Here is a 57,206-nt window from a genome sequence, read left to right on the forward strand (position 1 = left end):
AATTCATACATAGCAAGCTTTTTGTGCTTTCCTATCCGTCGAACTCACGTTAATTCAAGGCTACCAAGTTCGGCTAATTGTTTTTGACCCAGAAGAGGAAGCGATCGTCAAATGGCAAAAGTAGATTAATTAAAGTAATTTTAATTGCTAAATTTTTCGTGATTTAGGATATAGCCAAAAGCTAAACAAACGGCTAACTCTAGGCATGACAATATATGTTAACAGCAAAACCATAGTAATTGTTATAATCAATGAAATAATCAAGGGTGGTAAACCACGAATTAGGGGTAATAAGAACGTATTCAACAAATTAATCAACACATATACAGCTCCCCAAGTTAGCAAGGCTGTTTTATAGCGCGGTGGAGTTTTTAATGGTTGACCGGGAAGAGAAAACCAAGCTTCTAATCCACTAATTTGTTGAACATAAGGATCGGATTCCACCAAATGTTTACCTTGATTCAGACAATATTCGCGATCGCGCGATGTCATCCACACCTTTAAATTTTCATAACCATCAAATCGGAAGATAATCACATATTCATTTCGCACCCCAAGTTGGGGACGAATTACATTTGTTCCCAGATGACCTGTATAGGTTCTGGAAACCCTGGTAATTTCTTTCAACCAAGCTTCATAAGCAGTTTCACATCCTGGTTGGACAACTTGTGTAATGACCACAGTTACAAATTGATCGTCCTGTTCCATCTCCATTAGTTATGCCAATCAATTTTGGATTTTAGATTTTTTCACGTATAGCAAAAGCCTTAGTGGTTAGGACATCAAGAGATGATAAAACTTAGACACCAAAAGACTTTTCACCCAGTCCGCATTACCCCTTATCTCCAGAGGGGGCCCCACCTTCCCCAGTCCCCAGTCCCCAGTCCCTTGCTATAGCTTGATTTTCGCAGAGCGAGTAGCAATTTGAGATTTTCAATTGAAAATCCCAAATTTCAAATATAAAATTCGATGACGCTCAAGCCAAGGGATACCCAGTTTTTCCAACTTCAAGCCGAACAACATTAGCAGGAACGACACCAGTGGGTGGAGGTAAAAACATTCCACCATTAGTCACAACATAAATTGCGGTGCGATCGCTCTGGGTTTGACCAAAAGCCACGGCTGTGCTACCAATTACCCCTGCCTCAGCTTGAGCAATAATAGTACTACTGCGATCGCTTGCAATTCGCACCACACTGTTGTATATGTGCGTTGCTCCATAAAGATTGCCTTCCACGTCAAAGGCAAAGTCATCAATATTAGTTTGCTCTACAAAAATTTCCGGCTCACCTGGTCGAGCTGCGGTATCAACGGGAATCCGTAACAGCAACATTTTTTCCGTATTTGAAACGTAGAGGAAATCACCAAAACGCTTCAAACCATTTGCAGCCGGAATGATATTTTCCGAATTGCTACGAGCAAGCATTGGATGTTCTAGCCAAATTGAAGCACGAGGTTGAGCGATATCAATCAGCCAAATTGCACCCCGATAAGAATCTGCTGTTAAATACTGAGTGCCAGAAAGGGGAGTGATGCCATTGAGAAATATTGCATCTGGCAGTTTCAGCAAGGTTTCCACTGTCCCATCATTGGCAACTAAAGAAATCACTGGTATGGAATCAGCATTCCAGCCTGTTGCCACTAAACCCCCGTTGGCAGCGAAAGCAAGACCACTCACTTTACCCTCAACAGTCGCATGAATTTGCTGATTGCCATCTGGACTAATGCGAACAATCTTGCCAACTTCGTGATTAGTTACAAATATTGTGCCATCTGGTGCAATCGCTAGATTTTCCAAAAAAGTATTGACGGGGAAAGAGGCAATCACTTTAGCAGGTGCTAATTCAATGGTCGTATCTAAATAAATAGGCGGTAAACCTGCGGAATTTCCCATCTTAACCTACCACTGTAATTGAATGGGGCCACCAAACTTTCGCATCTCTGCAAAAAATAGTCCTTGCGCTCCTCCATCGGGAAGTGTTGCTAAATAAACAGCTGTTTGCGCTCCCTCTTCTGCCGTGAACGGAGCATCATCTCCTCCCATATCGGTCTTCATCCAACCTGGAGAATAGGCATTTACCAGAATATTAGTACCTTGAAGTTCTTTCCCCAGAATCGCTGTTAGTCCATTCACTCCCACCTTTGAGAGTCGGTAGGAAGGTGCTAAAGGGTAGTAGTCACCTGAAACTGACGCTAGAGACGCCATTTCCGTTGAGATATTGACAATGCGACCGTAGTTTTGCACCTTCATTAAGGGAATTAATGCTTGAGAAATTCTGAGTACCGCTAAAACATTAGTTTCAAAGGTCGATCGCATCGTTTCCAGTTGGACAGTCAGTAAGCTGGACTCTTCAGGCTTTGTTGTGGGATTTACACCTGCATTATTGACCAGAATATCTACTTTGCCGTAAGTTTCACGCAACCACTCGGTAAACTGCTGCACGCTTCCATCATTGGTAACATCCAACTTGTGATAGTCAACATCAAGTCCTTCACTAGACAACTGCTGCTTGGCAGCAAGACCATCTGTTTCATTACGACTCGTCAGAATTGCGCGGTTGCCAATTTGGGATAATTGACGGGAAATTGCATATCCTAGCCCTCGGTTACTTCCTGTAACTACAGCAATCCTTTTTTGAGTCGTCATTTTTATGACCTTCAAACTGCTTTTAAGTTTACTGTACTGAGATGTTGTAAATTAAGCAAATTGATTTTAGGAATATATTTTAGGTTTTATCTATTGACAATAAATACCAAATATGGATAAGTTTAAAAACTACATATTTCATAGGGGCACACTAATGCTGATGGGTGTCAACATCAAGCCCAAACTCTTTTAAAATCATTCCTTTGGTATCAGGAACAATCGCCTATACCACCGTTTCAATCCCTAATAGGGATTTTGATGAATTGGAATCAAATCGTTGATATCTTTTTTGGGGCTGTGGAATTTGTACACCTACCCATTCGCGCATTTGACATAGAGGAACTCTGTCAGATATGCGATCGCTAAAAATAACCTAATGGTGATGGGGGGCGCGATCGCTGCCTTCAAAGCCAGAAATCCAGTCTTTACTATGCTTATAGCCTCCCGCATCACACACAACAACAGTTGTAATGTTACTCTTGAGACTCCTCAGAGATAGATTCTGATTCTGTTTCAAGTTCTTCTGTTTTAACTTTGGGGGTTGGAGGTTTAACGGGTTTTGGGCCACGCGCTAGTGCCGGATTCACCGGGGGCCTGCTTTCATCTTTATATGATGATGCTTTTTTCCCTTTGTCAGACGAGCGTAGGCGCAGCCCGCCTTCGGCATCGCGGGTCGGTTTTGAGCTTTTGGGGTTGGATTCAATCGGGGTTACAGAATCCGAATTTTCGGAATTGCTGTCAGTGCTTTCTTGAGACTGACGTTCCGATTTCTTAATTGGACGTTCTACCATTGTTGATTTTTGTAAATTTATCTGTATGGTACATCGGTTTGGTGACTATCAGACTGTTGAGTAGCATTTTTAAAGATTTTATCAAACAGAATAGAGGCGTCACACCAATTCGCAATTTTCAATTCGCAATTCGCAATTATTACCCCACGCCTGAAGGCGTTCCGTTGAATATTGATACTACGTATTTCTATTTTTTCTTCATCAATGAAGAGGCTTGTATCCCAGAATGAACCAGTTATTCAATTGCGCGTTCGCAATGGGCGAAAAAGCGAACTGCGAATTGCGAATTGTTCGGTCAGTCGCCAGAAAAAGAAATTGAATTCTGTGTGACTGGCGGATGAATAAGTGGGTTTAAGAAAAGAGCTAAATCTTCTCTTTCAGAGACGCTCTTGCTAGCTTGCTTCCCCGCAGGGGTACGATTTAGCGGTCTACAATGAGTGGCGGGTCTCAATTCCCCACGAGAGTGATTCTGACTCCTGAATTCTGACTTCTGAATTCTTCTTCAATGTTGTAATTTCTGAGTAGCTGTGAAGAGTTGTTTTGACAAAAAAGCAGCCAACAAACTTTATTAATTAACTTACTAAATTAAAAAATGGGTGCGTTATCTATAGCTAAACGCACCCGACAACTATTCAACAAAATTAGGTCGTGCCTGTTGCCTTGATTTGAACTTTTCCTCTAAAACTGGCCAATTTTCTTGCTCAATTAAGTTAGTCAACTCATCGAGGTTTTGACGATATTGTTGTAGAGATCGCAGCAATGCATGACGATTATACCGCGCCATCATTACGCCCAACTCTGGATTCCCACCACCGACACGACTGGTATCTCGAAAACCCGAACTAGCTAACTTTTGGGCTAATTGCAAAACATCGGGGTCAGTTTCGCTCAAACAAGCAGCAATCAACGAGGAACTAACCATTACAGGTAAATGAGAAATCCAACTCACAGCACGGTCGTGTTGCTCTGGTTGACAAAAATAGATATTAGCTCCTAGCGATCGCACAATTTCTTCTACAACTGTAATTGCACTAGTTAAGGTTGTCGTTATCGGTGTTAATACATAAGGTTTATCAACAAATAAATTGCGCTGTGCAGCTTCTATCCCACTGTCTGTTCTGCCCGCCATTGGATGACCGCCGATAAAATTATCCCACAGGGGAGTAATATCCTTGACTATCTGTGCTTTCGCCGAACCTACATCAGTCACGACTGTAGCGGTAGGCAAATGAGCGACTAACTGTTCAAATTGGGGCACAATAAGGGCTAGAGGTGTACAAATAAATACAACTTCTGCGGCTGCTAACAGGCTCAGATCGACTGATGCTTCATCAACACTGCCGAGGGTAACTGCCTTTTGACAGGTAGCTTCACGGCGACTAACTCCTAAGATATGATGTCCTTGCGATCGCAAATCAAAACCCAAAGATCCGCCTATCAGTCCCAATCCTAAAATTCCAATATTCATTTTTGATTTTGACATTCCGTTTTTTATGACTTTACCAACTATTAAAGTTGGCATCCAAGGGGTAGCATCAATGACTGTAGAGGAATTACTGGAACAATACGCAGCAGGAGTCTTAAACTTTAGTGGTGTTGACCTCCCAGAAGCCAACCTGAGTGGGGTAAAACTCAGTGGCGTAAATCTGAGTGATGCTAATTTGAGTATAGTCAATCTGAGTGGCGCGAATCTGAGTGAAGCTAACTTGAGCAATGCCAAGCTGAATGTAGCTAGACTCAGTGGCGCGAATCTATGCAGCGCCATCCTCAACAACGCCAGTCTCAACGTTGCTAATTTGATTCGAGCGGATCTGAGCCGCGCTCAACTCACAGGAGCTTCATTAATCCGCGCCGAGTTAGTTCGCGCTGACCTCAGTCGCGCTGATTTGTTGGAGGCTGACCTCACCAGTGCTGATTTGCGAGAGGCGACACTCCGCCAAGCGAATCTCCGTCACGCTAACTTGAGTGAGACTATCTTGAGAGGTGCTTCCTTAACTGGAGCCAACTTGGAGATGGCTAACTTAAACGCCAGTAACCTCAGTCGTTCTGACTTGAGTGGTGCAAATTTGCGAGATGCCGAACTCAGACAAGCCAATCTCAGGCATACTAATTTGAGCGGAGCTGATTTGAGTGGTGCAAATCTCCGGTGGGCTGATTTGAGCGGTGCAAATCTCCAATGGGCTGATTTGAGCGGTGCAAAATTGAGCGGGGCTGATTTAGTTAGCGCAGATTTAAGCAATGCCAATTTAACAAATACAAGTTTAGTCCACGCCAATTTAACTCAGGCAAAACTAATTAGAGCAGAATGGATCGGTGCTGACTTAACAGGAGCAACTTTAACTGGAGCCAAGCTTTATGCCACCTCCAGATTTGGTTTAAAAACCGAAGGCATGGTTTGTGAATGGGTCGATCTTAGCCCAGCTGGCGATCGCTCCATTGTCCAAAACTTCCATTCTGAAGAGTCACGAGATTTTTTTAACGAAACACCGCCAACAATTCGGATTATTGTTGATGCAGCTCTAGAACACGAAGCTAATTTTGCGATCGCTGGCGCTTACTATCAAATCGCTCAAGAATATCGAGGGCTGAAACAACCTCCAAGTATCGAAAGTGGCCGTCGTCGAACTATTTTCACCTTTCATGTAGATAGCGATGAAGCATTATTTCCCACTGCTTACATTGTCATTCTTCCCTTTCTAGATGCGGCATCTACTCAAAAGAATATTTACAGTATAGTAGAAATGATTAACAGTGAACTTGTCGTAAACCAAAACTTAAAATCGCCTCAGATAGTGAAACAATTAAATACTCTTTTAGAACAAGCTATAAATCAGGCTACAACAATTAAAAAGATGAAAAAAAATATCGAAGTAGCCGCAAAGTTAAATTTTTGTAAAGCCCCAATCCAAATAGTTTTAACGAATTCCAGCGCCCACACTTTGATTGTTTATGACCATCCCAACTTTGGGAAAAGATTTATTAATCGCTCTGCTCTCAATATTTCAGATTATGATATATCCACTGATTCAACAAAAAATATATTACCTTCATTAGATATCATTATAGATTTTGTCAAAGGATTTCATTATATTAGTCATTAGTTATGGGGCATTGGGCATTGGGTATTGAACTAATGACAAATGACAAATGACAAAGGACAAAGAACAAAGGACAAATGACAAATAACAAAAATTTTGGAGGAAAAAATGAGCAATATCTTTAATAAAATGATCGGTCGAACTCGCTATGTAGTGTTTCGCCTATTTCTGCACTTAGGGGGAGGTGAAGTAGCGCCAATTTTGGGAGTATTAAATAGTGCTGGACGGGATGCGATCGATGCCGATGGCGATTTAGAAGTTTTAGGAGAAGAATTGGTAGAAATTAGCCAAACCCTGCTGCAATATGATGAATATTGGCTTTCTGCCGCCAACGAAGGTGACGTATTTTGGAATGAAGGCGAAGCAGGAGATTACGTGAATGAATTATTTACTGACTCTGCCGAAAGATATCTCAGCGAACCAGATTATGCTGACAACTCTGGATTGAATGAACCTTTATCCATACCTGTAACTCGTAACGTCATTGTGATGATTACAGTAGCTTATGAAGGAGAAGTACCAGATTTAGAAACTGACCTTTCTAACGTTCAGGCGCTCAAGGAAGGATTGAAAGCATTGATAAATTTGCATTATAAACATAGATTAAAGGCAATCCAAGTACATTTCTCGCCGGCACAGTTAGGCGATGAACTTACTAGTGATCAACTGTTGCAATATTACCCAGAATTGATTCCTTTGTAATCTGTTGGGTAGTCCGTACTTACTACTCACATCAAGAAATTGTTAAGCTCAGAGATAGGACAATAATCCAATGATCATGACCATAGTACGTAAATTTACAGCCGTTTTTTTAGCTCTGAGTTTGTGTATCACAACTGTCGCTTGTGGTGGCGGAAACGAAACTACTCCTCCGGCTAAGAACGTTAGCCAAACCTCCAATACCACCAAGCTGAGTGACGGAGAGTATCAAATACAACAAGCTACTTATGACGATGCAACTGGTGAATACAGCTTGTTTTTACTTAACAATAATCCCCCAACCTTTGCAACCGAAAATTTGCAAATGGCACGGTTAACTGATGATGAAATCAAGCAGGGTAAAAAAACCTATCTAAAGGTAGATAAAGGACAACCGATTTTATATCTGACGGAAGACTTTAAAATTGAGTACGTCCACAATGTTACCGAGAATAAAACCAATCCCCAAACAGGACAACAAGAGACGGTTGTAGTCCGTCAAGAAAATAGCTTCTGGGCACCCTTTGCTGGGTCTGTGGCTGGTGCTGTGGCCGGTCAGGCAATTGGTAGTCTATTGTTTAGACCCCAGTATTATGTACCCCCTGCCTATTACCCAGGACAAGGATTAAGTGGCTTCGGTGGATATGGCGGAAGCTATGGCCAAGCAGTTCAAAGTTACCAAACTCGCTATAATACGCAACCCGCAGCCGTGAGAAATCGCACTGCCTTCCGCAATACAGGGACAATTAGAAGGTCATATCCTGGAAATTCAAATATACGCAATACACCGCGTAGCACTACAGGTAATAACCGTCCTTCTGGTTCTGGTTTTGGTGGTAGCACCTTGCAACCCTCTGGTAGAGCCACCTCACCCAAACGCAATTCTGGGAGTGGTTTTGGTAGTGGGCGTAGTTCAGCACCCCGCCGTTCAACTGGTTTTGGCAGCAGACGCCGTTAAGAAATTTCAAGTTTAATAAAAGACTGCCTAACAGGTAAAGGTAGTTGTACGCAAAGAAGCCGGAGAGTAATAAGTCAAACCTCCGGCTTCTCTTTTTCTAAACAAGACATCGGAATCATCACAGGCCAGAAGATAGTTGTCACCACAAACATCATATACGATAAAAATTTATACCAATTTGAAAAAAGAATGCGACAGATACATACGGACATACCTTTGTTCTGTCTGGCTTTGTTAATGCGTGAATTTTGAATTTTGAATTGGTATTATATCTTCTGGATTGGAAGCAGGATGATATAGGGAAAATATTAACCAAGGGACTTCCAAGGAATAAAATCATCAAATAAAAGAATGATGCTCCCTTCAAAACTGAAATTACTGAAAAAATCGATTGAGGTAGGTAAGTAGGTCGGCAGAATAAAACCAAACTATATTAACGAAAATGAACAAGGCTAAAACCCTCTTCCCTCCTGCCTCCTGCCTTATCCCAACGACAAATATTTACGCCCACTTACTTAAAAGTTATGGAAAATATCATTGGAACGAAGGGTAACGATAGCCTATACACCTATGGCTACGACGGGCAGCTACATTACCAGATCTAGCTACTCCTCCGACTCTCGCAGCACAGGTAATAACAGCCTACAAGGAGGTGCAGGTAACGATACCTTGTCTGGTAGCGGTTCAACAGGCGATAATCTGCTCTCTGGGGGCGATGGCAATGATTATCTTAAAATCTCTGGCTACTACAACTACTCTTCCTCTTTTGACTACTCCGAAGATTCTCGCTGCACAGGTAATAACACTCTACAAGGAGGTGCAGGTAACGATACCTTGTCTGGTAGCGGTTCAACAGGCAATAATCTGCTCTCTGGGGGCGATGGCAATGATTATCTTGACATCTCTGGCAGCGACCCTACTGTTTCCATAGTTAATAATACCCTCAACGGTGGCGCTGGTGACGATACCTTGGATGCTACCGATACAAAAGGTAATAACCTCCTTTCTGGGGGTGATGGCAATGATTCCTTCAATTTAGGCATCACATACTCAGGTGGTGTTTCCTCTGATTTAGCGACTCAAACGGTAAATGGGGGTAATGGTAACGATTTGTTGTCCATGTATTGCTATTATGCTACAAAAGGGATCGCTTCGACTTTTAATGCTACTACTAACACTGGATCAGTTACCGCAGATACGTATCTGGTTAATTACAACAATATCGAAAGATTAAATATCTCAGGTACAGACTACAATGACTTGATTGTGGGCAGCAACGGCAATGATACCCTGAGAGGTGGAAAGGGTAATGACAGCCTAATTGGAGGAAATGGGACTGATACCTTTGTTTTCTATGATTACAATGAAGGTGTTGACGATCTTTATGATTTCAACGCCACTAATGACTTGATTCAGATATTAGCTTTTTCTTTTGCTGGCGGGTTATCAAAAGGTTCACTTTCAGCTAATCAGTTTACCGTGGGAACATCTGCAACGACAAGTAATCAACGATTTATCTATGACTTTACTACAGGTGGACTGTACTTTGACCAAGATGGTAGTGCGGCTGGGTTTAGTCAGGTAAAATTTGCCCAACTTTTGAGTGGATTGTCATTAACCAACAACAATTTTGTTATTGGTTAATCGAAATTTCACACAGACCTACTTAATAGCTATTAAAGCAATAATTAAGCGGTCTTAAAAAATCGAATAATTTCGCGGACATGATCGAGAAATTGCCCGTCAGTGGAAAGTTGTGCGATCGCATTTCTGGCTTCTCTCCCCAAACGCTCATGTTCCGTTTGATTTATCGCCCGTAATTCTTCTAAATTAGCGGCAATTCGAGCTAAATCTCTACGAGTTTCTTCGGCAAAACGTTGTTGGGTTGCAGATAAAGAATAAGGTTGTTCAGGATTAAGCTGATCTTCCAATGACTGGATTTTTTGTTCCAATATAGAGAAGCGATCGCGCAGTTCAAAAATATCTTCGCGTGGATACTTCCATTCTTGGCGAATCATCGCTAACCGCGCATATAAATACTCATAAGCGCGAATCGCTGGACGCAGAATTGTTAATAATAAAGCTGCACCAGAACTTATATATCCCACTGTACTAATACCAGTGGCAGCAAGAGTATAAAGACCAACGGCTGAGAATAAGTGTAAAGCAATGGCAACCCAGAGCGATCGCTTTGCCAACACTGTGACATACTTCACTTGTTTCTCATCAACTGGAATTCCTTTCTCAGTTGATTGTGCTGCTTCTGCTAAAACTTCTTTGGCTTGAAAATGCACATTCCACGGTACGGTAACAATTACCAACAGCCACCAAAAACTAGCACCACCAATCACCCAATCAAGAAAGTTACCTGTAGGTATGTGCAACCATTGCAGTAAGCCAAAAGCCACCAGCACCGGAACCACAATTCCAATAATAGAACTGATAAAAAAGTTAATATACATCTTACCCTGTCTCCGATGAAACTATCACCTCGATCGTGACTGTACCTAGCAGTTATACGGAAATACTTGTGATAGTTTTTCTAGTAGCACATATCCCACTGAGCAGAATTCCAACTTCAAAAATTTTTGTGTTCAGAATGCTTGTGATAGTTTTTCTAGTAGCACATATCTTATTGTACGTAATTCACAATTCAAAAATTCTGGTGTTCAATAGGTCAACCATAAATCAATTCTGAGGAACAATTTCTCTAATGACCTCAATAAATGTTTGCAAGATAGGTGATGACTCATCTTGTCGCCAGACGGCTGCAAGCTCCACCTTTGCTATTGACGTGTTGAGATTAGTATAAACAACCCCTGTCCTGTGGATATTACGAATTGATGCAGGAGCAAGGGAAACACCCATACCAGCAGAGACAAGACCAAGTATTGTTTGCTTATGGCTTGCTTTTTGGACAACTTTAGGACTGAAACCAGCTTGTTGGAATAAACTGATACATAAATCATAGTAGCCAGGTTCTAAATGACGCGACACCAAAATGAAAGATTCATTGCCTAAGGCGGACAAAGTTAATTCCGGCTTTTTAGCTAGAGGATGAGACTCTGGCAAAACGACCACGAATGGTTCTTGCAGAATCATAGACAAGCTTAGAGATGCATCATTTACAGGGGGAATCATCAGCCCAAGATGAATTTGACGGTTTTGTAAAGCCTGTACTTGGGCGCTGGTTGTCATTTCTTCTAAATCCAATTCTACGCCAGGGAAACGCTCTCGAAATACCCGAAGAACTTTCGGCAAAATGCTATAAGTTGCAAAACCAGAAAAACCCACAGCAAGTCGCCCAATTTCTCCCTGTGCAACAAGTCTTGCCACTTTTATTGCGTGAGATGCTTTATCCAAAACTTGACGCGCCTCCTGCAAAAAAGCTTTTCCTGCTTCCGTAAGCTGAACCTGACGCTTGGTGCGGTGGAATAGAGAAACACCCAATTCTGCCTCTAATTGGCGTATTTGTTGACTTAGAGGTTGCTGCGCCATGTGGAGTCTTTGGGCTGCTCGACCAAAATGTAATTCTTCTGCAACTGCGACAAAGTAGCGTAAATGCCTTAGCTCCATTGTTTGAACTTTTTAAGTGTTAATTACCTATAAAAAATGTGTTGGACAGAGTGACAGCTAGCACCTAATGTAATAGCTAGTTGATGCGAAATATAGCACTGTAGTAATAAGTCTATGAGTAGTTTGCACTTTAACACCAAGATATTTCAAAAAGAAAAAATTCTTTTAGCAAATACAGAAGAATATATCATTCGGGGAGGGCATCATCTTTTTCCACTTTTACCCAAAGCATTTGCAGGTATTAGGCAAATCGGAGTCATAGGTTGGTCATCTCAAGGTTCTGCCCAAGCACAGAATTTAAGAGATTCTCTTAGGGGAACTAATATTAAAGTCAAAATAGGACTGCGAGAAAATTCGACTTCTATTCCATTAGCTCAAAAAGCTGGCTTTACCACAGATGATGGCACATTGGGAGAGATGTATGAAGTGCTTTCGTCTTCACAATTGTCCATTCTTCTAATTTCTGATGCTGCACAAGCTAACAATATAGAGCAAATTTTTGAGTCTCTTTGCCCAGGTTCTACACTCGGCTTATCTCATGGCTTTTTGCTGGGATACCTCAAAAGTATTGGTAAAGATTTTCCTGAAAATATTAACGTGATTGCCGTATGTCCCAAAGGGATGGGCCCTTCAGTTAGGAGACTTTATCAGCAAGGCAAAGAAGTGAATGGGGCTGGCATTAATTCCAGCTTTGTCATTCATCAAGATATTAACGGCAAAGCAACAGATTACGCACTTGGATGGTCAATTGCCATAGGTTCACCTGTTACATTTAAAACTACACTTGAAGATGAATATAAGTCTGATATCTTTGGAGAAAGAGGCCTATTACTTGGAGCAGTTCACGGGATTGTAGAAAGTCTTTACCGTTGGTTTATTGGTCAAGGATTCTCTAAAGAAAGTGCGTTTACTAAGAGTGTGGAATCTCTCACTGGCCCAATTACTAAGCTGATTTCCCAAAAGGGAATTTTGTTTGTTTACGAGTTTTTGAATGAAACAGATCAGGAAGCTTTTAAGAAAGCCTACTCTGCTGCTTATCATCCTGCTTTTGAAATTTTGATGGAGATATATGACGATGTTGCTTCTGGAAGCGAAATCAAGAGTGTTATTGAAGCAGAACATCGGCATCAACGCTATCCTATGAAAAATATTGATGGAACCCAAATGTGGCAAGTTGGCGCTAGTGTCCGTGCAAAAAGACAACCACAAAATATTGCCGTTAATCCCATCACCGCAGGCATTTATATTGCGACGATGATGGCTCAAGTAGACTTACTTCGAGAAAAAGGGCACTCCTACTCAGAAATCGCTAACGAATCCATTATTGAAAGCGTGGATTCTCTTAATCCCTATATGCACGACAAAGGCATCGCTTTTATGGTTGATAATTGCTCCATAACAGCGCGATTAGGAGCAAGAAAATGGGCATCAAGATTCGATTACATTTTATATCAACAAGCTTTTCCTATGCTGGACTCCAATCTGAGGATAGATCAGAAACTATTTGATCAGTTTTTGACGCATGAAATTCATCAAGTTCTATCAGTTTGTGCAAAATTACGTCCGTCTGTTGATATTTCAATTGTTGGGTGAATAGCGAGCTTTTGACTTTTTAACTTTCCTTGGCGTACTTGGTGGTTCGTTTTTAAAGATTATCTGCATCTTCAGGGAGAATTAGTATTATATTAAGTTCGGATAATTAGTTATCATTCCTTGTGTCATTGCACCTCACCCCGCCAAAGCTACGCTTTGTCTCCCCTCCCGAAGAGCGGGGAGGGGATTAAGGGGAGCCAGCGCGGTCTTGGGGGTTTCCCCCATGAGCGACTGGCGTGTGGGGTTGTTGGGGTTTAATAAGTAATCACCCGAACTTGATATTACTTAATTTCTGTGAGTGAGTATCAATTACTGAATTAGATAGCTACGCCAAATTGATTGAGTGTTTTTACTACCCTTGTCTGGAAGCAGTAACCGCCAGGTTTTACCTTCTTGTTGAATTTGCAGGTAAATGTCAAAGGTTTTTTTTAGTTGCGTCAAGCGCCGTTTTGGTAACTTAACAATCAAGTCGTAGGTTCCCCAAACGTGAAAAGCTGGTAAATTTTCAATCGTCAGAGGTTGTTCCTGGGTAATTGATAGCCGCTTGATTTCAAATCCTTGAAAATCTAAATCCAACTGTTGGCTAAGTTTTTGTTGAGTTTGTTCTAGCCCAAGTGCGATCGCTTTTTGCACTAAATCGCTAGTCGGTAGCAGTCCAATACTGCCACAAGCTGTCACTAGCACCAGCAATATTGCTGTCAAAACTAACCGCACCATGTTATTCCTGAGATTCCACTTATCAGCGATAGTATAACTGTAGTTTCTCTCAATTCTCTCATCTATCATGCCAAAACAGTCTATAGGTCTTGATAACCAACTCTACAATTATCTTTTATCCGTTTCGCTGCGAGAACCAGAGATTCTTAGGAAGTTGCGCCAAGAAACCGCCAGCCATCCCCGCAGTGGAATGCAGATTTCACCAGAACAAGGGCAGTTTATGAGCCTACTAGTGCAGTTAATTGGAGCGAAGAAAACCCTAGAAGTTGGAGTGTTTACAGGTTATAGCTCACTTTCTGTAGCTTTGGCTTTACCGACTGATGGCAAGATTATCGCTTGTGATGTGAGTGAAGAATTTACTGCGATCGCTCGGCGGTATTGGCTAGAAGCTGAAGTTGCTGATAAAATCGATCTCCGATTGGCACCAGCTTTGGAAACTTTAGATCGGCTATTAGCAACTGGACAAGCCGAAACTTTTGATTTTGCCTTTATTGATGCTGATAAAGAAAATTCTGATGCATATTATGAGCGATCGCTGCAATTAGTGCGTCCAGGTGGATTGATTGCGATCGATAATGTTTTATGGTCAGGACAAGTAGCTGATGAGCAAAATCAAGATGAAAGCACCCAAGCAATCCGGGCGTTGAACGAAAAGTTACATCATGACGAGCGAGTTACCCTCTCTCTTGTCCCCATCGCCGATGGACTTACTTTAGCAATCAAGCGAACTTAATACAGCAAGAGCGCACAACTAACTGTGCGCCCTTATTACATGTTCTACTTCTATTTACCTAGAAGTTATAGCCAATTCCTAACTGTAGTCCGACATCAGTATCATCCACAAAAGCAGCATTTACACCACCTGTTAGCGTCAGTTTAGAACCGATAGGAAGGTCTACACCACCTGTTAACAGTAATCCAATATCAGTATCAGCATTAGCTTCAATTGCTACACCAGCACCGATGTAAGGAGATATAGCAAAGCTTCTTTCACCCACTGAACCTGCTCTACGGGGAGAAAAATCTAAAGTCACAGGAACTAGAAATATTGTATCGTCCCCAAAGATTACCGATGGTCGCACTGATAGATTGTTTGTTAGACCAAGTTTGCTGATCACTGTAAAATTAGTGTCGCTCAGAGCTGTATCATCGCCGCTCAAACCAATGTTACCACCAACTCCGATATAGCTTCTGCCACCACGAGTACTTCTACCTACGTTAACATCAGGTGTTGTACTTCCTGTTGGTGGCTGATTTAACTTACTGATGTTAACATCAGGCGGAATTAGGACTTGGTTAATTGCATGGATAATACCATTGCTAGCTTTTACGTCTGCTTGGAGAACTCTGGCATCATTCACCGAAACTTGACTACTGGCGGAATCGATTTTAATATTTACAGGTTTTCCTTCATCGGTTTTCAATTCTCCTGCCGAGAGTTGACTAGCAGTTACCGCACCTGGAACCACATGATATCTCAAAATCTTAACTAATGCTTCTCTGTTTTCTGGTTGCTCTAACTGTTGTAAGGTAGCAGCAGGCAAAGCAGCAAATGCGTCATTGGTGGGAGCGAAGACTGTATAAGGGCCTGGCTGTTGAAGAATATCTGCTAGACCGGCTGTCTTTAATAAAGAAGTTAGAGTTGTAAAAGAACTACTGGATGCAGCCAGAGAAACAATATCAGTACTGACAGGAGTTCCAGCTACAACGTACTGACTAGCTGGAAGATTGCTAGCAATAGGTTGTGCCCGTCCCTGTTTAACTAAAGCTTGATATAAAAGTGCTGCTGCTTCCGCACGAGTCAAAGACTGTTGCGGATTGAGTTGTTTTACATCCGGGTAGTTGACAACAAGATTACCTACTGTTGCTGCTGCCACACTGCCAACAGCATATTCTGGAATTGCTGAAGCATCGTTATAGAAATTAGTGAGAGTACTTGTATCGCCACCAGTTAAACCTAAGCCACTACTTAAAGCAACGATCCCCTGCACTCTGGGAATTTCTTGATTTGGTCTAAACACATTCCCCGGATAGCCTGCCAAAAATCCAGTTTCGTAGGCGCTTTGAATTGCAGCAGCCGCCCAGTAGTTAGCAGGAACATCACTAAATCCACCTGCACTTAATTGCCGAACTCGGTTTTGGTTACTGAAAGCTTTTTGAATCAAGGCAGCAAATTCAGCACGAGTCACAGGCTGATTTGGTCTATAAGTACCATCAGGAAAGCCACTAATCACGTTATTCTCAGCTAGAGCTTGAATGAAGGGACGCGCCCAATAATCTGAGGAAACATCAGACAGGTTAACTGTTGAAGTAGGTGATGGTGTTACAGGTGATGGTGTCTCAGGTGATGGTGTCGCAGATGGAACAGGAGTTTGAGATGAAGCTGGGGCAGAAATTACGATGGGAGTTATTGTAGCAGCTGTCATTCCCAGAACTAGCAAAGCAACCTTTGTTGATGACCAACGAGACAAACTAGACATGGAAATATCCTCTTTTCAATTTTTTGGGTTGACTATTGGAAAATACTGGATGCAAGGTTAAGTGAATATAGATATCCAGATGATTATTTGGTTTGCCTTGATATGGAAACCAGAAATGAAACCCGTTAACTCTGGAAAGTTCAAATGTGGGACATTATGAGTAGCTGATCTGATATCTCATAACATTTATCCAAATGTTTACCACATATAGCATGGGATTCCTATTTGTTTTTTAAAGAACCGCAGATCGCACTAAAGAGAAGTACGCATACTGTGGTAATCTCTTCTGTTGCAACAATAAAGATAATTAATGCAGGTAGGCGATTTTATCAGTTCTAAAATTGCAGTCAAGCAGTAAAATAATTGGCCTTTGATAGCCATCTCTTTATAATTGCCGAGGGTTTCATGCCGTCAAACTTAATGTATCATGATCTTTTGCAATATTTAATAAATAAAATGCCTCTTGGCGATATGATGTATTGTTAATCTGTGATCGAAATTATACAACTAACTCAGGGCTGGATTTTGGGGAAAAACTTTCACTCTTTAGATAGTTGTCTTTGATGGTAAATTTTCAAATACTAGACTGGAAATTAGCGATCGCAATCAAAATTTTCGAGCATGATTGCGCCAATATTTTCGGCTAAGAATTATTTTTTTACAAAAGACTATTTTATAAAAGGGAACCCAAAGATAAACTAGGGTTTTTGAAAGATGTCTAATCTGTATCAATCTTGCTCATCACTCCTCTGGAGGTAGGGCAACAAATCCAGTTTTTAGTCCACGTTTGAACCCTGCATTTTCATAGAAGTGCAACGTCTCTTCGCGTTTTGAGCCACTCAGAAGCATCACTTTATAGCACTGTTGCTGCCATGCTAAAGCTAAGGCATAATGCAGCACTTGTGTACCATATCCCTGTTGTCGATAATCGAGATGGGTGACAACATTTTCAATAATACCGTATGGACGTGCGCCACGCGTCAAGTTGGGAACAATGGTTAAATTACATGTTGCTACTAACTGGTTATCAACATCAGCCACAATGTAATATAAACGGGGATCGTGTAAAATTCCATCCCAGATAGATTGTAAAACATCATCAGTCGGTAGAGGCGCATCAACAGGATTTAGGTGATTATATAAAGCCAAAAGTTGGGGAAGTTCGTCGCGTGTAATTAGGCGAACGTTAATTATCGATTTAGACAAAGTTGTATTAGGGTAATTTTTGAGAATTTTAAATGTCAAAATTATGGGAATGTCAATTCAGTGCGAGCAACTCCAGCACGTTCATGACAAGCTAGCAGTTTAACTGTACTACCTTGAGGCGCACGCACCACCCATTCCACTTTTGCCCGATCCTTGGTAGGATCGCTGTGCCGTCTAATGGGAGTTGAAGGCTTGTAGGCTCGTCCTTCTAATTGACCTAACTCTTCACGAAGCTTACCCGTTACTAAAGTTCCCCCAGGAGGTAGTTCGATTTCACAGATACAGCCCCGCGCCAGCTTTTTTTCTAAAGCTTTTTGGGTGACATTAGTGGGCAACCAGCCTGTGTTATGCACAACCAATTGCACCCGATAAGTATTATCACCCAAGTTGTGAACACTGGCTTCGTAAATCTCTAAACGAGGAGATATTAACAGATGCCAAACCAGCCATTCTGGGAAGAGGGCTATTTCTTTCTCTAGAAATTCAGGGGGTGGATTTGTCCAAGCGTACATGGTATCCCAGCCGCCTAGTTCAATCTGACCGAGTTGGGGATGCTCGAAGGGATACCAATCTACGTAGCCTTTGCCTGCAAGTTTTTCATCGTTCCAACGCAGCAACTTCAAGTCATCTTCTACAGAGTGTTCTCGCTGCCAATCGATGTATTTGTAATCATTAATTCCAGCTTGGCGCTGTGGACTCCAGACTTCCACTGTCCAAGCAAATAGACCCTGATATTCATAAGCCCAGTCGTCAAATGTACCTGTAATTACGTCTTTGGGGTCATAGCGGAAATCATGAAAGGCAGAGATAGCTGGGTATTGAGTAAGTTCAGTACCTTTTGCACCAATGCATTGATAAGTGCGGAGGTCATTGACCGGGAATTCGTCATCACTGAGGTGGGTATAGGGACGGATGAGAACACCGCTGAAAGTGTGAAAGGCGATCGCTCCGGTAATATTAGGATGTGTAGTGATAAATTGAACAAGCGATCGCACTTCTGTTTCAGATGTAGGATAAGGGCCAGCCCCCGATTGCTCAGATTCTTGCCGCCACAAAAATGGAAAATTCCGGTTTAAATCTAGCCCTTCCTTAGAACGCTGAATTTGAATCTGAACTCCGTCGTAATTTTCTATCTTTCCTTCTGGTAGTACGCGATAATACTGACCACCGATTTCTGTTGGTTCGCGTCGCACCAGCAGGCGAGGTTCAGTAGGACAGACTTTCCAAGCCCCATTAGCATCGGGAATTCGCATCACTAAAATCCGACCATCGCCATCGATATCTTCCATCACTAACCCATCGTTGCCTTCCTCATCATGGGGATAAGGACGAGTACCAGAGCGAATAAATTTCGGTTTGTCAGCCAATGCCAACTCAGCACCATCAGGATTGACACGGGGACAAATGTAGAAGGTGCGGGTATCTAAACAACGGGTAATTTCTGAATGAGTACCGTAAGCTGTAACTAATGTTTGCAATAGGTATAAACAAACACTTGATGGCGCTAATTCAGTGGCGTGAATATTGCCATCAACCCAGAGGGCAGGCTTTTCTTGATGTGCGCCAGTGGCAAAGTTGGTTACTGTCAATACCCAGATGTCACGTCCTTCATAACTCTTGCCAATGCTTTCTATGCGTACTAGTTGGGGAAATTCCTTTGCATAACTGTGTAGAATGCGTGTCAGGTCTTCATAACGATAGTATTTATCAAACCGAACATCTGGCATAACAAATTTCCCCATACACCCGTTGATCATTATTTACCATACTAAGGTAAGTGCATCTCAAACACTATTCATAAGCGGATTTAGAGGCATTATCATCTTGATCAAATAATTACTAATTCGTAATTATCAAGTCGGAATAATAAGCTAACGCGTCTACATATTGCACAAACTCTGTGTAGACCGTCATTAGTCATTAGTCATTTGTATTTACTAAGGACAAAAGACAATTGACAAAGGACAACCTCACGACTTGATGTGCAACTTAAATGCGTAACAGCTTATCAATTAATTTATGCCGTTTTGTATCCTCAACTCGTGGGTCTTGCATTGCCGCAAAATGGTCTGCAAGCATTATTTTCGGCTTAATTTTCATCCTCTCAGTATCATTAAGAGTAATTTTTGACAGCTTAATATCTCTTAAGAGTATTACCGAGCGATCGCATCTCCATCAAAATAGCAGCCTTGACGATGCTAGCGGATGTCAGAGTCTGATTTTACAGCACATTTGTTCGACCAATCCTGACGAATGTATTTAACCACGCTGTCTTCTGTATTTAAGCCAATTACCAATGACGAGTAACGCTTGAGTTCGGCATCTGCGTTAGCAACTGCAATGGCACGATCAGCAATTTTGAACATTTTAATGTCATTAATTTGATCTCCAAAGACCACAATCTCACTTTCCTGTAACCCATAATTCTCTACCAGAGTCCGAATAGCTTGGTCTTTAGTAGCTTTGCAGTCATGAATTGTTAACCAGTACCACCCCGGAGAGTATTGGTTCTCGATCAAGTGTGTCTCTGTGGTAGTTCCATGTTTTTGAATAATCGCACCTTGAAGTTCGAGCAGTTGTTGTGCGTCCCCAATTACGGTCAGACAAACGACTTGATCGCTAAAAGAATGCATCAAATCTTCAATTGTTCGCCATCTTCGGTCTTTGCTTGTGAGGCGATCATTAAGATACCATCGCATACCCTCGTTGATTACATCTTTATAGTAAGCACAATCTTCTCTGCCATTAAAACTAGATACAAACGGAACACAGCCGAACTCCAGGATAAGTTTGTAGATACTTTCAACTACAGAAGGACAAATAGAGTTAATGATTTCATGTCTGCCAGAATCCAAATCAGAAATAAAAGCACCATTAAATTCGATAACTGGTAGACGAAGATTCAAACCTTTCAGCATCATTTGCATAGAAACAACGCTACGCGCACTAGCTACAGTAAACTGTAGTCCTTGATGCAAGAGTTCGTGAAGGACTTTCTTGCTCAACAAAGAAAGAATTGCATTATCTCCAAGCAATGTACCGTCTAAATCTGAAACATAGACAGTGTTCATAAACTTTAGCTGCCACTGATTGAGACGAGAATTATATCTTAATTTACGGTAAATCGCTAGAGTTTATGTAACCTGAGTTCGATACAATAAAAAGTCTGAAAACTAGACATAGTAGGCAATTAAGCAACACAGGTTCATTTCACCTAATGTCAATAAGCTTAGATAAATTTGCCAGATCTGAAAATATCACAAAATCAGAATTAGAGAATTATAAACGTTGCTGAAAATGACAAGTTTGCACGACAGTCAATAGACTTGAGTATGGCCAAATCGACACAGCGATCGCGAACCACCACTAATTTTTCGTTTAGTAACAGCTAGTTGTAACGAGCATTCTGCCAAGTTATTATCAAGAAGTACTTCTGGATGGTCAAGAAAATACCACCACTAGTCGTATTTATCACCAAAGGATTGCATCATGAAAACAAACAAACAAGTTCCGGAACAACCCAAAACACTAGCAAAGCCATCTTTGCCCATAGTGCCTCTGACTGACAAAGATATGTCTTATATCAGTGGTGGCGACATAATACTACGCTACTAAGCACTAAGTTTGTCCCTTTTGTAGGGTATTTTAGAGGGGTCATAGAGGCTTTTAGAGATTCTTTAACCAGCACTGCAAGCGATCGCCCAAAGCCAAGAGTAACTGACAACTCTGGTTACTAGGAACAAGTTCAACCAACCATCTCAATTTACTTAAATACGAAGGATTTTATCATGAAAACTAATAAACAAGTTCCGGAACAATCCAAAACATTAGCAAAGCCATCTTTGCCCATAGTGCCTCTGACTGACAAAGATATGTCTTATATCAGTGGTGGCGACATAATACTACGCTACTAAGCACTAAGTTTGTCCCTTTTGTAGGGTATTTTAGAGGGGTCATAGAGGCTTTTAGAGATTCTTTAACCAGCACTGCAAGCGATCGCCCAAAGCCAAGAGTAACTGACAACTCTGGTTACTAGGAACAAGTTCAACCAACCATCTCAATTTACTTAAATACGAAGGATTTTATCATGAAAACTAATAAACAAGTTCCGGAACAATCCAAAACATTAGCAAAGCCATCTTTGCCCATAGTGCCTCTGACTGACAAAGATATGTCTTATATCAGTGGCGGTGGCGGATTATTGTTAGCACGCCACTTCAACTAAGCACTAAGTTTGTCCCTTTTGTAGGGTATTTTAGAGGGGTTATAGAGGCTTTTAGAGATTCTTTAACCAGCACTACGAGCGTAAATCATCTTACTAACCTGGCGTTACGAGTTATTCGACTCCAAGATGCTAAGTACCCTGTACTTCCGAGCGCAAAGCGCAAAACCAAGAGTAACTAGCAACGCCGGATTCCTAGCAGAGCATTGGCAAGAACAATCGTGAAGTTAGATGGGAACTTAACTTTGGAGCGTTTCCAAAGCCCAATTATAAATCTGTGATCAGCCTTGCCTTTCTCAAAATAAATGTCAGCAAAGTTTCTTCTTTGGTAATAATGTCTGCTGTAACTTGCATTCCTGGTTGAATGAAATAGGATTGATTGTCCTTCTCTAAAGAAAGCTTTTGCGGCTGGATTGTCACCTCGTAGTAAGGTGCAGGTGAAGTGATCGTGTTACTTTGAGGTGTAATCGCATCAGCAGTTATAGCTCTGACAGCACCAGCAAGCGTACCATAATCCGGATAAGGATAGGCAGAAACCCGCAAAACTACCTTGCCCTGTTTACAATCTGAAACTTTTTGTTCCTGACAAACTTTCACCTTGCCAATATCTTGAGATGCAACATGGGCTTTGACTAGCAAAGCAGCATTAGTAGGGGCAATTTGAGCTATCACATCCCCAGAATGTACTACTTGCCCAGGATTTCTCAGTTCCAATTTCAGGATCGTGCCTGCCACCGTTGTGCGAATTACAGCTTTTTGTAGTTCAGTTTCGACTTGTTTGAGGTCTTTTTGAGTATCGTTAATTTGATTTTGAGTTTGAATCCGACGCTGTAGTAGACTTTCTCGTTCTTGGTTTAATCGGGCTAAGTGAGTACCACCACTGGCTCGTTCTGTAGCAATTTTCTCTTTTGCGATTGATATCACTGCATTACTTGGATTCAGTGCAGCTATCTCTTTATTGCGTTTGGCGATCGCCACTGACACTGCCTGTTTTGCCTTTGAAATCTCTTGCTTTTGACTTTCAGCAGATGCTTTTGCCGACAATACAGCTTGTTGTTGCTGAGTCACCGTCAGTTGTGCTTCTTCGAGTTGATTCTGAGGAATTGAGCCGGAAGAGGCGATGATTTGATAGCGATCGCGCTTAACTATTGCTGCTTGTAATGCTGCCTCATTAGCTCTAACCTGAGCTTGGGCTGATTTTAACTCGACTTGAGCTTTTTGCAAATCATTAGAAGCGATTTTAATATTAGCGTCAGCTTCCTGGACTTGACTACTAGCAGTAAGTTTTCTTTGTTGATAGTCGCGTTGAGTATTCCTTAAACCTGCTTCGGCTGAGGCTACAGCGCCGTTAATACGGTCAGTTTCGGTCTTTACCTGCTCATCCACCGTACCAATTTGGGCATCCAGTTGCCCTAATTGCAACTGGTTTTGTTGAATATTCCCTCCCAGTTGGCTTTTTTTTATCTGGAGTTGGGAATCGTCGATGGTGGCTATGACATCTCCCTTTTTGACCACCTGATTTTCTTTGACTAAAATACTTTTAATACTTCCTTCACTAGCAGATTGCACAAGCCGCACTTCCCCACTAGGTCGGACGTTTGCAACAGCTTTGACAGTGACATTATACTTGATGACAGCAGCAAAGGTAATGGCTGCACCCACTGTTGCGACTAAAAAAAAGCTACCAAAGTTTGTCCAAATGCCGATAGCAGGGAGAAAATCCTCGCTTTTTACTGTACGCAGTAGGTCTGGATGTAGATCACTCAAGATGATAATGATTTGGAAGAATGTGTCGTCATTTATCAGATGTTTGACTGAATTACCTTAGTGTTTTAGTAGACTTGAATAATGTCAATCAAAACTAAGCTAATCTTCATTCGGAAACACCGCCACTAACTCTAGTACAGCATGGCGTAAATATAGGCTAACAAATTCTATTGGCTAATTTATAAACATATATGTTTATTAATTATCCGTGTATATTACAGCACGGTGAGTCAGATTGTGGGGCAGCTTGCTTGGCTTCGATTGCTAAACACTACGGGTCTAATCTCGCAATTAGCCACATTCGGGAAGTTATCGGCACAGGCCAACAGGGAACAACGCTACTGGGTTTGAAACGAGGTGCAGAGGCTTTAGGATTCAATTCCCAAGGAGTCAAAGCGGCACCAGAGATTCTTGATCAAATTGATGATCTACCTTTGCCTGCAATTATTCACTGGCTGGGATATCACTGGGTGGTATTGTATGGGCGGCAGGGCAAGAAGTATGTGATCGCAGATCCTGCTATTGGTATCCGTTATTTGTCCCAAAAGCAACTAACCGAGGGCTGGCAGAATTACATCATGCTGTTACTGGAGGCTGACCCAGTTCGCCTCGCCGAACAGCCAAATGATCAAGTTAACAATTTAGAGCGCTTTTTACAGCGCATTTTGCCGTACCGAGGGATTGTATTACAAGCATTGCTACTCAATTTCGTTCTCGGTCTAATTACTCTTGCTTACCCGTTTCTGATCCAAATCCTTAGCGATGATGTGCTGGTACGGCAAGATACAAAGCTACTTAACGGTATAGTGATTGCCGTTGTTGTCATAAGTCTAATTGGTAGCGGACTGAGACTAGTGCAGTCAAACTTGATTGCCCACTTTGCTCAACGCCTAGAGTTGGGACTGATTCTGGAATTTACCAGGACGATATTACGCCTACCGCTAACTTATTATGAAACGCATCGCAGCGGCGAAATTATTAGCCGTCTTCGAGATATCCAACGGATTAGAAATGTTATCTCCCAGCTTTTAGTTGCTTTACCTAGCGAGTTTTTTATTGCCATTGCGTCTTTAGGTTTCTTGCTTTTTTATAGTTGGAAACTCATGCTAGTTACTGCTTTTATTGCAACTATTATGATGCTATCGACGCTACTATTACTACCTAAACTCCGCCAAGAAACTCGCACAGTCTTAGCTGAAGATGGGAAAAACCAAGCGATTTTGGTAGAAACTTTTAAGGGAGGACTAACGCTTAAAACTACTTCCGCCGCTCCGCAATTATGGGAACAACTTCAATGGCGTTCTGGTAAGGTGGGTGCTATGACTTTTCGTGCCATCCAAATTATAGTTGTTAACCGCACGTTCTCAGATATTGTCTCTAATCTTGGTAGCGTTGGCTTATTATGGCTTGCCAGCCAATTGGTATTTGCTAGAGAAATTAGTATTGGTCAACTCGTTGCTTCCTATACTCTAGCTCAAAATGTGATTCGGTTAATGACTGATTTGGTCATCATCATTAACGAATTAACCTGGATAAAAACTGCTGCTGAACGTCTGAGCGAAGTTACTGATGCGACTTCTGAAATTTCACCAGGCGATGCCATTAAACCTTTTGTTAACATCCCTGCTAGTGCTGATATAGTTTACTCTGACATCAACTTTAATTATCCTGGTCAAGTTGATTTATTAGAAGACTTCTCCCTGATAATTCCTGGGGGTATGGTCGTTGCTTTAATTGGCGAATCTGGCTGTGGTAAAAGTACATTAGCGAAATTAATTGCGGGATTGTATACTTTGCAATCTGGTAATATTCGCATCGGGAAGTATAACTTGCAAGACCTTTCTCTTGATTGTTTGCGCCAACAAGTTGTTCTGATTCCCCAAGAACCTCACTTTTGGAGTCGTTCAATTATTGCTAACTTTCGTTTAGCCGCTCCCCATGTCACTTTTGAGGAAATCGTCACCGCCTGTCAAATGGCAAAAGCGGATGAATTTATTAGTCAACTACCTGATAAATATCAAACGGTTTTAGGAGAGTTTGGCGCAAGTATTTCTGGAGGACAACGGCAACGATTAGCAATCGCCAGAGCGATTGTCACTGATCCACCAGTCCTGATTTTAGATGAATCAACTGCTAACCTCGACCCCATTAATGAATTCCGAATCCTCGACCAACTTTTGTCTCATCGGCGTGGCAAAACTACCATCCTAATTAGTCATCGCCCTAGAGTTATCATTCGTGCTGACTGGATTGTATTACTTGAGTGCGGCAAGTTGGTGCTTCAAGGCTCCCCAGATGAGCTACGTTCTAAACCAGGGACTCATTTAGACTTCTTGATGTCTTAGCTCGACTTTATCCAAAATTAATAACTCGCGGCAAGCTACGCCTCTCCACTTTTGGCACAACTTTTGGAATCTCAAAGTTTCGGCTAGAATCAGCTACCATCATACGCACACATAGAATGGCAAAATTAACTTCACTTAGAATAATAAAGACACAATTACAATACGTGTACCAAAATTAATTGCAACACAAGTAATGTTGCTTGCTCGTAGACTTGATTCTGGCGAAAATATTGAATTAGACACAGAATCAAAATTTGCCAATAATAATTTTGTGATTAAATCTAATTTTGCGGATTATGAAAATATCACAAAATCAGAATTAGAGAATCATCAAATAATTATACAATCTACACCGTCTCGTAGAGAAGGAGAGACGCTGCGCGAACGCTATCGAACGTCATTGTCAATTACGAATTATTTTGATTAAGTTTTAAAGGATTAATTTGGCTTACCCGTAATCGTAAATGCTGCCCAGTAGTAAGGATGATTATAAAGATGTTTATCTGATGCCATTTTACTATTTCTATATAGTTGTGTCGCTAAATAAGTTTGAATTCTTACTTCCTCTGGATGCAGATTATTCAAAACATCTTCATACCATTTTGTCAATTCTCCAGCAGTTAGTTCTTTCAGCCATCTTGTTGCTTCAGCTAAGGCAGTAACTGCTGATTTATTGGGCTGTAATCGTCGGTAAAACTCGATCATCACCAAAGCACTAGCCGAAGATTCTACAGTCCAGAGAGTACTCACTACATGAGGTACGCCCTGACTGACAAAACCACTGACTAAACTCACATATTCGCTGCTAATAGTGTGGTTGTTAGTACTTAAATTTTCACACGCAGAGAGGGTAATAAGGTTATAACTATCTAGATTTTGTTGGCAGATTTCATCTAGAGTAAGTCTGTCTTCACCCGCTAATGCTAATTCTGACTTTTTAGGTTCAGCTAAATTATTAGTGACGTGACCCGTAAAATGCAAGATATTGTAATTATCAGATAAGGCATTTTCGACAATGTTTTTTGTAGCTTCTACTCCCTGAATTCGTTGGATATTATTGAACATCTGACTAACAATTTCAGATTCCAGTTTGGCAAATTTAAGTGTAGGATAACTTGTACTTTCAGGATGTTCAACACTGAGCAATAACTTATTTTGCCACTGCCAAATATCCTCAGTTCTAATTGATAAACCTATTTGAGCACTCGGTAGATAGGTAACGCTGAAATTTGATTCCACATTCGGTAACTCTTCTGGTGATGGTGAAGAAAGATGGAAAAGTGTATGAATGGGCAATCTATACAAGTCGCGGTGAGGAATTAAGACTAGTTGGGTGATGCCTTCGAGTTCCTGTGCAATTGTGGAAATATTCAGAATTTTATACAGTTGCAACAGTTTCTCTTCCATCTCAACTCGCCAAGAATGCTGAATTTTACTTTCTTTGTCGTGGGCTGTGCTGCGATATTCTTGGTATTGTTGATGCCAATTTTCTAGCCAAATTTCAAATTCAATTAGGCGTTGCACTGCTTCGGGTAGAGGCAATTCATTTAGACGGATAACGTCTTCTCCTAAAGGTATTGCCCCAGCATCTTGCATGGGTGTAAACAGGAGAATCGGTGATGGTGCTTGGTCTTTGAGAATGAAAGTATGTAGAGCTACTGGACTAATATGCCAGTAAATAATTGCTGTTGTGGGATTGAATAGTTGTTGAATTGCGCCATAATAAGGCGAGTATATATGATCATTCCAACCAGAAAGCAGCCAGTTTAAACAAGCATTTTTACCTTGTTCGGCAATTTCCCAAGCTTCTACTAAATCACCGGACTCCACAGCTAAATCAACTGCCAATTGATCGAAGCCTGCAAATTTTAGAGCTAGCTGTTTTTTACTTTCGTCTGAGCGAGTTTCTTCACTCAGTAATTGTCGCAATAAATCTGTGCCACGTTGCAGCAATTCTTGAACTTGTGTGGTTTGTCCCAAACCCATCAACACTTTGCTTAGAGATTGTAAAACCTCTAGGTGCAACTGGGGAAAATATTCTAGTGTCAGGGTTAACAGCGCCTGATGGTACTCAGATGCAGCTTTGCGCCAATAATCGCGGGGATTGGTATGTTTCTTACCTTGCTCATAGTAGGTATTAGCGATCGCAAAATGCAATCTACCCCAACCTTCTGGATGGGTATCTGTCCGCAGATGCTTTAAGCCTTCTTCGTAGCTGGCTAATTTTCCTTCGTAGCCACCCTGTTGTAAGACGGGATTTGTCGCTATGAGACTACTCGACAAATTCTGCAATGCCTCAGAATCTACTAAATTACCGATCGCAGTTCCCCGACCAATCCAAGCTTCCCAATAATCTTGTTTAATTTGCAAAGCGTTGTCATAACAGGCGATCGCTTCGGCAAATTGTTCTAAATAAAACAGTGCTACTGCCTGATTATACCAAGCTAAGTGGAAGTCGGGTTTAATGGCGATCGCTTGCCGATAGGAGGCGATCGCTTCAGTGCGGCGTCCTAAATTGTCTAAAGCTATACCCCGGTTGTACCAAGCTAAGTAGAAGTCGGCTTGAACTGACAGGGCTTTATCCCAAGAGGCGATCGCTTCTGACCACCTGCCTAAATTAAACAGCACTACACCCCGGTCTATCCAAACTTCGTGGTACTCTGGGTTAATTTCTATAGCTCTGTCATAAGATATAATCGCCTCGGCAAATTGTTCGCTGACAGCAAGGGCTATGCCTCGGTGATACCAGTTTTCCTGGTCTTCTGGTTCGAGTTGCAGTGCTTGGTCATAACTAGCAATAGCTTCTGGTAGCCAACCTAATTTCAGCAGTGCCAAACCCTTGCTAGACCAAGCTTCTTGGTAATCTGACTTAATTTCTATCGCTTTGTCAAAAGAAGCGATCGCTTCTTCAAAGTATCCTAATTCTCCGAGAGTTCCACCCCGGTTGTACCAAGCTTTGTAGTAGTCAGGTTTCAGTTCTGTGGCTGTTTCATAAGAGGCGATCGCTTCATCAAAACGTTCTAAATGGAACAGCGTTAAGCCTCGATTAAACCAATATTCTGCGAATTCGGGTTGCAGTTCAATGGCTTGGTCATAAGATGCGATCGCACCTAACAAATCACCTGTTTTCGCTTGGCTTAGACCTTGGTAAAACCACCCTTGAGCGTGGATAATCGGATTATCGCTATGTCGCTCAATAATACCAGGGGAATTACTGCTTTGAACTGCCAAATCCGAAGCAAGTTGCTGGACTAAATTGGTACTTTGATCCAACCTCACCCACAACTCATCTAAAGTATTAGCCACATTTGGCTCTAAATTCGTCAAAGTGTTATCCCAGGTTTCCACCGAGTCAGACGTTGCTAATTCAGTCCTTTGTCTAGTGGAAAGGAGATTTGCTGGTGTTGTAATTTGAACAACAACTTCTTCTTCGTCGAACCTAAGTTGGGTTAACAAGCTGATTGAATCTTCCGGTGCAGGCAGAGGAATATTTTCTAGTATTGTGGTTTGGGCGTCTTCCCTTTCATATTCCCATACCAGTTCCTCTAAGTTTTCGGGCAATCTTTCTTCAAAAGAGGCATTTTGGGGCGCTGATATTATTGGTTCAACATCTGGCTCATCATACTCCCATAATTGCTCGCCTAAGCTACGGATTAGCTCTTGTCCAGGAGAAGTTGGGAGAATTTTTTCATCGGTTGTAGTTTCTACCACATCTGGCTCATCATACTCCCATAATTGCTCGCCTAAATCGCGGATCAGTTCTTGCCCTGGAGTAGTTTCTATTACATCTGGCTCATCATACTCCCATAACTGTTCGCCCAAATCGCGGATCAGTTCTTGCCCTGGAGTAATTTCTCCGTCATCTTGTGCCTGATTGTCCTGATATTCTATCTCTGTAGGTAAGTTTTGCATTAGCCGAATGCCAATGTCATAAGCAACTTCTCCAATTCTGCCAACACCAAGTTCCCCCAATTGCACCATCTGTGTTGCTAAAAGAGGATTTGGTGTAGGTGAAGCTAGCAAGCTTTCACCAAACATCACCAACCAGTCTATCCAACGTTCAGCCGGAATGCGATTTTCGATCCGTTGCAGAAACCTCAATGCCCACTGTCGTCCTCGTGCTTGATGCACGCCTTCTAACAATTGGATAAACAATTGTTCTAGATCGGCATTGGTTAGTTCTGGTAGTACCCCCACCAGATTGCGTCCTCTCGTACGCTTGAGAGAACTATTCTGTTTACTTGCAATGAGGCGCTTTAAAAACCTTTTAAGCGACTGCGATATCCGCCTGAGCATCTGCCACACTCTTGGATTTTATTTTTCTAGATTGTAGCCATCGTTGTGTTATAAAAATCATCAATTACGTAAAAATCCATTAGATTCAGACAGCGCTTGCGTAGCAGGTTAGCAAAAAATATACAAATCTTCAAGAGCATAGCATTACAACGTAACAATTCCCAGATTTAACTCTTGAATTTGACTCTTGGCAAGCAGTTAATTTTCAGTTTGCTCTGTAGTCGATTGACCAGCAGGATATAACTGACTAATTAATGCCTGGACAAGCACTTCTGGATCGTCTGTTTCAACGGCAAGCTGTTGAGCAATCTGCTGACGTAAATTTTCATCCTCCTGCAACATCACAAATAACTGTTCTAGGGTGACAGTTTGATATTCTCCCTCTGGGGGGTTCTCTGGTGCATCTGCTAACTCTGATACTGGGGCAGCTACCTCAGAAGTCAAAGGAGTGCTAAAAGCATCTGGCCCTTCATATTCCCAAACTGGTTCGCCTTCATTGCGTGACAACAACTGCATCCCGATATTATAGGCAACATCTCCAATTTCTCCGATGCCCAATTCACCCAGTTGCACTAACCGTGCAGCCATTTCATTATTGGGTGTAGGAGATGCGAGCAATCTGTCGCCAAAGCGCCCTAACCACTCAACCCAATCTTGAGTTGTGATGCGATGTTCGATATTATGCAGCCACTTCTGGGCCCATGCTTCCCCTCGTGCTTGATGTACTCCCTGCAACAGTTCGTTGAAGAGAAATTCCAGATCTGTATCGCTTAAGGGTGGTGCTGGTTCTTTTTCCACATTCCCCCGAGATTTTGAGGTAGTCTGTTTTCCACCAAACAAGCCCCCAAAAAGCTTTTTGAGCCATTGAAATAGCCGCTTGAGCATCTGCTGCACCATCGAATATTGCTTATCTATAAAATTGTAGCGATCGCACTGGACTATAGCGTTAGTTCAGTCAATAAAACGTATAGTCATTGGGCATTGGTCATTTGTCATTGGTCATTTGTCATTGGTTATTCTTCCCCTGCTCCCTGCTCTCCACTTCTGAATCAGAACAAATGTACTAAATGATATGCTATAATTCCCATACATTGATGTTGAAATCATCTCTGGTTGCTTGCTTTGCTGAGTGCCAAAATTTACGGCATCAGTTGAGTCTGGCGCTGTGGCAACATCGATAAATAAAGCCAGGTACGAGAGTTTAAAATAATTGAATCCTAAACTCGACTCGGTGCTAGTAATTAACTTTGAAAGGCATTGAAGTCTATATTTCCATGTCTTACGAACCCCTGCACCACAAATATCGTCCCAAAAGTTTTGCTCAACTGGTGGGTCAAGAGGCGATCGCCACCACCCTCACGAACGCGATCGGCACATCCAAAATCGCCCCTGCCTACTTATTTACTGGGCCCAGAGGTACGGGGAAAACTTCTAGTGCCCGAATTTTGGCTAAATCCCTTAATTGTCTCAAAGGTGACAAGCCCACGGCTGAACCTTGTGGTGTGTGTGAAGTTTGTCAGGGGATCGCTAAGGGCTACGCTCTAGATGTAATTGAAATCGACGCAGCGAGTAATACTGGTGTCGATAATATCCGCGAGTTGATTGAAAAAGCCCAGTTTGCTCCTGTGCAGTGTCGCTACAAGGTTTATGTAATCGATGAATGCCTAACTGGAGATTCTCTGGTTTTGACTGATGAGGGATTTCAAAGAATTGATGATCCCCAAATTAAAGACAAGAAGGTTCTAAGTTACAACGACTCATCTCTTAAGTGGGAATTCAAGAAAGTTGTCAGGTGGTTAGACCAAGGAGAACGGCAAACCGTGGTTATCAAGACAACTAACCGAGAAATTAGATGTACGGGTAATCATTTAGTTAGGACAAACCAGGGATGGCTACCAGCAAAGGACGTAAAAGAAGGAGTGAAGATACTATCCCCTGTGAATGTGGATGCGGCATCCTCATTTACAAATTTGGTATCGATGGACGCACCCGGAGATTTGCTAGCGGACACCAGTTTAAAGGTAATACATCAGGGCAAAAATCATACGACCTGGAATCCATCCTTAAACAAGCCGAATTACTCCGACCTTTCTGTGCTTGCGGGTGTGGAGAAAAGCTGGATATCCCAACCTTTTTACAAAAAAAGGGCCGAGGAATTATCAGTATCCAGTCTCGCTGGGAAAAACATCCATATAAAAAAGGACACGGAATTTGGGAACTTAGAACAGAAAAGTTCCTTGCAGATGCGGCAGTTATACAACCAAATGCACTTGGGCTTATCTACGGAACCTTACTTGGAGATTGCTCTATCAGTTATCCCAATAAATACAGTAGATTCCCCAGATTGTGTTAGACACACTCAGAAAAACAGCGAGAATGGTTGGAATACAAAGCCTATCGCCTTGAAGAATTACGTCCAAAATTGCGAATTACAGCTAACAAAGGATACGGAAACATATCAGTTACCTGTAACACCGCTTGTCATCCCCAACTCAAAGATGTCTTGGAAATCGTTAAACCGAATAGGGATAAAAAACTCGTTTCTATGGACTGGCTTAATCGAATTACCCCAGAAGGACTTGCTTGGTGGTACATGGATGATGGCTCACTCAGTCTCAGTCCACAAGGAAGTCCACAAATTCAATTGCATACAGAAGGATTCTCTGGCGCAGAAAATCAACTCATCGCCAGTTGGCTTACAGCAATGGGATATTCAGCCGCAACAAAGTTTTATACCAGAAGTAGTACAGGCAAAACATACCACTACATTCAGATGGGCGCAAGCACCAGTAGAAAATGGCTGGCAGACCTTAAACAATATTCCATCCCCTCAATGGATTACAAGTTTGGAGACAGTCGAATCTGTTCACCTCGCTGGGGTTGAGCGAGTTTATGACATTGAAGTAGCAGATAATCATAACTTTGTGGCAAACGGGCTTTTGGTGCATAATTGCCACATGCTCAGTACCCAAGCATTCAATGCGCTACTTAAGACACTAGAAGAACCACCGAGACACGTGGTTTTTGTGTTGGCAACAACAGACCCGCAACGGGTGTTACCAACGATTATTTCGCGCTGTCAAAGGTTTGATTTTAGACGCATTCAGTTAGAGGCGATGGTGAAGCATTTAAGTGCGATCGCATCTTATGAAAACATTCATATTTCACCCGATGCTGTCACCTTGGTAGCCCAACTTGCTCAGGGAGGGTTGCGGGATGCCGAAAGTCTACTCGACCAATTGGGCTTGTTAGCGGGTGAAGTGACACCAGAGCGAGTTTGGGATTTGGTGGGGACGGTAAGCGAACAGGACTTGTTAGCGCTTTTAAATGCGATCGCTCAAGATAAACCGGAAGCAGTTCTAGACTGTACTCACCACATTCTAGATCGTGGTCGAGAACCTCTAACTATTCTGCAAAACCTCGCCGCTTTTTACCGCGATTTACTGATTGCGAAAACAGCACCCAACCGCCACGATTTGGTTGCTTGTACTCAGCAAACCTGGACAGCGCTAGTTGAATTTGCTCAATACTTCGATATGAGCGTGATTTTGGCAGGACAAAAACATTTGCGAGAAGCTGAAGTGCAAATTAAAAATACCACCCAGCCGCGTTTGTGGTTGGAGGTAACATTACTAGGACTGTTACCCAGTGCGACGAATATTCAGCCACAAGCCCCAAGTGTCGCGCCGCGAGTTAATACACCTGCTGTATCTCCAAGCTATCCTCCAGCAGTTGCCCAAAATCACCCAGTCTCTTCTGTACCTCTGGCTGAACCGAAAACAAATAATAATTCTGCATCTGCCAATCATCAAGCGGCTGCCCAAAATCAGTCCGTCACTTCATCTTCCCCTGTTGAACAGCAAACAAATCACAATTCTGTTGCTAACTCAGTTTCACCACCAACCTCAGAACCTGTATCTGTGCGCGCGTCACCTGCGAAAATTGAACCAGTAACTTCAGAAGTTGTTGGCGAAGCAGAATATGACTTAACTCAGATTTGGCAACAAGTGCTTGCCAACCTCCAGCCAAAATCAAGGCAAGAAATGCTGCGTCAAATGAGCCAACTCATAGAGTTCGACGGTGTTGTGGCTCGAATTGCGATTAAACAGGCATGGTATGACAAAGGGAAATCTTATCTACCGATGATTACGGCAGCTTTCCAGCAGACTTTCCAGCGTGAAATTCAGATAAATATAGAAAAAGGAACTTCTTCAAACTCTACCTCAGCTAAAAAAAATCCTCCCCCAAAAGACTCTATTCGCCCTCAGCAATCACCCACACCTAGCTACAACCAGCAAATGTCGCCTCCAGCCCCGACACCACAGCCAGCTAATCCACCACCAGCACCACAAAAAAGCGAGTTGGCAGCAAGAAATGGCAATGGTGTAAATGGAAACGGGGTAAATGGCAATAATCTAAATGGAAATGGTGTAAATGGAAACGGGATGCAAACTTTGCCTCCACCCCCAAAACAAACACCCGCACCGGATTGGGAACCTGACGAAGTAGCGATCGCAGCTCAACGTCTTGCAGAATTTTTCAACGGACAAATTATCCGCTTTGCAGATGATTTCCCAGAATTCTCCGATTCCATAACTACACCAGAATGGGTAGAAGAATCAGAAGTTGATGATGAATAATGCTCTTATGTTGAATTAAAAACTAGGAAAGGAATAAAACTTATTTGATGCGGAAAAACAATAAAAGCTGATATTACTAATTATATCTTACTCATGATTTTAGTTTCAATAAAATACTACAAAACTATATCCAACTTGGATTTTGAGTTTTACTATTAGTTAAGTTTATTTTGTTTAATTCGTTAGTTGTTTGTTTGTACCATAAAATATGCGGTAGAACCGATTCACATCTGGTTCAAAACTTTTTAGGCGAGATCAACCTTGGTTTGTCTCAAGAGCAGTGGAAAATTCATTGCGAACGCTAAAGCCCCTAATTGCCCATCACAAAATCCAATTGAGGATATTTGGTTACAAGCTAAAACCTGGGTGCGGCGTTTCTGTGCTTTGATTCCTTCGTTCTCTCATCTCAAATGGATGTTTGAGTGGTTTCTCCGACACACTACCTTTGATTTTGCCATCTAATACTCTTGTAGAGAGACGCGATATATTGCGTCTCTACCCTTACTTTCTACTCATGAAATAAATCCAAGTCTGTGACAGCACCAACACTGCTAGAGGAAACTAACTTAGCATATTTTGCTAAGATGCCTTTTGTATAACGGGGTGGACGGGGTTGCCATTTGGCGCGGCGACTGGCTAATTCTGCATCGTCTATGTTTATTTGTAACAAGCGAGAATTAGCATCAATAGTGATGCTATCACCTTCTTCCACCAGAGCGATCGCACCACCAACGGCGGCTTCGGGAGCAACATGTCCGACTACCATCCCGTAAGTACCGCCGGAAAAGCGTCCATCAGTAATTAACCCGACTGCATCACCTAAACCCGCACCAATAATTGCTGAGGTGGGTGCTAGCATTTCCCGCATCCCAGGGCCGCCAATAGGGCCTTCGTAGCGGACGATAATTACATCACCGGCTTTAATCTTACCTGCAAGGATGGCATCTAAGCATTCTTCCTCAGAATCAAAAACCCGTGCAGAACCGGTAATGCCGGGATTTTTCACCCCGGTAATTTTTGCTACCGCCCCCTCTGTTGCCAGATTCCCTTTCAGGATGGCTAAGTGACCTTGAGCATACATCGGGTGATTCCAAGGACGAATCACATCTTGATTGGTGGGTGGTTCATCGGGGACATCTGCTAAAATTTCAGCGATGGTTTTACCTGTGATGGTGATACAGTCGCCGTGAAGTAATCCATGTACCAATAGCATTTTCATCACTTGGGGAATACCACCAGCTTGATGTAAGTCTGTAGCGACATATCTACCACTGGGTTTTAAATCACATAAAACAGGGACACGACCACGAATAGTTTCAAAATCATCTAGATTAAGTTCTACACCAGCCGCATGAGCGATCGCCAGAAAATGTAACACGGCGTTAGTTGAACCACCCACAGCCATAATTACAGAAATAGCATTTTCTATAGATTTGCGCGTGATAATTTGCCGGGGTAAAAGTTGATTGCGAATTGCTTCTACTAATACCTTGGCTGATTCTTCAGTGCTATCGGCTTTTTCGACATCTTCTGCCGCCATTGTGGAAGAATAGGGTAAACTCATGCCCATCGCTTCAAAGGCTGAAGACATAGTATTGGCTGTATACATCCCACCGCAAGAACCAGCGCCAGGACAAGCGCGGCGTTCTACTTCCATCAGTTCGGTGTCGTCAATTTTACCAGCACTGTATTCACCCACAGCCTCAAAGGAACTCACAACAGTCAAGTCGCGGTCCTCATAGTATCCGGGTTTAATTGTCCCACCGTAAACAAAGATAGCCGGGATATTCATCCTTGCTATTGCAATCATCGCCCCTGGCATATTTTTATCACAGCCACCGATGGCAATCACGCCATCCATACTTTGACCATTACAGACGGTTTCAATGGAGTCAGCAATCACTTCTCGTGACACTAGGGAATACTTCATCCCCTCAGTTCCCATAGAAATCCCATCACTAATAGTAATTGTGCCGAACATTTGCGGCATTGCCCCGGCTAGTTTAATTCCCGCTTCAGCTCTGAGTGCTAGTTGATTAATCCCCATGTTACAGGGAGTGATGGTGCTGTAGGCATTAGCCACACCCACAATTGCTTTCTTAAAGTCTTCATCTTGAAAACCTACTGCACGCAGCATAGCCCGATTTGGCGATCGCTGCACCCCTTGTGTGACAACTTTACTTCTGAAATTCTCTGACGTTGTTTTTTCACTCATTGCTCTGGCCTCAATCAAATCTCTGTAGGAGTATGATATATAGCCTTTTTTCAGATGTCCAATATATATTTATTGAAAATTGATATTTATAAAGTTTCAAAAATATGGGACTGTAGCTGAGGAATTATACCAATTCGCAATTTGCAATGACGCTCTCTACGAGACGCTAAAAGCGAACGCGGACTCGCTAACGCTGCACTAACGCAATTCGCAATTAAGAAACTTAGATGCTGCAAGTCTTTCGTGATTTGCATCTGTTGCCTGATTTTGGAGAATTGGTATTACATTTCAGCAGGACTTACACAAACGTATAATTTTATTCAGCAGTAAATCGAATGGCTCTCTGCGTTAATATTACTCACCCGCAGAAATTATCAACCCTCAACTCGCGCCACACATCAGACGGTTGCCAGCCAGAGTTACCAACGGAGCGCAAAGGGCGATAGTGTTCCCAGATGTAGTCCGATTCAGATGCTTCGATGTACGCAGGTGGATTTGGTTCAACCACCGATTCAGGAATATCTTGACTCTCAGGCGTTTCAATGTGTTCAGTCGATGGTGGAGTTACTTCTGTTTTCTTGCGAATTGGATTAGAGGTTTTTTTGATAAGTCGTTGCATATTCATAGTCATCATTTGGCTTTCCACAAAGTAGGATATCCCAGAATACAGTAAGTTATCAGAAAATCCGAAATATTTTGTCGAAAAATTTCATCAAAAATTCCACACTAAAAGGTAATCGTTCGCAGAATCTGCCTGGAAAGTGCTGTTAGCGGTAGCGGGGCGTTGAGCCAATACTGAGTAAAAATCCCAGTCCCTAGAATATTTTCATGCAAGGCTTTTGAAACTCGTTTCATCAGGACTTGCTTGAACGATCAAAAGTAGTCAAAGATAGATTTATATTTAATTTAAACAGATGCAAAACCAGTAAACTGTCTCACATGAGGTGATCTAAAACCTAAAACAATATCTGTTTTTGGTACTCCTAACTCTACTAATTCATTAGCAACTCCTTCCTCTGTCAAATCCCTTTGAATCCAAATTTTTCCATCCTTAATATCAACATGAATCACTGAACCATAAGTCCGTTTTTCACCTTCCCAACCTAGATGAACTACTAAATAGCTATTTCGTTCACAATCAAAAATTAACTTTTTTTCTGTTTCTTGAGATAAATGATTTTCTATATGTCTTCCTAATACAGTTTTGACTAATTCAGGATAATTCATTCCTTCCATAAAACAATCTCCTGTTTAAGACTTTCAAATATCAGTAATTTTAATTTATGTTCAGCAATTATTTCTTGAATAAACGAAATCATAAAAAAATCTGTATATATTTCATAACTAATTGCTAGATATAAAATACGTTCAGATTGTTGTTTTCTTAAAATAGAACGGTAATTAAGTGTTTGTCCTAAAGCTGTATGAAATTCACTTATCGTTGATTTACCCAAAAAAGATTTTATTTCAACTGCTATTTTTTGTCCTTCTTTTTCTGCTGCTAAAAGTCTTTCTGCACCTAAATCAATCCGAAATTCAAGACCATCTATTGTAAATGATAAAGGATCATCAGTAATTAACCAATTATCTTTTTCTAAAGCTAAACGAACTGCATTGTGAAAGAAATCCTTCGCTGACATAGAAAGTTAAAATAATATTTTCTTATCATATCCTCTTTATGCGTTTCTGCATGAGAAACAAAAAAAGGGATAAGCAAAACGCCTATCCCCTAAAAAATCAACTAATCAATGTATCAAGTTCCTGAAGTCCAAGAATTGATGTACTCAATTTGATCGGGTGTTAGGCTATCAATCGTAATTCCAATAGCCTCCAACTTGAGTCGAGCAATTTCTTGATCAACTTCAACAGGAATTGAGTGCAAACCAGGTTGCAACTTACCCTTATTCTTCACTAAGTATTCAACAGCTAAAGCTTGGTTCGCAAAACTCATATCCATCACTGCACTGGGGTGTCCTTCAGCCGCAGCCAGGTTAATCAAGCGTCCTTGTCCAAGAACGACAACTGATTTACCATTTTTCAACTTATATTCTTCGGTGAAAGGACGAACTTCTTTGATTTCCTTAGCTTGTGCAGCCAAGTATTTCAAATCAAGTTCCAAGTCAAAGTGACCGGAGTTACAAACTATCGCACCATCTTTCATGACATCGAAGTGTTCACCACGAACGACATGCTTGTTACCAGTCACAGTGACAAAAATATCACCTTGGGGTGCAGCTTCTGCCATTGGCAGGACGCGGAAGCCATCCATTACGGCTTCAATTGCCTTAATGGGGTCGATTTCGGTGACGATGACGTTAGCACCCATCCCACGGGCGCGGAGGGCTGTACCTTTACCACACCAGCCATAACCGACAACAACAACGTTTTTACCAGCCAACAAAATATTTGTGGCGCGGATAATGCCATCTAGGGTTGATTGCCCAGTACCATAGCGATTATCAAAGAAGTGCTTGGTGTCGGCGTCGTTAACGTTGACTGCGGGGAAGGTGAGAACGCCTTCTCTAAACATGGCGCGTAACCGCACAATACCAGTGGTGGTTTCTTCGGTGCTACCAATCAAATCAGCAATTTGGTGTTGGCGTTCTTGTACCAAAGTTGCAACTACATCGCTACCGTCATCAACGATAATGTTGGGGCGATGATCTAAAGCTATTTGGACGTGGCGGCTATAAGTTGCGTTATCTTCGCCTTTTTGGGCAAAAACGGGAATTTCATGATCGACGACGAGGCTAGCAGCTACGTCATCTTGCGTTGATAAGGGATTGCTAGCAATTAGCACTGCATCTGCACCACCGGCTTTGAGAGCGATGGCCAAATGTGCTGTTTCTGTTGTAATGTGGGCGCAAGCCACAAGGCGTAACCCAGCAAAGGGTTTTTCTTGAGCAAAGCGATCGCGGATTTGCCGTAAAACTGGCATTTCGCGTCCAGCCCATTCAATGCGCTGTCTTCCCAAGGCAGCTAGGCCGAGGTCTTTAACCTCGTGCTTTAATCGGGGAGAAGTTGCGGTCATCAAAAGTTACCTCAAAAAATAAAAAAAGCTACGTAAAATTTACGCACTCTACTAGGTTATTCTACTACTGGCGATTTTTGCTTGAAAGAAAGCAAATCACTAGCCAATAATCCTCAAAACTAGCTTGACGTTTGATCGCCAGAATGTCAACTTCCTGCCCAGCTTCTTCCTTTTTGTTTTATCTTTGGTGAGAGGTAAGACTCCAATCAGTTTTATTTGCTGATTTTAAGTACCTTGTCATCGCTCTAAAGATAGATGATAAACAAAAAAACATCAAAATTTCATCGTCTAAAGGGAAAACCCCAACTTTAGATAGGTACATCTACCCAAAGTTATTACGGAGGATAGTTATAGAAGTAGTCACCAGTAGATTTAATTTAAGGAGGTGTTTGAGTGCGCTTTCAATTTTTGGCGATCGCTAGTTCAATGGCCATAGGCGTTGTGTCTGTGCCAAAAGCCACAGCCCAGATTCCTTTTTTACCGCAACTGCAAGCTCCCAGCAGTGTGAGTAATGATTCGGATAACAGAGTTGTTTCGGGCTGGATTTATTTAGATGGTCGTCGGTTATTTCAAATAGCAGCAACAAGAACTAATTTTCCTGAGCGTTCAGAAGATATTCAAAATAAATTGCAGAAAATTGGTCAAAATTACTTTCAATCACCAGCAAAAACACCAGTCAAGGTAGAAGTTCGCCAAGTCAACGAATTACCAGTAATTTATGTCAACGGTCAATATCTGATGACCGTTACTTCTGAAGATGCTGCACTGCGACAGGTAGATGTATCGACATCGGCAAATCAAGTTAAAGAATCGTTAGAAGAAGACTTGCAACAAGCAAAGCAAGAAAGACAAACTCCATCTCTAATCGACCAAGGTAAAATTGCTGCTGGTATCGGAGTGACGATGGTGATTATCAGTTTGGGGCTATATGGCTGGCAGCGCCGTTCCCAAAAGGATTTAAAACACTCCATTGCTTCCCAAACCGAAAAGGAACTCTTCAACTACCCAAAACCAGCAGATCAAGTAATTACAACACAACTAAATCAACGGCAACAGCAACATCTCCAAGAAGCCAAAAGACAATTATTTCAGCTCGGTCAAGCCGGAATTTGGGGAGGTGGAAGCTTCTTTATTTTGGGTCTATTTCCCTATACACGAGGTTTTCAGGTAGCACTTCTCACAGCCGCCCAATTTCCTTTGCGATTAGGTGTTGTATGCATAGCAACCTATGTAGCAATTCGTTTGACCTACGCTCTAATTGACCGCTTCGCCTCCACTTTGATTAGCAGTCGTGCTTTCCTCACCCCAGAAAGTTCTGAACGGTTGCAACTGCGAGTTTCCACATTTTCTGGTGTAACTAAAAGTATCACTACTGTTATCTGGGTAGGAGTAGGTTTCTTGATAGCGCTAGTATCCTTGGGGATAGATATCGTTCCCTTGCTAGCGGGTGCCAGTTTAGTTGGTGTTGCGGTGTCTCTAGCTTCGCAAAACTTAATTAAAGATGCGATTAACGGTTTCTTGATCATTTTAGAAGACCAGTACGCTTTAGGCGATGTGATTAATGTGGGAAACGTCGGAGGCTTAGTAGAAAATCTAAATCTGCGGATGACCCAACTGCGGGATTCAGAAGGGCGCTTGATCACGATTCCCAATAGTGAAATTAAAGTTGTTGCCAATCTTTCTAGTCGTTGGTCACGAGCCGATTTAACGATTCCCATCGCCTACCAAGCCGATACAGAAGAGGCTTTGAAGTTGATTGCAACTATTGCCGAGCGGATGAATCAAGAAATGCAATGGCAGAGTCAAATTTTGGAACCGCCGCAAGTTTTGGGAATAGATCAATTTGGCGATCGCGGTTTGATTATTCGTGTCTGGATTAAAACACAGCCCCTCAAACAATGGGATGTCGCACGGGAATTTCGCCGCCGCCTGAAAGTTGCCCTAGACGAAGCGGGAATTTCCATTTCTGTGCCTCAACAAGCAATTTGGGTCAATGACGATCAATCGTTAAATTTTCCGAGTAATGGCAAAACTAATTAGAAATTTAGATTCATTACCGCATTTTTCACTTGATTAGACCAAATTCTGACTTCTCCTAGTAAGGGAGCAGGGGGAGATGAGGGAGATGAGGGAGATGAGGGAGCAGGGGGAGCAGGGGAAGCAGGGGAAGCAGGGGAAGCAGGGCGAGTAGGGGGGAAGTTGCAGTAAGTTTTTCCCCTCTGCGCCTCTGCCTCTTGTACCCAATCCCCAATCCCTAATCTTGCGCGATCGCCAACATTAAACCTTAATAAATCCTTATATTAATAAAAAGCTACTACGTTCCTAACCAGTCTTAAACTTTTCCTTTATTCCTTGATTTATGTTTGTCAATACCTTCATCAGACGTCCAGTCTTGACGACGGTCTGTACGTTCATCATTTTGCTGCTGGGAAGCATCTGTATTCCGATCCTTCCCATTTCTCAGCTACCAGACCTCGCTCCGGTGCAAATCACTGTTAGCTCTAACAATATTGGTGCGGATGCTCAAACAACAGAAAGCACTGTCACCAACATTATTGAGCGACAAATTAATGGTGTTAAAGATGTATCCTATATATCTTCTAATACAGGTAATGATGGTTCCAGCAATATAACTGTCTCTTTCCCAACTAATGTCAATAGTGATATTGCTCAAGTAAACGTTCAAAATAAACAAGCACTTGCTGAACCTCAACTGCCAGATGTTGTTCAACGAACAGGTGTCACTGTTGAAACGGCATCGAGCAGTCTGCTTCTCGTCTATGGGTTTTACTCAGAAAATAATGAGTATGACAACATTTTTATCAGTAACTATGTTGACCTGTATATTTTCGATCAGATCAAACGGCTTCCTGGTGTAGGAAAAGCCGCGATTTTTGGGGAGCGCAAATATGCTATGCGTCTCTGGCTCGATCCCAACAAGCTTGCCCAACATCAACTAACTCCTCAAGATGTGACAACTGCCCTGCAAGAACAAAATATTCAGGTGGGCGCAGGGGCAATTGGTAAGGAACCAGCACCAGATAATCAAAGCTTTGAATTTGCTTTACGGGCAACCAGTCGATTTAAAGATGCGGCTGAATTTGAGGACATGGTGCTGAAGGTAAGTCAAGGTGGCATTAATAGCACGACTAATAGCACGACTAATGGCACGACTAATGGCACGACTAATGGCACGACTAATAGCACTCTAGTTAAGGTCAGAGATATCGGTCGAGTTGAACTGGGAGCAGAGAGCTATCTTGCCGATGCCAAATTCACTATCCCAGGAAATGCTCCCAAGGCAGCCGTGGGTTTGGGTATATATCAACTTCCGGGTAGTAATGCCCTACAAGTTGCTCATGCTGTTGAAGACCAGATCAAAACACTAGAGAAGAATTTTCCACCTGGACTAAAAGCACAGTTGGCATTTGATACCACTCCATTTGTAGAAATTTCTTTAGAAGAAGTTCTGCACACTCTGGTTGAAGCGATTATCCTGGTGGTCTTGGTAATTTTTGTCTTTTTGCAAGACTGGCGTACCACGATCATTCCCACTGTTGCGATCCCCGTTTCCCTGATTGGGACGTGTGCGGCTCTATTGGTTTTAGGATTTCAGATTAATACACTGACTTTATTTGGTTTCGTTTTAGCGATCGGTATCGTTGTTGATGATGCCATTATTGTGGTGGAGGCAGTTGCAGTCAAACTAGAGCAGGGCATGAGGCCCTTTGAGGCAGCTGTCGAAGCCATGAAAGAGTTAACTGGAGCCATCATTGCCACTTCACTTGTACTCATGGCAGTATTCATTCCAGTTGCATTCATTCCAGGCACTACTGGGATTGTCTACAGACAATTTGCGTTAACCGTTGCTTGCTCCATTGGCATTTCGACCTTCAATGCCTTAACCTTCTCTCCGAGTATGGCAGCCATCCTCATGCGCCCGGCTCAGACTCCACGGGGCCCTTTGGGGTGGTTTTTTACGCAGTTTAATCGGGGATTTGGCTGGTTCACACGCCGATATGTCAGGTTTGTTAGCTACCTTACCCATGTCAAGCCGATTGTAATTGGGGTTTTCATTACTGGTTTACTAGCAACAGTTTTGATGTACAGAGCAGTGCCTACCGGATTTATTCCAGAGGAAGACCAGGGTTACTTCTTTGTCATTGTTCAGGGGCCTGACGGAGTTTCTTTGAAATACACCGAATCTGTGATGAATCGGGTTGTTAAAGAAGTAACATCGGTTCCCGAAGTTAGAGCTAGTTTTATGATCAGTGGTTTTGGTTTTGATGGCAATGCTTCTAATTTAGGCATTGCCTTTGCTAACCTAAAACCTTGGAAAGAGAGAGCTAAAGAATCTGAATCTGTCTATGGAATACTTCAGAGGATGAACAAAAAGCTCTCTACAATTACAGATGCTAGAGCGATCGCTGTGAATGCTCCTCCAGTTAGAGGATTAAGTACTACGGGTGGTTTTGAGTTTATCATTCAAGACAAAACCGGAACTGCGCCGATTCAAACCCTGGTTGATACTGCTCAAAAATTCATTGGGGCGGCGAATAAAAACCCTGCTCTCCAAGGAGTCTTCACTCAGTTCACCGCAGACACTCCTCAGTTTGACATCCAAGTGAACCGCAACCAAGCCAAAGCTCTCAACGTCGAACTCAACGATATCTTTGGGACATTGCAAAGTTACTTGGGGTCGCAATATGTCAATGATTTTGTACAGGGACAGCGACAGTATCGAGTATATGTCCAAGCAGATGGGGTTTTCCGCTCTAATCCAGATGATATTGGCAAACTGTATGTTCGCTCTGCAAATGGGGCGATGATTCCATTGAGCAGTTTGGTGAAAGTTACTCCCTTTGTGGGGCCAAAAACCATCTCCCATTACAACTTGTACAGGTCAATCAAAGTACAAGGCGCTCCGGCTCCCGGTGCTAGTTCTGGACAGGCGATTAAAGCGATGGAGCAACTAGCAGCAGAGGTTTTACCTCAAGGGTTTGGTTATGAATGGACAGGGACTTATCTCCAGGAAAAGACATCTGGGGGATCTACAGGCTTGATTTTTGCTTTAGCGATCGTGATTGTCTTTCTGGTGCTATCGGCTCAGTATGAAAGCTACATTGACCCGATTATTATTTTGCTGACAGTTCCCTTGGCAGTTTTGGGAGCAATGACGGCGATATGGCTACGTTCCAATATTTTCATGGCAAGTAGCCTTTTCCCAAAAGTGGTGGATGATATCTATTGCCAGGTAGGTTTGGTGACTTTGATTGGTCTAGCTGCAAAGAACGCAATTCTAGTCGTAGAATTTGCCAATCAGCTGCATGAGCAGGGCATGAGCTACACAAGGGCGGCAGTAAAAGCGGGAGAAGAACGTCTGCGACCGATCTTAATGACATCTTTTGCAGCCCTGTTAGGATTTTTACCCTTGGTAATCTCTGAAGGGGCTGGAGCCAGCAGCCGTTGGTCTTTAGGAACAGCGTTGTTTGGGGGGCTGATGCTTTCAACGTTCTTGAGTTTGTTCTTAGTGCCAATTCTGTATATTTTGGTTAAAAGTTTGGCTCAGGCTATATTACCTCGGAAGCGATCGGGAGGCTCAAACCCTCCAGATTCTCCAAATGGAGCTTCGGGAACTAGACATGAAGCTCTACCTGCTGGTTCAAGTCAGCCAGAGACACAACTCAGGTCACAGGAGGATGGGATAACCTAACTTTTGCCCTTCAGTCTCCTAGCAAAGTGCAGACTAGGGCGTGTTTTCAAAGTCTTAGATCCCCCTAACCCTCCTTAAAAAGCTACCGTGTACACACAAGTCTTTTAGAGTGGCTCCACGACTTTTAATCCCCCCAACCCCCTCTTGAAAAGCAAAGCTGTTTCATTCCCTCAAAGGCTCAAAAAAGACTTGTGTTGTGAACAAAAAGACTTGGTTATGAACGAGAAGACTTGTGTGTACACCGTAGCCTTAAAAAGGGGGGCTAAGAGTCTCTTAAAGTCCCCCCTTTTTAAGGGGGATTTAGGGGGATCTAAAAAGTTAGGGGGCTAAACCAGTAGTTTGAAAACACGCCCTAACCCTTTTTAACAAAAAGAGGCAGGCGGGCAGAGGGGTAGGGTGCAGGGGGAAAAGACCTCTTCCTGCTGCCGTGAATCAGAGCGGAACATGTTCTTACGTCCCCCATTTCTGATAAGTGGTTCTCGTACCCTACAAGAAGCTAGCGCAACAGGTAGGGTTGAATCCCTTTTCTGTTATGTTCCCCCTGCTCCCTGCCCCCTGCCTCCTGCCTCTTCGTTGAACTATGCAGCCTAAAAGCGTATCAACTTATCCACAACATCCTCTAACTCTGATACCATTTTCTGTAATTTCCTGCTTGCTAAAAAAATTAGTCGAATAGAAATTAACTACTTAGATAAGGAAGAGTGAAATGGGACTTAGCGACGGACTTTTGAACCCGACCAAAAAGACTATGGTCATAGAGGACTGTTGCAACATGATCGAAGGGCAGCTTGCATCCAAGTCAGGTATGAGTGGTATCGCTTTGAAAACTGCCTTTGCTGCTTTGAAAGGGGTTAAGCCAGGATACATTCCCTATGTCGTTGAGCAGATATTACCGCAATGCTTGACCGCTCTCGATCCCATCTGGAGTCAAGGCGTAGAGAAAGGCGATCCAGTTGAATATCTAAGTGCGAATCGCTCTGATACAGCAGATGCACTACTGGGTGTTACTGATGCGAGAGTCAAGAACTCAAACCGCCAAATCGTGCGAGGAACTTATGAAAAACTTCGCGGTTCAGCCAAAAAGCACGTAGAAGAAGCAGTGCCAGACTTAGCCAAAGTAATCAATAATTACACTAAGGTCTGAGCCAGAGAAGCAGAGACGCGATTAATCAATCGCGTCTTTTAGATTAATCGATCGGGCTTCAAGCTTCTAGTCAAGCGAGGGTAAACCCGCCCCCTCTGCACCTCTGCCCCTCTGCGGTCTTAATGATAAGTCTTTAAACCGGACACGATATGATTCACGCAAGAAGTCTATTAGCTAATTTTCGAGCATGTATCTGCCAAGGTGGGAACCTTAACTTCTGTTTCAGCTTGTAAGTCAAAGTCATACCACTCGTTACGCCATTGCAGGCGAAACTTCAAACGCGTCCAGTTAGGTGGTAGGTTGGGACAGGCAACGGGGCCAAATTGAGTCATCCGAATGCCGCCAAACCCAAAAACTACTGCTTGCCATACTCCTCCAGCACTGGCGGCGTGAATTCCTTCGGCTGCATTCAGTCTGACATCCTCTAAGTCTACCAAGGCCGATCGCAGAAAGTGTGTATAGGCTTCGATTGGTTGATTGAGGTCGCAAGCTAAGATAGCGTTAATGGCTGGGCCTAGTGAAGAACCATAACTGTGGTCGGTGCGTTGGGTGTAATAGTCCCAGTTGGTGACGAGGGTTTGATGGTCATAACGTTCGCGCAATAAATACAAGAGCATCAATACATCTGGCTGTTTGAGAATCTGCTTTTGGCTGGTAGCTTCAATTCCCAACAAACCTTGCAGAGATTTGCTACGCGGTTCGTAATCAGCAAGGTTAACGTCTTCTAGCTGGAAAAAGCCTTCAAATTGCTCAATTAAACCCGTTTGAGCATCTTCATTCACAAATAGACGCTCTTGGATTTCTGCCCAATGGTGCAGACGCTCTGTGGTTAAGTTGAGTTTTTGCACCAGTTGGGCTGAGGTTTCAGGATAAGCTTGTTTGAGCCAATCCCACAGTCCCAAAGCTGACTGCAAATGCCATTGTACCATGAGATTGGTGAAGGCATTATTATCGACGCGATCGTGATTTTCATCCGGGCCAATTACATCTAGGATGTCATAACTGTGGCGCTCTTGGTTCCACTGTACCCGACTTTCCCAGAAAACAGCCGTATCAAGGATAATTTCTGCGCCATAATCGCGCATCCAGTCATCATCATTAGTAGTCTGCCAGTAATGTAAAATTGCATAAGCGATATCAGCGGTGATATGCACTTCAATGTCACCGCACCAAATGCGGATTAATTCACCGTTGGCAGCAGGAACCCAGCGCGGAGTGACTTCATCGCCAGTAGTGGCACTTTCCCAAGCAAACATCGCTCCTTGATAACCTGCTTCTTGAGCTTTGCGTCTCGCTCCTGGTAGGGTGTGGTAGCGGTAAGTGAGCAAGTTACGCGCTAGGGCTGGTTGAGTTAAGGTGAGGAAGGGCAGGATGAATATTTCTGTATCCCAAAAGATATGTCCGCTATAGGCAAAACCGGAGAGGGTTTTGGGAGGAATGCTCACGCGGCTGTCGTGACGTGGTGTCACCGCTAGTAATTGGAAGAGATTGTAACGGACGCTCAATTGAGCCAAGCGATCGCCTTCTATAATAATGTCACTGTCTTGCCACATTTGCTCCCATGCAGTAATGTGAGCTGCCAACAGAGTAGTATATCTCGGTTCATCAGCGAGTCTTTGTAAGGCGGCGGCAATGGGGATTTCTGTCTCTCGTGAAGTAAACAGGGTGACAATCTTTTCTACAGTTACCGTTTTTCCGGGATATAACTCTAAGGTGGTTGTCAAAATGGGAGAACTAGAAGCATTTTCGATGCTCACGAGTGTAGTCTCGTCACCATCTACCACTAACTTAGCTGCCATCCCAAGTTGAATATTTGAGTAGAGAGTTTGACTGTTTAACCAGATAATCTGCTCTATGCCACCTTGGTTTAAGGTTCGCCAATGTTTGATGCCTTGAGTATCTGGTTCGCTATCAAATCCGGCTTCGACGGTAATTTCACCCTCAAAGTCTACCGATGTGATTTGAGCGCGAATCGCCAAAACATGTTGGTCTGCTAAACTGGCGAAACGCTCGAAGTGAAAATCTAGGGTATGACCATTAGGACTACGCCACCGCACATCACGGCTAACTAAACCTAAGCGTAAATCGAGCCGACGTTCGTAGTTAAGAATCTCACCACTGTCCATACTAAAGCGATCGCGTAGCGTCTTTGTAGGAGATTCGCCTGCAACTTTTACCACCAATGGCAGCCAGTTGGGACAGTTTACCAATTCGGTATGAGCAATTGTCACATCATCATAAACACCGTGGATGAGTGTGGCTGGAAAATCTTGGGAATACCCTTCCTCAAACGTACCCCGCACTCCTAACAACCCATTACCAAGAGTGAAGACAGTTTCTTTGTGATGTAACTGCGTCGGATTAAACTCCGTTTCAATAACGTTCCAGTCAGTATTGTCAATTAATTGCTGATTTTGTTGAGAATCGTGAGTGGATACGTTGAGCATGAATGATAAAACCTATGTCTTGGGGGTGGCTGTGGGCAGGATGCAGTAAAATTAGGAGGCAATCTTTAAGTGATTAACTCCTTTGCTTTAGCGCTTAGATTAAAAGATAGTCTGAACGCCAAAAAACACGCTTCTGATAACAGTAACGCTTCAAATTTCATCTGTCTACAGTTAGATTTCTTTAAAAATGCCAGTTGTAACTCATAAATCTCAACTAGCTACGAATTGATTCAGCTTTTCATTAATTTCTTTCATATTTAGGACTTACGCAAAAATTCCTAAAAAGCTTAATTTATCGAACCGCCTTCTCTACGAGAGGCTTCCGCCAACGCGTAGCGTCTCGTAGAGAAGACGCCAAGAGCGCCGAGAATTCGTAGAGTGTGCGTAAGTCCTAATATTTACAATTAACGTAAGACGGCGATTTATCGCGTCTTTGTCTTTGTGATGGACGTTAGTCATATTTTGGCTAGTAAAATTTACAGGTGCAGTTAAGTAACGTTTTGTTCTTTTACCAGAAGTGGTATATTGGCACTTGACCCGACCGAGTACAAACTATGTATAAGCCCACAGGACAGCAAACTCGAGGTGTTGTACTCAATACTACAGAACAGGAAGGGGGAGTAGGGGGAGTGGGCAGATGAATAAAAATACTGGGCAAGGTAGTGTTTTTTCCCTGTTTAAAAGCGTACCTCTAAGTCGCATTTTGGTAGCGTTATTTCTGCTGCAAATCTTGCTAGCTGTGGGATTGACTGCATACTTATCAATCGGAAACGGGCAAAGGGCAGTCAATGAGGTAGCTAACGAATTACGTCATGAAGTTGCCAATCGAGTTGAGCAGAATTTACAAACTTACTTGGCAACTCCGCGTCAGGTACTACGCAGTAATCAAAATGTGATTAACATGGGGTTGCTGAAGATAGATAATTTGGCAACCTGGGAGTCATACTTAATAGAGCAGTTAAAGATTTTTCCAGATGCGTTGGCAATAACTGCAAGCAATGAGCAAGAATATTTAGCGGTGGAGAAGTTCAACGATCGCCAATTTTTACTCAGAAAAGCCGATAAGTCAACTGGGTACGACCTCTACACCTACATCATTGACTCTCAAGGTGAACGTACTCAATTACCAGAGGTAATCAAAAACTATGATGCGCGATCGCGTCCTGATTATCAAACAGCAGTTACCGCCAAAAAATTCAGCTTTAGTCAGATTTTTACACCCCGCACGGAACCAACACTCCTAATTAGTGCATCTCAACCCATTTATAACTCCCAAGGCGAATTACTCGAAGTCAACAGCACTCTGACTCACATATCACAAATTGGGGATTTGCTGCAAAACATCAAAGTTGGCAAGTCTGGGCAAATTTTTATTATCGAGCGATCGGGGCTATTAGTTGCAAGTTCCACAAGCGAAGAACCATTCCGCTTACAAAATGGTAAACCGATTAGGTTGAAAGCTTCCCAAAGCGGGAATTCTTTGACTCAAGCAGCCGCTAAATATTTAGCAACTAAATTTAATAACTTTGACCAAATTCAACGCTTACAGCAACTAGATTTTTCCTTAGATGGCAAACGGCAATTTTTAGAAGTTAGACCGTTACAGGGCGAACCAAATATCAATTGGTTGATAATAGTGGCTGTCCCAGAAGCAGACTTTATGGGACAAATCAATCGCAACATTCAAACTACAATTATTCTCTGTTTGGGAGCATTGGGACTAGCTGCTGTATTGGGGATTGTCACCGCCCGGTGGATTACTGTGCCAATTTTGTACTTCAGCAGGGCGACAAAAGATTTAACTGATTTTACCAATGGCGAAAACTCAGTGGTGAAAGTACAAGGTATTAAAGAATTAGAGGTGCTGGGTGAATCTTTTAATGAAATGGCGCAAGATTTACGCAAAACCTTTACTGCACTGATTAGCAAAAATGAGGATTTAGAACTGCAAGTTAAGCAGCGAATTCAAGAATTACAGCAAGAGATTCAAGAACGCATTAACAGCGAACGAAAACTGGGACAGCATCATCAAGTACTCACAGAACTGGCAAATCACAAAGCAGTTTTTGAAGGAAATTTAGAAATAGCATTCAAAGCGATCGCCGAAAAAGCAGCCAATGCTTTAGAAGTAGAGCGAGTGAGTGTGTGGTTATTCAATAGCGAGCGCACCAAGCTACAATGCATAAGTCTTTATGAACGTAGCAATCAGAGACATTCGGCAGGTTTAGAACGCAACCTTGCAGATTATTTAATCTACTTTAAAGCTCTGGTAACTTCTGGTACTATTGCCGTCTCCGATACTCGCGCCGATCCACGGGTACAAGAATTATGGGATAAATTGCTCGAACCAAATAATATTGTATCTCTAATTGATACCAGTCTTTGGGTTGGGGGCGAAATGGTAGGAACAGTATTATCTGAACAGGTTGATATTCCCCGGAAATGGGAACTGAGCGAGCAAAACTTCGTGAGATCAATCGCGGAAATTGTCGCCCTAACTTTAGAAGTATGCGATCGCAAACGCGCAGAATCCGCGCTACGTGAGGCTAAAGAAATCGCCGAAGTCGCAAATCGTGCGAGAAGAACCTTTTTAGGAAACATCAACCACGATCTGAGGAATCCCTTAAGCTCCATTCTAGGAATCACAGAGGCACTCAAAGATCAAGTGTACGGCCCTGTGAGTGAAGAACAGCGCCAGTCTCTAAATATGCTCGAATCTAGCGGTAAAAATTTACTAGAATTAATTAACCAAATCCTTGACTTTACCGACACCGAATCCAGCAAGATAGAACTGCAACTAGCTGCTACTTCGATTCAAGGAATATGTGACTCCTGCTTGAGTTTTGTCAAACATTTAGCCTTCCAGAAAAATATCCGGCTGACGGCACAAATACCTGAAGAACTCGAACCCATCCAAGTCGATGAACGCCGCATTCGCCAAGTATTTATCAACTTATTGACTAACGCGATTAAGTTCACTAAAGAAGGAGGCGAAGTTTGGATTGAAGTGCAGCCAAATTCTACCAATGAATATATCTTTATCAGCGTGGTAGATACGGGTATTGGAATGCTTTCTGATGACCTTTTTAAATTATTTCAACCATTTGTGCAAGTTGAAAATGCTTCTACTCGTCGTTCTTCAGGCACGGGTTTAGGATTAGTAATGGTGCAAAAAATTGTCGAGTTGCATGGTGGCACTGTCCACGCCGAAAGTCAGTTAGGTAAAGGTAGTCGATTTACAGTCAAACTTCCTTGGAAAAAAGCAAAGGAGTGGATAGTCTAAGCTATGTGACGATAAGTATTAAACGGTAATCCAGTGCGCTGCTTCACATCAATCAATGATTTATACTCACCTCGTTGCTGCCTTTCGGTAACAATTTGTTCTGCGATCGCTCCATCCAATCCACAGGCAATCAATTCATCAGTTGAATATGTGTTTAATCGTTTCCAAGAAAAATCAACTTCTTTTTTGTAGTTGTAGCTAAAAGTAATCAGTGGTGTAATTCGATCTACCTGCTTTTCGGGAATTCCGGCTATTTCTATTAACTCTTCTACATGAGTGAAAACATATCCCTCATTCATCAATGATTCGATGTTATTTGCATAAACTATCGGTAGCCCTAAATAATTAACTAGTTCATGTTTTGAGCATTCATTAATATCTACTTTCTCACGAGTATTTGCAACTAATTTTGCTAACTCTTGTTCTTCTGGAATTGGTAAATTCTTCGGATAAGTTTTGATTAAATAATATTTTTTCAGGTAAAAAGCAACGCCAATTTGAGCCATCCAGATGGCAAATGCTAAACTATTTGCCGATAAAGCTAAAGCTAAAATAGAGATGCTAATCCCGATGAAAACCCAAGTTTTAGTCTTAGATTTATAGCCCGCATAGACAATTGCAAATCCCCCCAATGTCGGAATTAGTGATAACCACACCCAAGTAGGAGTTTGTCGAAACCAAGATTTAGATTGTGACATCATAAATCGACTGATAATTTTAATTTACAAAGATTTCAGAAGCTTTTGGCGCTTTTCTTCATACTCTTCTGCGGTAATTATCCCAGAATCAAAAAGATTTTTTAAATCAGCTAATGCACTGGTTGCATCTTTTGCAGAGACTGCTCCGCTTGTGCTTGCTAGACCTTGATTATACTTGGTATTGAATTCGGAATCTGGCATCAAAACTAGGACGAAGAACTCAACAAAGGCTATTAAAGATGGAATACAAGTCCAGAAAAACAATAAGTACAAAATACCTGCTACATTTTGTCCTAAATAAAATTTGTGAATTCCCAGCCACCCGCCAAAAAAGCAAAGTATAATTGCTGTGGATTTAGTCTTCATGGTATTTCCTTCTTTAGTTAACTCTAATAAGTATCTATTGGCATACAATACAAAGAAAGTTTTTGAGCTTTCCCGATCATTTATGTGGTTTGCTAGTGAATTTTACCGTCCAAAAATAAATAGCGAGTATACATAGCTGAGATTCCATTAAAACTAAATATCCTTTAACTATGTAGTTTAAATCTAAGTTGGAATTGAAATAAAAAATCAGAGAACCAATTGCTAGATATGGAACTAAACGCAACTGATGAAGTTTAAGTTTGAGTCTTTGGTTATTTAAGTTGCTCATCAGTAGATAAAGTTATGTTGAGCAATAATTGCTTATAAACAATCGAGCGGTTATTACAAATTTGTTTGGTTTAACAGATATTGACTCTTCTTTAAAGCCAATTTTAGTTAATTTCTATCTGTTAAACCTCACGAATTTTACCGACTTTACTTATATTTACATCAATAGAGTTACGTAAAGTTTCTGATGACTAAAGTAAAATGCACAGCATAAAAAATCACTTAAGTTTTGCCTTATTTGCTGTTTTAGACAACAGAACAATGTAAAATTTAAGCATGACAGTGATTAGCAGTTCTTGTTTTGCTTTGCATAATTCCTCTTCGTGCCTAAAAACCTGCTAAAAACAGGCTTTGCTTCAATAGTGCAGACTTAAGTCTGAGGCGCTTTTATGCAGTTGCAGCATCCTTAGTAAGTGCTTCCTCTGAAGTCGCTTTCAAGCGGGTTGCTCTGCTTTTACGGATGCGATCGCTTTTGCGAACCCCACCCGCCATCTCATATTCACGGCTATCTTTACCGTATTTAAAAGCAACTCCAATGAGCATTTTCTCAGTTAGACTGCTTAAATTTTTGTCCAATTCGTCCATCTCAGTTTTAGAAGAGTCAATCACAGCTAGAGCAGTATTATAAGCATCTATCTTGGTACGGTATTGCTCAATTAATTGTGTCATGCTTTCTAAGTTGCGCCCATCACCAAAATCCATAATCGGATCGATGGCTTTAAGTCCCGCTGTTCTTAATTCAGCTTTTTCTAGAACGCGGTATGTACGTTTTTGACGCGACATAAATGTATCCTTTTTATCTGCTTTAAAGCTAGTTTGCCTCACTAAAGCTGGATCTTAGTTCAGTAAAGTCCTCATAAATTAGTATTTAATATAACTATAAATTCAGTATTTCACGCAAAAGTCGTGAGTTTGTTAATGAAACTGGTGAGTTTGTTAATGAAACTCGTGAGTTTGTTAATGAGACTCGTGAGTTTGTTAATGAAACTCGTGATTTTGTTAATGAAACTCATGATTTTGTTAATGAAAACCATGATTTTATTAATGAAAACCATGATTTTTTTGTTGGATTTCTTGGAGTTTAGCTGTGGCATCTTCTACAAAGATTTGATAGGGAATCTCTCTAGCAAGGTCAATAGCGCGATTGAGCGCATCTACAGCCTCTTTTTGCCGTCCCAGTTTTAAGAGAATTTCAGATGTGAAGTAAATCAAATTACGACTTTGGCTATACTTGTCACCAATTTGGGTATACAGTTCTAACGCTGCTTGACAATACTCTAAACCCAAAGTTAAATTTTCTTCCAAGATGCCAATTTCCTGTAAAGTATTAGCTTCACCCAAACGATCGCCAATCTCGCGGTAGAATGCCAATGCAGTTTCGTAGCGCTCTAAGGCTTCGCTGCTGCGTTTGAGGAACTGCAAGACATCGCCGATTGCTTGTAATGTATTAGCTTCACCCAAGCGTCTCCTTTAGTAACTCTTGCTTTATTTCCGCTCCCCTTCATTCGTGTCCCTCTGACAACAGTTCCCCGATTTGTCCCTGGCTGAGGGGGAGTTGGTTGTACAGACTGTCTACCCCAAAGGTTACCAAAGATGAGTTGGAAAATATTAACTATAAAGGCTCCCAATAACGCAATGCCAATCTTTTCAACCAATCCTCTGACATTTGATGTTTTAGCAACTTCTCCAGACAACCATGCCCAAATTCCTGACAAGAGAGCAAGTTCAATTACTACAGCAATAACCAAGAACCAGCTACCCCGAAAGGTTCTTAGTGGGGGTAATTGATTAATCAGATACCCAGAAACCACACCGATAAATGCAGCTACTAAAATCTGTAAAAACTCGTTTGGCATAGCAAAATAAACTAATTCGGTTGCGATTTTGCTTCATTAAGCTGAATTTACTATACACCCTGGATACTTAACGCCATACTGAATATCTAGATTGGTATCGCTGGTAGTGAGAAAGCACCTGTTTGTTAGCAACGTCTACGATGGCTACGCTGACGCAATCTTAGCGCTTTGTGTGCTGAGTGCGTTGGCATAGCCCGCCGTAGGCATCGCTCTACTGCGACTGTTAAATATCCTTAATTTAATGCTGGCATATCTTAACGAACTTAACTGCGATCGCAAAGAAACTGAACCAGATAATTCAATTTCCAAAGCGATGCCAAAGCTATAACTTAGTTCATCACTAAAACAGCAAAAATCATTGACACGCTAAGTATATACGCAATAAAATTATCATAGTTGAACCTAACAATAGAGTTAATCAAAACATTTTTCCCAGAGAATAATAGACAAGCAATATCAAAAATAATTTGGATCAAACAAATGAACGCTAAAATTATTGCTTTCTTGGGGATTACGGCAGCCTTTGCAAGCTTAGGAAGCCAAGTCTCTGCTCAATCACCAGCATCAAACTCAACTCCTGGACAATACAGATTAACTGGTGATTCTCTAGTTGGAATCGATCAAAAAACAGCCCAAGATGACTTTAAAAGTTTTTTTGAGCAAACTAATCCAGCAAGTCTCTCCAACAATAATAGAAGAGAAAATAAAACTCCAGCCCAAATCCGCTTTAACGAATCATTATCACAGCCAGACACTTCAGTTTTCTTAACACCAGCTCAGTCAGGCAGTGACAATGATGGATTGCAAGTACAGTTAGATATAGGGAGAGAATAATCAAGTATAAAGGCTGACGCTGTAGTTTTAATTAATTTTGCATTGCCTAAAATCCTTGCTAATAGTCTGTTAAGTTTAAATTAGTAAGGTCAACAAGTTTGTAGTAAGAACTTTAGTCTTTAATTTTCTCAGCACTAAAGTGCTTACTACAAACTTTTCATTACTAGGTTACACATTAGACTTCTTGCATAAATCAAAAAAAGAACCCCACTTTTGACTCTCTCGTTCCCATGCGGAGCCTGGCGCGGATTTCTCACAAAATCTGAAAAAATGGGATCAAAAACTGCGACAATGTA

Annotated in this window: 44 protein-coding genes and 2 pseudogenes; 18 read left to right on the forward strand and 28 right to left on the reverse strand. The window is 42.1% G+C overall.

The features are described from left to right. Positions 1–147: 147 nt before the first annotated feature. The 5 genes from RMY63_RS29275 to RMY63_RS29295 form a co-directional block, all read right to left on the reverse strand. The gene (locus RMY63_RS29275; protein WP_322732108.1) at positions 148–708 is read right to left on the reverse strand and encodes an antibiotic biosynthesis monooxygenase; all 561 of its coding nucleotides are present in this window, start codon (positions 706–708) and stop codon (positions 148–150) included. A 268-nt stretch (positions 709–976) separates the two neighbouring features. Continuing rightward, the gene (locus RMY63_RS29280; RefSeq protein ID WP_322732069.1) at positions 977–1,894 is read right to left on the reverse strand and encodes a gluconolactonase; all 918 of its coding nucleotides are present in this window, start codon (positions 1,892–1,894) and stop codon (positions 977–979) included. Positions 1,895–1,900: 6 nt separating this feature from the next. After that, positions 1,901–2,647 carry an SDR family oxidoreductase gene (locus RMY63_RS29285; RefSeq protein ID WP_322732070.1) on the reverse strand — a complete coding sequence of 249 codons (747 nt, stop codon included), beginning with the start codon at positions 2,645–2,647 and terminating at the stop codon, positions 1,901–1,903. Between the two features lie 473 nt (positions 2,648–3,120). Continuing rightward, a complete protein-coding gene (locus RMY63_RS29290; RefSeq protein WP_322732071.1) occupies positions 3,121–3,438 on the reverse strand; it encodes a hypothetical protein in 318 nt (105 codons plus the stop codon). A gap of 628 nt (positions 3,439–4,066) precedes the next feature. After that, positions 4,067–4,906 (reverse strand): prephenate/arogenate dehydrogenase, encoded by an 840-nt coding sequence (locus tag RMY63_RS29295; RefSeq protein WP_322732109.1) that lies wholly within the window; start codon positions 4,904–4,906, stop codon positions 4,067–4,069. A 70-nt stretch (positions 4,907–4,976) separates the two neighbouring features. On the opposite strand from RMY63_RS29295, the gene RMY63_RS29300 reads away from it, so the two are divergent. From RMY63_RS29300 to RMY63_RS29315, 4 genes are all read left to right on the forward strand, one after another. Next, entirely contained in the window at positions 4,977–6,539 is a 1,563-nt protein-coding gene (locus RMY63_RS29300; RefSeq protein ID WP_322732110.1) for a pentapeptide repeat-containing protein, read from the forward strand. Between the two features lie 105 nt (positions 6,540–6,644). Further along, entirely contained in the window at positions 6,645–7,238 is a 594-nt protein-coding gene (locus RMY63_RS29305; RefSeq protein WP_322732072.1) for a DUF1517 domain-containing protein, read from the forward strand. 70 nt (positions 7,239–7,308) lie between these two features. Further along, positions 7,309–8,193, forward strand: a complete 885-nt coding sequence (locus tag RMY63_RS29310) for a hypothetical protein (protein WP_322732073.1) — start codon at positions 7,309–7,311, stop codon at positions 8,191–8,193. A 570-nt stretch (positions 8,194–8,763) separates the two neighbouring features. After that, the gene (locus RMY63_RS29315) at positions 8,764–9,837 is read left to right on the forward strand and encodes a calcium-binding protein (RefSeq protein WP_322732074.1); all 1,074 of its coding nucleotides are present in this window, start codon (positions 8,764–8,766) and stop codon (positions 9,835–9,837) included. Positions 9,838–9,881: 44 nt separating this feature from the next. On the opposite strand, the gene RMY63_RS29320 is transcribed toward RMY63_RS29315, so the two are convergent. Both RMY63_RS29320 and RMY63_RS29325 read right to left on the reverse strand, forming a co-directional pair. Further along, on the reverse strand, positions 9,882–10,655 hold the full coding sequence (locus tag RMY63_RS29320; protein WP_322732075.1) for a hypothetical protein: 774 nt from the start codon (positions 10,653–10,655) through the stop codon (positions 9,882–9,884). Positions 10,656–10,881: 226 nt separating this feature from the next. After that, positions 10,882–11,769, reverse strand: coding sequence for a LysR family transcriptional regulator (locus RMY63_RS29325; protein ID WP_322732076.1), 888 nt, complete (start codon positions 11,767–11,769; stop codon positions 10,882–10,884). A gap of 114 nt (positions 11,770–11,883) precedes the next feature. Between RMY63_RS29325 and RMY63_RS29330 the strand changes: the two genes are divergently transcribed. After that, positions 11,884–13,362 carry a ketol-acid reductoisomerase gene (locus RMY63_RS29330; RefSeq protein WP_322732077.1) on the forward strand — a complete coding sequence of 493 codons (1,479 nt, stop codon included), beginning with the start codon at positions 11,884–11,886 and terminating at the stop codon, positions 13,360–13,362. A gap of 309 nt (positions 13,363–13,671) precedes the next feature. Here the strand turns inward: RMY63_RS29330 and RMY63_RS29335 are convergent, their stop codons facing one another. Next, positions 13,672–14,079 (reverse strand): hypothetical protein, encoded by a 408-nt coding sequence (locus RMY63_RS29335; protein WP_322732078.1) that lies wholly within the window; start codon positions 14,077–14,079, stop codon positions 13,672–13,674. Positions 14,080–14,146: 67 nt separating this feature from the next. On the opposite strand from RMY63_RS29335, the gene RMY63_RS29340 reads away from it, so the two are divergent. Then, a complete protein-coding gene (locus RMY63_RS29340) occupies positions 14,147–14,812 on the forward strand; it encodes a class I SAM-dependent methyltransferase (protein WP_322732079.1) in 666 nt (221 codons plus the stop codon). Between the two features lie 58 nt (positions 14,813–14,870). On the opposite strand, the gene RMY63_RS29345 is transcribed toward RMY63_RS29340, so the two are convergent. From RMY63_RS29345 to RMY63_RS29365, 5 genes and pseudogenes are all read right to left on the reverse strand, one after another. After that, the gene (locus tag RMY63_RS29345; RefSeq protein WP_322732080.1) at positions 14,871–16,559 is read right to left on the reverse strand and encodes a fasciclin domain-containing protein; all 1,689 of its coding nucleotides are present in this window, start codon (positions 16,557–16,559) and stop codon (positions 14,871–14,873) included. Between the two features lie 741 nt (positions 16,560–17,300). Then, the gene (locus RMY63_RS29350) at positions 17,301–17,765 is read right to left on the reverse strand and encodes a GNAT family N-acetyltransferase (protein WP_322732081.1); all 465 of its coding nucleotides are present in this window, start codon (positions 17,763–17,765) and stop codon (positions 17,301–17,303) included. Positions 17,766–17,806: 41 nt separating this feature from the next. Beyond that, positions 17,807–19,492 carry a M14 family metallopeptidase gene (locus tag RMY63_RS29355; protein WP_322732082.1) on the reverse strand — a complete coding sequence of 562 codons (1,686 nt, stop codon included), beginning with the start codon at positions 19,490–19,492 and terminating at the stop codon, positions 17,807–17,809. 471 nt (positions 19,493–19,963) lie between these two features. Further along, positions 19,964–20,836 carry an HAD family hydrolase gene (locus RMY63_RS29360; protein WP_322732083.1) on the reverse strand — a complete coding sequence of 291 codons (873 nt, stop codon included), beginning with the start codon at positions 20,834–20,836 and terminating at the stop codon, positions 19,964–19,966. Positions 20,837–21,050: 214 nt separating this feature from the next. After that, a pseudogene (locus RMY63_RS29365) lies at positions 21,051–21,223 on the reverse strand (IS66 family transposase); the annotation flags it as partial. 31 nt (positions 21,224–21,254) lie between these two features. On the opposite strand from RMY63_RS29365, the gene RMY63_RS29370 reads away from it, so the two are divergent. The 3 genes from RMY63_RS29370 (at position 21,255) to RMY63_RS29380 (ending at position 21,990) form a co-directional block, all read left to right on the forward strand. Next, positions 21,255–21,380, forward strand: coding sequence for a hypothetical protein (locus RMY63_RS29370; protein ID WP_322732084.1), 126 nt, complete (start codon positions 21,255–21,257; stop codon positions 21,378–21,380). Between the two features lie 173 nt (positions 21,381–21,553). After that, positions 21,554–21,679 (forward strand): hypothetical protein, encoded by a 126-nt coding sequence (locus tag RMY63_RS29375; protein WP_322732085.1) that lies wholly within the window; start codon positions 21,554–21,556, stop codon positions 21,677–21,679. 173 nt (positions 21,680–21,852) lie between these two features. Further along, positions 21,853–21,990, forward strand: a complete 138-nt coding sequence (locus RMY63_RS29380; RefSeq protein ID WP_322732086.1) for a hypothetical protein — start codon at positions 21,853–21,855, stop codon at positions 21,988–21,990. Positions 21,991–22,254: 264 nt separating this feature from the next. Here RMY63_RS29380 and RMY63_RS29385 read toward each other — a convergent pair whose 3' ends face one another. Then, on the reverse strand, positions 22,255–23,754 hold the full coding sequence (locus RMY63_RS29385) for an HlyD family efflux transporter periplasmic adaptor subunit (protein WP_322732087.1): 1,500 nt from the start codon (positions 23,752–23,754) through the stop codon (positions 22,255–22,257). Positions 23,755–23,951: 197 nt separating this feature from the next. Here RMY63_RS29385 and RMY63_RS29390 point away from each other — a divergent pair, with 197 nt between their 5' ends. Further along, positions 23,952–26,099, forward strand: a complete 2,148-nt coding sequence (locus RMY63_RS29390) for a peptidase domain-containing ABC transporter (protein ID WP_322732111.1) — start codon at positions 23,952–23,954, stop codon at positions 26,097–26,099. Between the two features lie 193 nt (positions 26,100–26,292). Then, positions 26,293–26,526, forward strand: coding sequence for a hypothetical protein (locus RMY63_RS29395; RefSeq protein WP_322732088.1), 234 nt, complete (start codon positions 26,293–26,295; stop codon positions 26,524–26,526). Positions 26,527–26,537: 11 nt separating this feature from the next. Here the strand turns inward: RMY63_RS29395 and RMY63_RS29400 are convergent, their stop codons facing one another. After that, a complete protein-coding gene (locus RMY63_RS29400; protein ID WP_322732089.1) occupies positions 26,538–30,395 on the reverse strand; it encodes a CHAT domain-containing protein in 3,858 nt (1,285 codons plus the stop codon). A gap of 198 nt (positions 30,396–30,593) precedes the next feature. Continuing rightward, entirely contained in the window at positions 30,594–31,280 is a 687-nt protein-coding gene (locus RMY63_RS29405; protein WP_416212562.1) for a hypothetical protein, read from the reverse strand. A 389-nt stretch (positions 31,281–31,669) separates the two neighbouring features. Between RMY63_RS29405 and dnaX the strand changes: the two genes are divergently transcribed. Then, complete coding sequence (gene dnaX / locus RMY63_RS29410; RefSeq protein WP_322732112.1) at positions 31,670–35,035, forward strand: DNA polymerase III subunit gamma/tau; 3,366 nt, start codon at positions 31,670–31,672, stop codon at positions 35,033–35,035. Between the two features lie 266 nt (positions 35,036–35,301). Further along, a pseudogene (locus RMY63_RS29415) lies at positions 35,302–35,497 on the forward strand (IS630 family transposase); the annotation flags it as partial. Positions 35,498–35,543: 46 nt separating this feature from the next. Here RMY63_RS29415 and ilvD read toward each other — a convergent pair. The 6 genes from ilvD to ahcY form a co-directional block, all read right to left on the reverse strand. Then, the gene (ilvD, locus tag RMY63_RS29420) at positions 35,544–37,250 is read right to left on the reverse strand and encodes a dihydroxy-acid dehydratase (protein ID WP_322732091.1); all 1,707 of its coding nucleotides are present in this window, start codon (positions 37,248–37,250) and stop codon (positions 35,544–35,546) included. Between the two features lie 358 nt (positions 37,251–37,608). Then, positions 37,609–37,884 carry a hypothetical protein gene (locus RMY63_RS29425; RefSeq protein WP_322732092.1) on the reverse strand — a complete coding sequence of 92 codons (276 nt, stop codon included), beginning with the start codon at positions 37,882–37,884 and terminating at the stop codon, positions 37,609–37,611. A 92-nt stretch (positions 37,885–37,976) separates the two neighbouring features. Beyond that, complete coding sequence (locus RMY63_RS29430; RefSeq protein ID WP_322732093.1) at positions 37,977–38,105, reverse strand: hypothetical protein; 129 nt, start codon at positions 38,103–38,105, stop codon at positions 37,977–37,979. A 51-nt stretch (positions 38,106–38,156) separates the two neighbouring features. Next, entirely contained in the window at positions 38,157–38,486 is a 330-nt protein-coding gene (locus RMY63_RS29435; RefSeq protein WP_322732094.1) for a XisI protein, read from the reverse strand. Beyond that, positions 38,474–38,890, reverse strand: coding sequence for a XisH family protein (locus RMY63_RS29440; RefSeq protein ID WP_322732095.1), 417 nt, complete (start codon positions 38,888–38,890; stop codon positions 38,474–38,476). Before RMY63_RS29440 ends, RMY63_RS29435 begins: the two co-directional genes overlap by 13 nt. Positions 38,891–39,003: 113 nt before the next feature. Next, entirely contained in the window at positions 39,004–40,281 is a 1,278-nt protein-coding gene (gene ahcY / locus RMY63_RS29445; RefSeq protein ID WP_322732096.1) for an adenosylhomocysteinase, read from the reverse strand. Between the two features lie 393 nt (positions 40,282–40,674). On the opposite strand from ahcY, the gene RMY63_RS29450 reads away from it, so the two are divergent. From RMY63_RS29450 to RMY63_RS29460, 3 genes are all read left to right on the forward strand, one after another. Then, positions 40,675–42,321, forward strand: a complete 1,647-nt coding sequence (locus RMY63_RS29450) for a mechanosensitive ion channel family protein (RefSeq protein WP_322732097.1) — start codon at positions 40,675–40,677, stop codon at positions 42,319–42,321. A 319-nt stretch (positions 42,322–42,640) separates the two neighbouring features. After that, positions 42,641–45,994, forward strand: a complete 3,354-nt coding sequence (locus RMY63_RS29455) for an efflux RND transporter permease subunit (protein ID WP_322732098.1) — start codon at positions 42,641–42,643, stop codon at positions 45,992–45,994. A gap of 706 nt (positions 45,995–46,700) precedes the next feature. Beyond that, on the forward strand, positions 46,701–47,138 hold the full coding sequence (locus RMY63_RS29460; protein WP_322732099.1) for a DUF6918 family protein: 438 nt from the start codon (positions 46,701–46,703) through the stop codon (positions 47,136–47,138). A gap of 170 nt (positions 47,139–47,308) precedes the next feature. Here RMY63_RS29460 and RMY63_RS29465 read toward each other — a convergent pair whose 3' ends face one another. After that, complete coding sequence (locus tag RMY63_RS29465) at positions 47,309–49,585, reverse strand: glycoside hydrolase family 65 protein (protein ID WP_322732100.1); 2,277 nt, start codon at positions 49,583–49,585, stop codon at positions 47,309–47,311. Positions 49,586–50,222: 637 nt separating this feature from the next. On the opposite strand from RMY63_RS29465, the gene RMY63_RS29470 reads away from it, so the two are divergent. Continuing rightward, positions 50,223–52,868 (forward strand): ATP-binding protein, encoded by a 2,646-nt coding sequence (locus RMY63_RS29470; protein WP_322732101.1) that lies wholly within the window; start codon positions 50,223–50,225, stop codon positions 52,866–52,868. On the opposite strand, the gene RMY63_RS29475 is transcribed toward RMY63_RS29470, so the two are convergent. From RMY63_RS29475 to RMY63_RS29495, 5 genes are all read right to left on the reverse strand, one after another. Next, positions 52,865–53,569 carry a helix-hairpin-helix domain-containing protein gene (locus tag RMY63_RS29475; protein ID WP_322732102.1) on the reverse strand — a complete coding sequence of 235 codons (705 nt, stop codon included), beginning with the start codon at positions 53,567–53,569 and terminating at the stop codon, positions 52,865–52,867. The two genes, RMY63_RS29470 and RMY63_RS29475, sit on opposite strands and share 4 nt — an antisense overlap. Positions 53,570–53,590: 21 nt before the next feature. Beyond that, positions 53,591–53,932, reverse strand: coding sequence for an NINE protein (locus RMY63_RS29480; RefSeq protein WP_322732103.1), 342 nt, complete (start codon positions 53,930–53,932; stop codon positions 53,591–53,593). A gap of 675 nt (positions 53,933–54,607) precedes the next feature. Next, complete coding sequence (locus tag RMY63_RS29485) at positions 54,608–55,003, reverse strand: hypothetical protein (protein WP_322732104.1); 396 nt, start codon at positions 55,001–55,003, stop codon at positions 54,608–54,610. Positions 55,004–55,261: 258 nt separating this feature from the next. Beyond that, complete coding sequence (locus tag RMY63_RS29490; RefSeq protein WP_322732105.1) at positions 55,262–55,642, reverse strand: tetratricopeptide repeat protein; 381 nt, start codon at positions 55,640–55,642, stop codon at positions 55,262–55,264. Continuing rightward, positions 55,609–56,076: a hypothetical protein gene (locus RMY63_RS29495; RefSeq protein ID WP_322732106.1), complete on the reverse strand. Its 468-nt coding sequence runs from the start codon at positions 56,074–56,076 to the stop codon at positions 55,609–55,611. The genes RMY63_RS29490 and RMY63_RS29495 overlap by 34 nt, the downstream gene beginning before the upstream one ends. Positions 56,077–56,556: 480 nt before the next feature. On the opposite strand from RMY63_RS29495, the gene RMY63_RS29500 reads away from it, so the two are divergent. After that, positions 56,557–56,910, forward strand: a complete 354-nt coding sequence (locus tag RMY63_RS29500; protein ID WP_322732107.1) for a hypothetical protein — start codon at positions 56,557–56,559, stop codon at positions 56,908–56,910. The last annotated feature ends 296 nt before the right edge of the window (positions 56,911–57,206 follow it).

The sequence above is a fragment of the Nostoc sp. ChiQUE01b genome (assembly GCF_034531255.1).
Taxonomy (GTDB): domain Bacteria; phylum Cyanobacteriota; class Cyanobacteriia; order Cyanobacteriales; family Nostocaceae; genus Nostoc.

Bases quoted from the DNA above. Each gene is read 5' to 3' on its own strand.
- RMY63_RS29275 (WP_322732108.1), bottom strand. From the start codon at position 708: ATGGAACAGGACGATCAATTTGTAACTGTGGTCATTACACAAGTTGTC.
- RMY63_RS29280 (WP_322732069.1), bottom strand. From the start codon at position 1,894: ATGGGAAATTCCGCAGGTTTACCGCCTATTTATTTAGATACGACCATT.
- RMY63_RS29285 (WP_322732070.1), bottom strand. From the start codon at position 2,647: ATGACGACTCAAAAAAGGATTGCTGTAGTTACAGGAAGTAACCGAGGG.
- RMY63_RS29290 (WP_322732071.1), bottom strand. From the start codon at position 3,438: ATGGTAGAACGTCCAATTAAGAAATCGGAACGTCAGTCTCAAGAAAGC.
- RMY63_RS29295 (WP_322732109.1), bottom strand. From the start codon at position 4,906: ATGAATATTGGAATTTTAGGATTGGGACTGATAGGCGGATCTTTGGGT.
- RMY63_RS29300 (WP_322732110.1), top strand. From the start codon at position 4,977: ATGACTGTAGAGGAATTACTGGAACAATACGCAGCAGGAGTCTTAAAC.
- RMY63_RS29305 (WP_322732072.1), top strand. From the start codon at position 6,645: ATGAGCAATATCTTTAATAAAATGATCGGTCGAACTCGCTATGTAGTG.
- RMY63_RS29310 (WP_322732073.1), top strand. From the start codon at position 7,309: ATGATCATGACCATAGTACGTAAATTTACAGCCGTTTTTTTAGCTCTG.
- RMY63_RS29315 (WP_322732074.1), top strand. From the start codon at position 8,764: ATGGCTACGACGGGCAGCTACATTACCAGATCTAGCTACTCCTCCGAC.
- RMY63_RS29320 (WP_322732075.1), bottom strand. From the start codon at position 10,655: ATGTATATTAACTTTTTTATCAGTTCTATTATTGGAATTGTGGTTCCG.
- RMY63_RS29325 (WP_322732076.1), bottom strand. From the start codon at position 11,769: ATGGAGCTAAGGCATTTACGCTACTTTGTCGCAGTTGCAGAAGAATTA.
- RMY63_RS29330 (WP_322732077.1), top strand. From the start codon at position 11,884: ATGAGTAGTTTGCACTTTAACACCAAGATATTTCAAAAAGAAAAAATT.
- RMY63_RS29335 (WP_322732078.1), bottom strand. From the start codon at position 14,079: ATGGTGCGGTTAGTTTTGACAGCAATATTGCTGGTGCTAGTGACAGCT.
- RMY63_RS29340 (WP_322732079.1), top strand. From the start codon at position 14,147: ATGCCAAAACAGTCTATAGGTCTTGATAACCAACTCTACAATTATCTT.
- RMY63_RS29345 (WP_322732080.1), bottom strand. From the start codon at position 16,559: ATGTCTAGTTTGTCTCGTTGGTCATCAACAAAGGTTGCTTTGCTAGTT.
- RMY63_RS29355 (WP_322732082.1), bottom strand. From the start codon at position 19,492: ATGCCAGATGTTCGGTTTGATAAATACTATCGTTATGAAGACCTGACA.
- RMY63_RS29360 (WP_322732083.1), bottom strand. From the start codon at position 20,836: ATGAACACTGTCTATGTTTCAGATTTAGACGGTACATTGCTTGGAGAT.
- RMY63_RS29370 (WP_322732084.1), top strand. From the start codon at position 21,255: ATGAAAACAAACAAACAAGTTCCGGAACAACCCAAAACACTAGCAAAG.
- RMY63_RS29375 (WP_322732085.1), top strand. From the start codon at position 21,554: ATGAAAACTAATAAACAAGTTCCGGAACAATCCAAAACATTAGCAAAG.
- RMY63_RS29380 (WP_322732086.1), top strand. From the start codon at position 21,853: ATGAAAACTAATAAACAAGTTCCGGAACAATCCAAAACATTAGCAAAG.
- RMY63_RS29395 (WP_322732088.1), top strand. From the start codon at position 26,293: ATGTTGCTTGCTCGTAGACTTGATTCTGGCGAAAATATTGAATTAGAC.
- RMY63_RS29400 (WP_322732089.1), bottom strand. From the start codon at position 30,395: ATGCTCAGGCGGATATCGCAGTCGCTTAAAAGGTTTTTAAAGCGCCTC.
- RMY63_RS29405 (WP_416212562.1), bottom strand. From the start codon at position 31,280: ATGCTCAAGCGGCTATTTCAATGGCTCAAAAAGCTTTTTGGGGGCTTG.
- dnaX (WP_322732112.1), top strand. From the start codon at position 31,670: ATGTCTTACGAACCCCTGCACCACAAATATCGTCCCAAAAGTTTTGCT.
- ilvD (WP_322732091.1), bottom strand. From the start codon at position 37,250: ATGAGTGAAAAAACAACGTCAGAGAATTTCAGAAGTAAAGTTGTCACA.
- RMY63_RS29425 (WP_322732092.1), bottom strand. From the start codon at position 37,884: ATGATGACTATGAATATGCAACGACTTATCAAAAAAACCTCTAATCCA.
- RMY63_RS29430 (WP_322732093.1), bottom strand. From the start codon at position 38,105: ATGAAACGAGTTTCAAAAGCCTTGCATGAAAATATTCTAGGGACTGGG.
- RMY63_RS29435 (WP_322732094.1), bottom strand. From the start codon at position 38,486: ATGGAAGGAATGAATTATCCTGAATTAGTCAAAACTGTATTAGGAAGA.
- RMY63_RS29440 (WP_322732095.1), bottom strand. From the start codon at position 38,890: ATGTCAGCGAAGGATTTCTTTCACAATGCAGTTCGTTTAGCTTTAGAA.
- ahcY (WP_322732096.1), bottom strand. From the start codon at position 40,281: ATGACCGCAACTTCTCCCCGATTAAAGCACGAGGTTAAAGACCTCGGC.
- RMY63_RS29455 (WP_322732098.1), top strand. From the start codon at position 42,641: ATGTTTGTCAATACCTTCATCAGACGTCCAGTCTTGACGACGGTCTGT.
- RMY63_RS29460 (WP_322732099.1), top strand. From the start codon at position 46,701: ATGGGACTTAGCGACGGACTTTTGAACCCGACCAAAAAGACTATGGTC.
- RMY63_RS29465 (WP_322732100.1), bottom strand. From the start codon at position 49,585: ATGCTCAACGTATCCACTCACGATTCTCAACAAAATCAGCAATTAATT.
- RMY63_RS29470 (WP_322732101.1), top strand. From the start codon at position 50,223: ATGAATAAAAATACTGGGCAAGGTAGTGTTTTTTCCCTGTTTAAAAGC.
- RMY63_RS29475 (WP_322732102.1), bottom strand. From the start codon at position 53,569: ATGATGTCACAATCTAAATCTTGGTTTCGACAAACTCCTACTTGGGTG.
- RMY63_RS29480 (WP_322732103.1), bottom strand. From the start codon at position 53,932: ATGAAGACTAAATCCACAGCAATTATACTTTGCTTTTTTGGCGGGTGG.
- RMY63_RS29485 (WP_322732104.1), bottom strand. From the start codon at position 55,003: ATGTCGCGTCAAAAACGTACATACCGCGTTCTAGAAAAAGCTGAATTA.
- RMY63_RS29495 (WP_322732106.1), bottom strand. From the start codon at position 56,076: ATGCCAAACGAGTTTTTACAGATTTTAGTAGCTGCATTTATCGGTGTG.
- RMY63_RS29500 (WP_322732107.1), top strand. From the start codon at position 56,557: ATGAACGCTAAAATTATTGCTTTCTTGGGGATTACGGCAGCCTTTGCA.